Origin of the sequence: Aeribacillus sp. FSL K6-2848, assembly GCF_038004325.1 — a bacterium.
Lineage (GTDB): Bacteria > Bacillota > Bacilli > Bacillales > Aeribacillaceae > Aeribacillus > Aeribacillus composti.
Genome location: NZ_JBBOQQ010000001.1, coordinates 2,614,625 through 2,672,295 on the forward strand (window position 1 = coordinate 2,614,625; position 57,671 = coordinate 2,672,295).

Sequence of the window (57,671 nt, forward strand, 5' to 3'; positions counted from 1 at the left end):
CAGTCCTTTTACGAGCACTTCAACAACTTCCGGACGGCTGAAAGTGTTTGGCAGCGGCTCGCCGTTTCGCAGTTTTTCCCTTACTTTTGTGCCTGATAAAATGACACGGTCGTCATCGGAATGCGGACATGTTTTATGGGAGGCCATGCCGTCGCATTTTTTGCAATAAAAGCTGTGTTCAAAAAACAGCGGCGTAATGTCTAATTCCTCTTTTGTAAAGTTGAAAAAGATTTTCTGCGCATCATATGTTCCATAATAATTTCCAACCCCTGCATGGTCTCTTCCAACGATGAAATGCGTACACCCATAATTTTTTCGAACGATAGCATGGAATATCGCTTCCCTTGGTCCGGCATAGCGCATGGCGGCTGGAAAAATTCCTAACAGAACACGATCTTTCGGATAGTAATTTTCCAACAGAACTCGATAGCTTTCCATGCGAATATCCGCAGGAATATCATCCTTTTTTGTTTCGCCGACAAGCGGCTGCAGAAATAATCCGTCTACGGTTTCAAGAGCTGTTTTTTGAATGTATTCATGCGCCCGGTGAACAGGATTTCTCGTTTGAAACCCTACGACTGTATTCCAGCCGAAACGTTCAAAAGCGGCTCGAGATTCCGCTGGTTCAAATGTTTCGTTTGGAAACGGCTTTTCCGTTTTCTTTACTAACACGACATCCCCGCCAAGATAGACAGGTGGACGCTCATACAATTTAGCAACTCCTGGGTGCTCTTCATCTTTTGTCCGATAAACATATTCCGCTTCTTTTTGTTTATCCGGCTTATATTTATCTTCCACTTTGATCACACCGTATACTTCTCCGTTAAATGTCAGCTTAACTTCATCTCCAATGTCGATGCGATCAGCTTGTTCTTCTTCAACAGGAAGTGTAATTGGAATGCTCCAAACTATACCATTGGCAAGACGCATGTTTTCGACAACACTATCATAATCTTTTTTAGTTAAAAAACCCGTTAATGGACTAAATGCTCCAATACCGATTAACTCTAAGTCAGAGAGCCCGATATTATCCAATTCAATTGCTTCTTGAATATGAGAATAATTGTATTCTGGATTATAGCGATTGATTAATGTTCCTCCGTGCGGTGCAATCCCCATTTGATCTCCTCCTTGCTACGCCATATATTCCTATATTCATATTTATTTACTAGGCTTTTGTTGAAAAAATTTTTAGCCTTAGCCGCTAAATAAATCTAAATCGTTGCGATACGCCATCATCAAAAACGAGTAAAAAGAATCATTTCATGAAACGAGTCTTCAAAACTTTATTTTTTATGACGAGTTTTTATAAAGCATTATATGCGGAAAAAGGCCTGCTGTAGATCAAACTATCACTTCACTTGTAAATGATATTCATATTTTGATTGAACAAACACCAAAGATAAAATGATTGAATCAACTATCGATGAAGCCGAAGCAGACGGTTTAGGCACCTTCACCTCCACCGACCATTGAACAGAGAACATTTCCAGCAGTCCGAATGGAGGAAAAAGCGATATGTTTTTACCGCTCCTGTACGACAGGCAGCACCCGCTGCCGCCGCACCGCTTCCTCTAATGGTTATAGGCTTCCATTATTTTGTCACACTCTCATGTAATCCGCATTCAAGCTTTTGATGGCCGACCCATCTTCCAGAACGCAGATCATCCATGTTAATGGCTGGCTGAGTGCAAGGCTGGCAGCCAATGGAAGGATAACCTTGATCATGTAAGACGATATAAGGCAAATCATGTTTATAAACATATCGCCAAACTTCCTTCCATGTCCAGTGGATGAGAGGGCAAATTTTTACCTTTTGGAATTTCTCATCTTTATTAATATAGTTTATATGTTTTCTTGTCGGCGATTGTTCTCTTCTCAATCCTGAAATCCATGCTTTTACAGGTTCAAGTGTCTCCCTTAAAGGAATCACTTTCCGGATGTGGCAGCAAAGATTCGGATCTCTCTCCCAAAGCTTATCCCCATATTGCTCTTTTTGCTCTTCTAATGTGATCTCTGGTTTTTTCAATTCTATATTTAAATCTGGGTATCGATTTTTTACTTTTTCTATGCAATCATAGGTTTCTTTAAAATGCAGCCCTGTATCCAAAAAGACAATCCGTGCGGTCGGATTGACCTTCGATATTAAATCAATGAGTACAATCCCTTCAATCCCAAAGCTGCACGAATACACAATATCATCTTTATATGTTGAATATGCCCATTCCAACACCTCTAGGGCACCTTTTGTGTCCGATGTCTCATCAAACACGAGATCAGGTTCCGCCCAGGTTTCGTACGTAAGCATTCGCCTTTCCCCCTTATTAGAAAAGGAATAGAGCTCGTTCAATAAAAGGATTGAAAACCGCCTCTAGTCGTCTAGTCAGCGGTTTATTTAGACAGCTTTTTATTTCTTTCATTTGTACAAATGATATTTTGTACTTAAAAACTAGGTTAGCAGATTCACAGTGTTCCTTTCAAGAACGTGCTATATGCTTTCAAATTTTATCATAATTTTCCTAAAAGTCAACCCGAGTTTTTTGATTGGAATTAAATATTTTATGAAAGGGAGGTTAAACTTTTTCGAGCCAACTGTCGTTTTCAGGATTTTTTCGCCATAATGACAAGCGGTCGAGATCTTCTTTCGAAATCATTTGTTCTTCCAAAGCCACTTGGATTAAAGTGTCATAATCGCTTAATGCGATCGCCGGAATGCCAGCATTGGCAAAATTTTGCTTTCCTTGAGGAAGACCGTAGGTGAAAATGGCGGCGACACCTAGTACTTGACAGCCAGCATTTCTTAGTGCTTCAACAGCTTTTAAGGAGCTTGCCCCTGTTGAAATCAAGTCTTCGATTACAACCGCTTTTTGTCCTTCCCTCACTTTTCCTTCTATTTGGTTTCCCTTCCCATGCTTTTTCGGTGTGCTGCGCACATAACACATCGGCAATCCCAACTCTTCAGCAACTAATGCCGCATGGGGAATACCGGCTGTCGCAGTTCCAGCAATTAATTCAGCATCGGAAAAATGCTCACTGATTAGTTGAACTAGTCCTTTGTAAATGATTTTGCGGAGCTTCGGATACGATAGAGTCAAACGATTGTCGCAATAAATGGGCGATTTTATTCCGCTTGCCCACGTAAACGGTTCATTTGGTCTGAGAGTAACTGCTTCAATTTCTAGCAAATGTTTGGCGATTTCCTTTTTCATTCCACCTTACCCTCCCATTCTTTTTTTACTTCATTGTAGGCTGCAACAGGATCCTCTGCCTTTGTAATTGTCCTGCCGACAACAATGGCTGATGCGCCTTGTTCCTTTGCAAATTTTGGCGTCGCAATGCGGACTTGATCCTGTGCTCTATCTTTTGCTAAACGAATTCCAGGCGTAACAGTCAGAAAAGATGGACCGCACGTTTTTCTTATTTCGCTTACTTCATGGACAGAACAAACAACACCGCTCATCCCGCTTTTTTTTGCATTTTCCGCATAATGTAAAACCGTCTCAAGCAACGGCTTTTCAATGAGAAGTTCATGTTTTAGCATCTCGCTGGAAGTGCTTGTCAGCTGGGTGACAGCGACAACATCTGGACGCTTATTTCCGCTCTGAGCTCCCGCCTCCAGCCCTTCTATCGCTGCTTCCATCATGTCTCTACCTCCCGCAGCGTGAATAGTGATCAAATCGACTCCGAGCTTGGCAAGTCCTTTCATCGTTTGTTTCACGGTATTTGGTATATCATGCAGCTTCAAATCAAGAAATATTTGATGACCGCTTCGCTGTAATTCTTCGATGATAGAAGGGCCTTCTTGATAAAAAAGTTCCATCCCCACTTTAACAAATAAAGGCTGCTCAAATATTTGCACAAACTGCAATGCTTTTTCTCTCGTATCAAAATCAAGGGCAAGAATTAGAGGACGATTTTTCATCTTTCCAGCTCCTTCCGACACATTCATTCACATGATCAAAGCCTAATTCTTTCAGCCGATTCGGCAACGCATCAATAAGTTCAACACAGACGTAAGGATTGACAAAATTCGCTGTACCAATTGCGACTGCCTTTGCACCTGCCTGCAAAAATTCTATGCAATCATCGACATTCATAATTCCTCCCATGCCGATGACCGGGATTTCTACACTTTGGGAAACCTGATAGATCATACGAACGGCAATCGGCTTGACAGCAGGTCCAGAAAGCCCGCCTGTTCCATTAGCAATAATCGACCGGCCTGTTTTCACATCGATCCGCATGCCGAGGAGCGTGTTGATCATCGTAATTCCGTCTGCTCCCGCTTTTTCCACCGCTTTTGCCATGGCGACAATGTCAGTTACATTTGGAGAAAGCTTGACATAAACCGGTACTGAAGAAACGTTTTTCACAGCTTCTGTTAAATGTCCGGCTACTTCAGGAACTGTTCCGAACATGATCCCCCCTTGTTTAACATTCGGACAAGAAATGTTCAGTTCAAGTGCTTTTACGTTAGGCGCTTTACTGATTTCTTTTGCCACTTCCACATATTCTTCAACAGTCGAGCCGGCAATGTTCGCAATGATCGGAACATCAAATTGAGAAAGCCAAGGAAGCTCTTCCTCCATCACTTTTTTTAATCCGGGATTTTGCAACCCGATGGCATTGAGCATTCCCGACGGCGTTTCCGCCACCCTTGGTGTTGGATTTCCGAATCTAGGCTCAAGCGTTGTTGCTTTGATCATGATCGCTCCAAGCTTGGATAAATCGTACAGCTTGGCAAATTCGCGGCCAAAGCCGAAGCATCCTGATGCGGGCATGATCGGATTTTTTAACTCAAGACCAGGAAGCTTAACAGTTAACATTCCAACATCACCTCCCCGATTCGAAAAACAGGCCCGTCGGTACAGATTTTCTTATAGCCCGAATCATTTGCATCGGTTTTCGTACGGCGGACACAGGCAAAGCAAGCGCCGATTCCGCAGCCCATTCTTTCTTCCAGGGACAAAAACACTTTTTTATGCGGAAATGCTTCTTCTATCGCTTTTAACATTGGAGTTGGTCCGCATGTATAGAGCGTTTCAAATGTGAAGCGTTGTTCATTGATGATATCCATAACGGTTCCTTTTGCGCCGAATGTGCCGTCAACTGTCGCCACAAACGTTTCGCCCAGCTCTTTAAACTCATGTTCGTAAAACACCGCCGCTTTTGTTGAAAATCCTAATACATGGACAACTTCCACTCCATTTTGAACAAGCTGCTTCGACAATTCATAAAGAGGGGGAACGCCAATGCCGCCACCGACAAGCAATGCTTTTTCCTTCGTTTCTTCAACCGGAAAACCGTTTCCGAGCGGTCCGAAAACATCGACAAGCTCACTTGCTTTTTTTCTGGACAATCTTTTCGTTCCGGCGCCTTCTGCCCGATAAATTAATGTCATCGTGTTTTTTTCGGCATTGTATTCGGCAATGCTGATCGGTCTTCTTAATAACAGATCAAAACTGTCATCCACTTTTATTTGAACAAATTGTCCCGGACGAGTAATGCGTTGAACGAGCTCTCCTTTTAATTCCATTTTATAAATGTTTTTCGCAATTGGCCTGTTGCTGATGATTTCCATCCAAGCTTTGATCATTGGATCACCTTCTTTACCTATTATGTTCGGAGAGATTTTCAACCGTAAAAGCCATCGATTCAAGCACGCGTAAAATTGCCCTTGCAGTGTCTAAAGAAGTGAGGCACGGCACACCGTTTTCAACCGATTCCCTTCTGATTCTGAAGCCGTCGCGCTCAGGCTGCTTTCCTTTCGTCAGCGTGTTGATGACAAATTGCGCTTTTCCATTGCGTATCACATCCAAAATGTTGTCGCCGCGTGATCCGATTTTGCTGACAACCTTTGCTTTTATGCCGTTCTCTTCTAGAAACTTTGCGGTTCCTTCCGTCGCCAGCAGTTGATAGCCGATATTGCGAAATCTGCCCGCAATTTCTAAAGCCTCGTTTTTGTCCTTATCAGCAATCGTAAGCAGCACTGATCCGTGCTCGTAAATATTCGTACCGGCTGCAACAAAGCCTTTATAAAGAGCCTTTTCAAAGGTGGCATCCTTTCCGATTACTTCCCCAGTTGATTTCATTTCTGGTCCAAGCGTAATGTCTACACGGCGCAACTTCGCAAATGAAAATACCGGCACCTTCACAAATACACCTTTCGGCTCTTTTGCAAGCCCTGTTTTCACACCGAGTTCCGGCAAGCTAGCACCGAGTATCACCTTTGTCGCAAGCTTAGCCATCGGAATTCCGGTAATTTTACTTAGAAACGGAACTGTTCTGCTTGATCTTGGGTTCACTTCCAATACGTATACCCGCCCGTCAGCAATTACAAATTGAATGTTTAGCAGTCCGACAATATTCAGCCCTTTTGCCAAACGAATCGTATAATCAACAAGTTCTGTTTTCAACTGATCAGATAACGTTTGCGGCGGGTAAACCGCTATCGAGTCCCCTGAGTGCACGCCTGCCCGCTCAATATGCTCCATAATGCCCGGAATGAGCACATGTTTACCGTCTGAAATCGCATCAACTTCCACTTCTATTCCGGTTAAATATTGATCAATTAAAACGGGATGTTCCGGATTAATTTTTACTGCATGTTCCATATAATGGAGCAATTCTTCTTTATGGTAGACAATTTCCATCGCCCGGCCGCCAAGCACATAGGAAGGACGGACAAGCACCGGATAGCCGATTTCTTCCGCAATTTCCACCGCTTCAGCGACGGATAGAGCCGTTTTCCCTACAGGCTGTGGTATTTCCAAAGCTTCAAGCACTTGTTCGAACTTGTCGCGGTCTTCCGCCCGATCTAAATTTTCCAGGCTTGTTCCTAATATTTTGACACCTCGTTTTGCCAGCTTGCCTGCCAAATTGATTGCCGTTTGCCCGCCGAATTGGACGACAACGCCAATCGGTTTCTCCAAGTCGATAATATGCATGACATCTTCGATCGTCAGCGGTTCAAAATACAGCTTGTCGGAAATGCTGAAATCCGTTGACACCGTTTCTGGATTGTTATTGATAATGATTGCTTCATATCCTGCTTCGCGAATCGCCCAAACAGAGTGAACTGTTGCATAATCGAACTCAATACCCTGCCCGATTCGAATCGGCCCTGAACCTAACACGACAACACTTTTTCGTTCAGTCACAATCGATTCATTTTCTTCTTCATATGTGCCGTAAAAGTAAGGCGTCTCGGATTCAAACTCGCTTGCGCACGTATCAACCATTTTGTAAACTGGAACAATTCCTTGTTTTTTCCGAAACTCATAAACTTCCGATTCATCTGTATTCCATAACGAAGCGATAAAGTGATCAGAAAATCCGAGTTGCTTTGCTTTTCTCAACACATTTACATCAAATGGAGATTTTTTCAGTTCTCGTTCATATTCGATAATGTTGTTTATCTTATTCAAGAAAAAGCGGTCGATTTTGCTCCATTGATGAATTTGCTCAACGGAAAAACCCCTTCTCAGCGCTTCCGCGATGTAAAAGATTCGTTCATCCCCTGCTTTCTTGATTCGCTTTTCAATCATTTCATCTGAGACATCGTTTTCTTTCAATGTTAAATGGTAGACGCTTGCTTCGAGAGAACGAACAGCTTTTAACAACGATTCTTCAAACGTGCGGCCGATCGCCATGACTTCACCGGTTGCTTTCATTTGAGTGCCAAGCACACGGTTGGCTGATTCAAATTTATCAAACGGCCATCGCGGTATTTTCGTGACAACATAATCAAGCGCCGGTTCAAAGCAAGCAAATGTTTTCCCTGTCACTGGATTGATGATTTCATCTAACGTCAAACCGACGGCAATTTTCGCTGCGAGTTTCGCAATCGGATATCCTGTCGCTTTTGATGCAAGGGCGGATGAGCGGCTAACCCGCGGGTTCACTTCGATAACGTAATATTGAAAACTATCCGGATCAAGAGCAAGCTGAACATTGCATCCGCCTTCAATGCCAAGAGCTCCGATAATTTTTAATGACACGTTTCTGAGCAGCTGGTATTCTCTGTCTGAAATCGTTTGGCTGGGCGCCACAACGATCGAATCGCCTGTATGAATGCCGACGGGGTCAATATTTTCCATGTTGCAGACAACGATTTTATTGTCTTTTGAGTCCCGCATCACTTCATATTCGATTTCTTTGTAGCCGGCAATGCTTTTTTCGAGCAGACATTGATGAACAGGGCTGAGCTTTAAACCGTTTGTGACAATTTCAATCAGTTCTTCCTCATCGTGACAAATGCCGCCTCCGGTCCCGCCAAGTGTATATGCAGGCCGGACGATCACCGGATAGCCGACTTGCTCCACAAAATGAAACGCTTCTTCAAGCTCATGAATTATGGCGCTTTCCGGCACCGGTTCATTCAGCTCCTTCATAAGCTCGCGGAACAGTTCACGGTCTTCAGCTTTTTGAATGGCTGAAAGCTTAGTTCCTAAAATTTCAACGCCGCACTCTTCTAAAACACCCATTTTATGAAGCTCGACCGCCAAGTTTAGTCCAGTCTGTCCGCCGAGAGTCGGCAGGATCGCATCCGGCCTTTCCTTGCGGATGATTTTGGCAACAAAGCTCGGAGTGAGCGGCTCCATATACACTTTGTCGGCAATTTCCGTATCCGTCATAATTGTCGCTGGGTTCGAGTTGACAAGAACAACCTCATATCCTTCCTCTTTCAATGCTAAGCACGCCTGTGTTCCCGAATAGTCAAACTCCGCCGCTTGTCCGATAATAATCGGTCCTGATCCGATAACTAAAATTTTCTGAATATCTTTCCGCTTAGGCATTGAGATTCCCCCTTTGAGCAGTCTTTTCCATCAGCTCGATAAATTGATTAAACAATGGATTGGCATCCTCAGGTCCCGGCGATGCTTCCGGATGGTATTGAACAGCGAAAGCAGGATGCACGCGATGTCTCAATCCTTCAACTGTTCCGTCGTTCAGTGCAACATGTGTTACTTCAAGCTCTGTATTCCTAATGGATTCGATGCTTACAGCATAGCCGTGATTTTGGGAAGTCATATACACTTTCCCAGTTTTTAAATCCTTCACTGGATGGTTTGAGCCGCGGTGGCCGAATTTTAATTTTTCTGTTTTCGCACCGCATGCTAAAGCGAGCAGCTGATGCCCTAAACATATTCCAAAGATAGGGGTTTTCCCGATAAGATCGCGCAGCATTTCAATTGCTTCTGGAACGTTTTGCGGATCTCCAGGTCCGTTTGTAAGCAAAACGCCGTCAGGCTTCAATCGCAATATTTCCTCCGCAGATGTATCATATGGAACGACGATCGAGTCGCAATTTCGGCTGTTTAATTCTCTTAAGATTCCATGCTTCATGCCAAAATCTACAACAACCACTCTTTTTCCTCTTCCTGGACTTTGATATGGTCTTTTCGTCGATACAATTTCCACCTGATTGCGCGGCAGCTCCGTTTCTCTTAATTTCTCAGCCACTTGCTTTGGATCCGCCTCAGCTGAACAGATTGCACCTTTTAACGTTCCGTAGTTGCGGATAATTCTAGTCAGCCTTCTTGTATCGATTCCACTGATGCCAGGAATATCGTTTTCTATGAGAAAATCATTGATTGAATATAAACTTCTCCAGTTGGAGGGTGCTTCACAGGCTTCCTTCACAATCATCCCGTTCACGAACGGGCGGATCGTCTCAAAATCGTCGCGGTTGATGCCGTAATTGCCGATCAATGGATAAGTAAACGTTACGATTTGTCCGCAATATGAAGGATCTGAAAGTGTTTCTTGATAGCCTGTCATTCCGGTTGTGAACACAACCTCTCCGATGATGTCACGATCGCTTCCAAAGCCATCGCCGATGAAAACATCGCCGTTTTCAAGCACTAATTGCCGTTTCATATTACTCTCCCCTTTTCCAAACGATTTTGCCGTCCACCATTGTTAAAACAGGCCAGCCTTTTGCAAGCCAGCCGTTAAACGGCGTATTTTTTCCTTTTGATGCAAATGTTGAGGCATCTATTCTTTTTTCTTCCTGTAAATCAATGAGCGTCAAATCTGCAGAAATGCCTTCTTTTAATTCCCCCATATCCAAGTTAAAAGCTCTAGCAGGCTTTACCGTCAGCCAATCAACAAGTTGTTTCAATGTAAAAATGCCCCGTTCGACAAAATATGTGTACAAAAGAGGAAAGGCAGTTTCCAACCCGACGATCCCAAACGGCGCCTTATCGACCTCTAAAGATTTCTCCTCCATCGTATGAGGCGCATGATCCGTAGCAATAAAATCGATTGTTCCATCCAACAGCCCTTCGATTAATGCTTTCTTGTCTTCTCTGCCTCTAAGCGGCGGATTCATTTTAAAGTTCGGATTAAGCTCCGGAATATCTTCATCACATAAAAGAAGATGATGCGGGGTCACTTCGCATGTCACGCGGATGCCTGCTTTTTTGGCGTCTCTGACGGCTCTGACAGATTCTTTTGAACTAATATGGCACACGTGGTAATGGCAGCCGCTAGCTTCTGCCAGCAGAACATCTCTTGCAATTTGAACGGACTCACATACAGATGGAATGCCGGATATACCGTGATTTTTTGCAAAAACTCCATCATGGAAGGATCCGCCGTTGATAAGGGTATTGTCTTCACAATGCGCGACAATTGAATATCCTTTCTCCGCCGCTTTTTTCATTGCCTGAAACATCATGCCGGCCGACTGGACACCTACGCCATCGTCCGTAAAGGCAAAAGCACCTTCCTCTTTTAATGCATCAAAATCCGTTAATTCGCTTCCGCTTTGCCCAAGTGTGATCGCTGCATAAGGAAGAACGCGAACCTTTGCTGTTTCTTTAATTCGCTTTTGTAAATTGATCATTTTTTCTTTCGTATCAATAGGCGGCTTCGTATTAGGCATGGAGGCAACGGTTGTAAAGCCGCCCTTCGCTGCAGCCAGCGTGCCGGTGGCAATCGTCTCTTTCGCTTCTCCACCCGGTTCACGCAGATGAACGTGAAGATCGATGAATCCATGGGAAAGAAGCTTTCCGTTGCAATCGATCACGTCTCCCGCTCCATCAGCTATCTCTTCCGATATTTGTTTGACTATTCCGTTTTCCACAAGAACATCCCGTTTTGTCAATTCGCCTTCCTCTGTTAACAATTGCGCATTTTTAAATAGAATGGACATGTTTCTTCTCTCCCCCTTGTGCTTTACTTTCAATCGCCTGTTTTATAACTGCCATGCGGACAAATACACCGTTTTCCATCTGTTTAAAAATTCGCGATCGGCTGCACTCTACTAAATCTCCGTCGATTTCAACTCCTCTGTTGACCGGTGCAGGGTGCATAATAATCGCATGGTCCTTCATCATTTTTTCCCGTTCCTTTGTCAATCCGTACTGCTCCAAATATTGATCAGCTGTCCATTTTTCGCTGTGGCGTTCATGCTGGATTCTTAAGAGCATCACAACATCTGACATTTCGATTGCTTCATTGATCGATACGTATGTACCGTATGGATTGGTGTCGTCCCGAAATTTTTCAGGTCCAGAGAACAATACGGTTGCCCCGAGCCTTGTCAGCACTTCTGCATCAGATCTTGCTACACGGCTGTGGCGAATGTCACCGATGATGGAAACCGTCAATCCGTTAAAACTCCCAAACTCTTCACGAATTGTCATCAAATCGAGCAAACATTGCGTTGGATGGTGTCCGCACCCATCGCCAGCATTTAATATGGATACTTGGACACGGCCGATCAGCTCGTCAAAATACCGATCCTGCGGATGACGGATCACGACTGCCTCGACACCGATTGATTCTAAAGTTTTTACAGTATCGTACAACGATTCTCCTTTTTGAATGCTTGAAGAAGCTCCATCCACATTTAAAATGTCAAGTCCAAGTTTTTTTTCAGCAGCTTCAAAACTAAACCTCGTCCTCGTACTCGGCTCAAAAAACAAGTTGGCGATAAATGTTTGTTCTCCGACTTTCCATCGTTTTCCCATTTTAAAGTGTTCCGCTTCATCCAAAATGGCAATAATCTCTTCAGTTGACAGCGTGCTCATGGTCACTAAATGTTTCATCGCTTTCTTCCCCTTTCCTTTAAATAAAAGCGATTGACGTTTGAATTTTAAAAAAAATACCCTGCCAAGGCATGACAGGGTGTAAGCAAATGGCGAAGCTTGATTTGTCTCACACACCCTTGAAAGCCTCTCTGGACTTTTTTAAAAGGTGATTGCTACGCTACAGAATCTTCTTCATTTGTGTCAAAAATATGTTCTTCTTTTTTTCCTGGGAGCACAAAGTTTAAAATGACGCCAATGATTGCAGCTAATGCCATTCCGTGTAATTCGAAGCTTTCACCGAACTTAATCATTGCTTCGCCAATTCCTATTACTAAGATGACGGAAGTGATAATTAAGTTTCTTTTTTCGTTCAGATCAACTTTATGCTCAATCATCATTCTTAATCCTGAAGATGCGATGATCCCGAAGAGAAGTATTGAAACGCCTCCCATTACTGGAGTTGGAATCGAACTGATCAAGGCTGATATTTTTCCAATAAAGCCAAACAAGATTGCGAATAGAGCTGCACCGGCAATGACATAAACGCTGTAAATTCTTGTAATCGCCAATACGCCGATATTTTCGCCATATGTCGTGTTCGGCGGTCCACCGATAAGAGATGCAATCATGGTTGCCGCTCCGTCGCCGAGAATGGAACGGGCAAGTCCAGGGTCTTTGATTAAATCTTTTCCGATTACTTGGCTTAGCAGCATTTGGTGACCGATATGCTCGGATAATGTCACCACTGCGACTGGAACCATCAGCAGAATGATTTCAGATGTAATGTGAGGTGTATAATCAACAAATGGAATGATAAAGTTCGGGAGCTGAAACCATTTGGCTTCCGCCACTTTTTGAAAGTCGACAATGCCGATTATAAGCGAGTATACATATCCGCCGAAAATTCCGATTAATACAGGGATTAGGTTAAAAAATCCTTTAAAAAATGCCATTGTTATAATGGTGATCAGAAGCGTAACAAGACCTGCTGAAAAGTGAAGCAAGCTGTAATGTCCTTTAGGATCGTTCATGGCCATACTCACAGCTGTTGATGCAAGGCCAAGTCCGATTACCATAATTACTGGACCGACGACAACAGTTGGAAGTAATTTCATAATCCATTTATATCCTGTCTGTTTGATGATAAGTGCGACAACTCCGTAAACTAAACCTGCCAAAAAGCTGCCGATCATCGCCGCTCCTACACCGCCGGCAGCTTTAGCCGCAATTAACGGTGTGATGAAGGCAAAGGAGGAGCCGACATATGCCGGCACTTTTCCTTTTGTGATCAAAATAAATGCGAGTGTGCCGAGACCGCTGGAAATCAAGGCAACAGAAGGATCAATTTTGACTAAAAACGGTACGAGAATCGTTGCTCCAAACATGGCAAATAAATGTTGGAAGCTTAGGGCGAGCCATGTGATAAAATCAGGTTTATCATGAACATCTAGTATAATATTTTGTTTCATGTTTTTTTCCTCCTTATGGAATTTGCATAAAAAAACCTCTTTGGCCGATGAGGCACAAAGAGGTTTTTGCCAAAGTGCATACAAATAGCGTATACACCTTTCGGACCCCTTTGCAGCCTCACGGGACTGCTATTAAAAGGGACATCTATTCATTTTCATAAATGGATACTTTTTCTTTTTCATCTACTTCCAAAAGCTGTACAACAATTTTTTCTGATTTTGAAGTAGGTATGTTTTTTCCGACATAATCCGCTCGGATCGGTAGTTCGCGATGGCCGCGGTCAACAAGTACAGCGAGCTGGATTTGCGCTGGCCTGCCGTAGTCAACAATGGCATCCATCGCTGCCCGTACTGTTCTTCCCGTGTAAAGGACATCGTCCACTAAAATGACTTTTCGATTGTTAATATCGATCGGGATATCTGAACCTTTAACGAGCGGTTCGCCGCTTTCTGTTTTTTGTGTTAAATCATCCCGGTAAAAGGTAATGTCAAGGTTGCCGACAGGTATCTCTTTTCCTTCAATGTCCTCTATTCTTTTTGCAAGACGTTTGGCAAGATAAATTCCCCTTGTCTTGATTCCGACCAAAACACAATTGTCTATCCCTTTATTGTGTTCGATAATTTCGTGGGCTATTCTAGTTAGCGCCCTTCTGATCGCCTGCTCATCTAACACAACCGCTTTTTCCGGCATGCTCATCACCTCAAATTTCGGTTAAAAAAACCTCTCATCCTGAGGATGAGAGGTTTTGTGCATAGCTCACCTATTGCCATACGATTCCTTCTCAGCCTCACGGGACTGCAGTTAAAGGATGCTGTTTTGTCTAAACGTATTATGACAGAGCAGCTCGTAATTGTCAACGATCATTTCGTAACATTTGCAAAATCTTTTCGAATTCTTCCGGAAGCGGTGCTTCAAACTTCAAAAACTCTTTTGTTCTTGGATGCTCAAAACCGAGTACGCCTGCATGAAGTGCCTGTCCACGAATTGGAAGTGTTTTTTTCGGTCCATATTTTGGATCGCCAGCTAGCGGAAAACCGATATATTTCATATGCACGCGGATTTGATGCGTTCTCCCGGTTTCCAGCCTGCATTCTATATATGTAAAATCCGAAAATCGTTCCAGCACATGAAAATGGGTGACAGCTTCTTTACTGTTTGTTTTTGTCACCGTCATTTTTTGCCGATCCTTTGGATCCCTTCCGATCGGAGCATCAATTGTGGCATGGTCGTGCGGAATTACCCCGTGTACAATCGCCTTATATCTCCTTTCAACTCTCTTTTCCATTAATTGATTTGCTAATGATTCATGAGCGTAGTCATTTTTGGCGACCATTAATAAACCTGAAGTGTCTTTATCAATCCGGTGAACAATTCCCGGGCGAAGGACTCCGTTAATGCCGGACAAATCTTTGCAATGATATAAAAGACCGTTCACAAGCGTTCCTGAAGTGTGTCCCGGCGCTGGATGAACGACCATCCCGCGCGGTTTATTGACAACGATGACATCTTCATCCTCATAGTATATATCAAGCTCCATCGGCTCAGGCTTGACATCCAGCTCTTCCGGTTCTGGAACAGATACAGTGATAACATCACCCGTTTGGCACTTGTAATTGGCCTTCACCGATTTTTCATTTACTGAAACAATCCCGTCCTTGATCCAATTTTGGACCGACGTTCTTGACCAATTCTCATTTTTATTGGACAAAAATTTATCTATTCGTTCATGTTCCTCTTTTTCCGTCACAACAAAAGTAAATTGCTCCATTTTCTACTCCTTTTGCTTCTTTTCTTCAAAAAACAAAAAATATATGAAAAGTAAAATAACACCAATTGTTAAAGACGAATCGGCAATATTAAAAATTGGAAAATTATAGCCGAAAATATATGTATGAATAAAGTCCACCACCTCTTTACGGTAAAGGCGGTCAATAAAATTCCCAATCGCTCCGCCGAGCATTAAGCTGAGAGCAACCCCCAGCATTGCATTTTGTTTCGCATATTTTTGCATATAATAAATAATCGCTACGACAACAATAATGGTAATAATATAAAAGAACACCATCTGGTTCTGTAATATTCCCCAAGCCGCTCCTTTATTGCGGTGAGACGTTATGTATAAAAATCCGTTGATAATTTCAATGCTTTCGCCAATTTCCATATTTTTTACGATCAGCCATTTTGTCCATTGGTCGAGAGCGATGACAAATAATGCAATCAAATATTTAAGCACACTGTGTTCCCCCACTCACTGGCAAGTTTCCATCAAATTTTAGCACATTTTTTGACAAACAGTAAAGAAGGGGAACAAGCAAAAAAGTGAAGCTTGTTCACTTCACTTCTTAATGATATTCTAGTGTTTTTTTTAAATATGATTTCATATTGAGAAAATCATGAATCGTTCTGGCTGTCGGAATTTGTGCCAATTGTTCGAGCGGCAATTTTTGCAATGTTTCTTCACATATGCCATAAAGTCCATATTCCATTTTTTCCAATGCAAGCTCAACATCGTTGAGCTCATTTTTTACATCCCGGATAAAAATCGGGTCATCCAATTGACTTTTGGCGAGCCGCGCATTGAGTTCGTCCTTCATTAACGTTAATTCGTCTTTGATTTGATCGAGCGGATTCATTATTAAAACCCCCTCGTCTGTTTTGTATTTATATTGTAACCGCCGTACTGCCTCCTATCACATTCAAGTTTTTCCACACACGTAAATAGCGGCTTGGAAATGATTCACACTTTAAAAGCTAAAAGCTGAATTCTTCTTTCAATTTTGAGCAAAGTATTCATTTTTGAAAAAGCATCCGAGAAAACTTTTCCAATTGACTATGACGGATTTCAATGAAAGATCGTTCTTTTTATGACACTTCTTTATGAGGAAGCATTGCTAAATGAAAAAACTCCCTGTTTGCACAGGGAGCTGATAAAACTATGCTAGATGGCTGTAGTGATCTTTCACAATGCTTGCACATCTTTTGCACAATGTCGGATGGTCTTGATCAGTGCCTATATCTGTTGAAACAACCCAACATCTTTCACAAGTCTCACCATCCGCTTGCTTCACAATTATTTTGATGCTATCAAATGTTTGCGCTTCTTCCGGAGCATCTTTGTAATCACCGGCAATTTCTAACTGGGAAACAATAAACAGCTGTTTTAAGTCCTCTTGTATTGAATTGAACAATTCTTTTATTTCTTCGTTCGGATAAAGGATGAGAGCAGCATTTAACGATTTGCCGATCACTTTTTCATTTCGGGCAATTTCCAGGGCCTTTAATACATCATCGCGAACTGACATAAACTGATCCCATTTCGCTTCAATCTCTTTGCTGCCTTCAATCTCTACAGCTTCCGGCATATCGACAAGCTGTACGCTCTTTTCTTCAACTGATTCAATATGTCCCCATACTTCTTCTGTTGTATGCGGCAAAATCGGTGTCATCAGCTTTACAAGAGCAAGAAGCGCTTCATATAAAACCGTTTGGATAGAACGTCGATTATGGCTGTCAGCAGCCTCAATATACAGAATGTCTTTTGCAAAATCAAGATAAAATGAGCTTAGCTCAATCGTACAGAAATTGTGAACGTCATGATAGATGGATGCAAAATCATATTCTTCATATGCTTTTCGCACTTTGGCAATTAGTTTATTCAGTTTAATGAGAATATAGCGATCCACTTCTCTTAATTTTTCTACAGAAACACGATGCTGATTTGGATCAAAATCAAACAAATTTCCTAACAAGAAACGGTACGTGTTGCGAATTTTCCGATATACTTCAGATACTTGTTTTAAGATTGCATCAGAGACGCGAACGTCCGATTGATAATCAACTGATGCTACCCATAGACGAAGAATATCTGCTCCAAACTGTTCCGTCACTTTGGCAGGAACAACAACATTTCCTAGCGATTTGCTCATTTTCCGTCCTTCGCCGTCCAGCGCAAATCCATGGCTTAAAACGCCTTTATATGGAGCTTTTCCGGTGACAGCAACTGCTGTAGACAGCGATGAATTAAACCAGCCGCGATATTGGTCAGAGCCTTCTAAATAAAGATCAGCAGGACGCTGCAAATCTTCCCGTTCAACTAAAACTGCTTGATGAGAAGAGCCTGAATCGAACCAAACGTCCATAATGTCTGTTTCTTTTGTAAAAATGCCGTTCGGGCTTGAAGGGTGTGTAAATCCTTCTGGAAGCAGGTCTTTTGCTTCGCGTTCAAACCAAACATTCGAGCCGTGCTCGCGGAACAGTTTTGCCACATGTTCAATCGTTTCATCTGTTATGATCGGCTCCCCATTTTCACCATAAAACACTGGAATTGGCACGCCCCATGCCCGCTGACGGGAAATACACCAATCGCTTCGATCGCGGATCATGTTATGAATGCGAATTTCTCCCCAATTAGGGATCCATTTCGTTTCTTTAATTGCTTGCAGCAATTCGTCTCGAAAATCTTTAATGGACGCAAACCATTGCGCTGTTGCTCTGAAAATCGTTGGTTTCTTTGTCCGCCAGTCATGTGGATAGGAGTGTGTAATAAATGAAAGCTTTAGCAATGCCCCTACTTCTTCTAATTTTTCCGTTATTTTTTTATTTGCGTCATCATAAAACAATCCTTCGAACCCTGGAGCTTCTTCTGTCATGTACCCTCTTTCGTCGACAGGACATAATACGCCTAGGTTATATTTTTGTCCGACGACAAAATCGTCTTCCCCATGGCCTGGCGCTGTATGGACGCATCCTGTACCAGCGTCGGTCGTTACATGTTCGCCAAGGATCACTAATGAATCGCGGTCATAGAACGGGTGTTTCGCAACCACATATTCCAGCTCTTTGCCTTTAAACGATTTCACTACTTCATATTCTGTCCAGTCCAGCTCTTTTGCCACTTCTTCGAGCAGGGCAGATGCGATCACAAACTTGTCAGCTCCAACCTTCACTACAGAATATTCCAAATCAGGATGAACAGCAATTCCTAAGTTTGCAGGGATAGTCCACGGAGTAGTCGTCCAAATGACGATTTTTTCTCCATCTGTTAATATATTTTTTCCGTCCTTTATTTCAAATGCAACATAAATAGAAGGCGAGCGTTTGTCATAATATTCAATTTCCGCCTCTGCCAAGGCAGATTCGCTCGATGGAGACCAATAAACCGGCTTCAAGCCTTTATAAATATATCCCTTTTTTGCCATTTCTCCAAAGACGCGAATTTGCTGGGCTTCATATTCTGGTTTCAAGGTGACATATGGATTTTTCCAGTCGCCTCGAATTCCAAGGCGTTTAAATTGCACGCGCTGGCGCTCAATTTGCTCCCATGCATATTGCTCGCAATGTTTTCGAAATTGCGCGACATCCATCTCTTTTCGATTGATTTTTTGTTTCTTCAAAAGTGCTGTTTCAATTGGCAGACCGTGCGTATCCCATCCTGGAACATACGGTGCGCAATATCCGCTCATGGATTTATAACGGACAATAATGTCTTTTAAAATTTTGTTTAAGGCATGCCCCATATGAATATCCCCGTTTGCGAACGGAGGACCATCATGTAATATGAAAAGAGGCCGTCCTTTCGTGCGCTCCTGCACTTTTTCATAAATATCCATCTCTTCCCATTTTTTCTGGATCTCAGGTTCTTTTTTCGGAAGGTTTCCTCTCATTGGAAAGTCTGTTTTCGGCATTCGTAGCGTCTCTTTATAATCCATTCCCATTCCTCCACATAATATTTGTTCACTAAAATAAAAAAACTCCTCATCCCTAAGGGACGAGGAGGAATCTCGCGGTACCACCCTTTTAGATGCGCACAAATCATGCACATCCACTCATAAACATAACGGACTTGGCCGCCACAGCCTACTAGCATGTTTCAGCTATGGACTCAAGGGTGATGTTCATCCTTTCGCCTTTACCCGGGCTTCCACCGTCCCCGGTTCGCTGTCATAAAGGGCTTGAAAGGACTACTGTCCCTCTCATTGTTTTGTCATATTCCGTTTTATTTTCGTATTATATGAAATCACGAACAAAAAAGTCAAGTTATACTTTCGGTTCTTCCGCTTCTTCTCCTAAGATTGGCTCGACATTGTATTCCATTAAGTGATCCCAATCATCATTTTTTAGCAGATCAAGCTGTGCTTCGATGAGCATTTGAAAACGGGTGCGGAATACTTTTGACTGCTTTTTCATCTCTTCGATTTCCATTGCAATTTTATGCGATTTAGCAAGTGCTTCATTGATGATTCTGTCAGCATTTTTTTCCGCTTCTTTAATGATCAGCTTCGCTTCCTTTTGAGCGTTTCTTTTCACATCTTCCGCAGCTTCCTGCGCAACTAAAATCGATTTATTTAACGTTTCTTCTATATTTGTAAAGTGATTCAGCTTCTCGGTTAATTCCTTCACCTTTAATTCCAATTCTTTCTTTTCGCGGATGACCATTTCATAATCTTTAATCACTTGATCTAAAAACTCATTTACTTCATCTTCATCATAGCCGCGAAAGCCTTTTGTAAATTCCTTGTTATGAATATCCAGCGGGGTTAAAGGCACAAATTCCACCTCCATATGTATGTTTTTCGCAAAACACTAATCCAATTATAAACGATTTTTCGACAGAATGGGCAAAAATCTTTCCATTTGTAATATTATTTTTGTATTCCGATCTTAATGCGCCACTTATCTTTTCTTGTTTTCCCTTCAATTGCCAAAACTTTGCTTCTTCCGAATCCTCGGACAGATAACACATCATCTTCCGCAATTTCAAAATGAGCATCCTCAACAATTTTCCAATTGACTTTGACAAGACTATTTTCAATAAGCGATTTTATTTTTTGCCGAGATTGGTGATAAACATTTGCTAGAACAGCATCGAGCCGAAGCGAAGAAACGGTGATCAAAGAAATATCCATTTCTTCTTCATGAGAAAACACATCTTCGAATGGAATCTGTTTCAAACGAACGGAAATCTTTCCAATTTTATTCCAGTTCAGCTGCAGAAAATTGGCAATTTCTTGCGCAACCATGACTTGCACCGTTTCATCATGAATGATAATGTCGCCGAACTTGCTCCGTTTTAAGCCGAGCGACATAAGCGATCCAAGCACTTCGCGATGTGATAATGTTACGAATTTTTTCGGGAACATGATTTCAAATGCGAACATTGAAAAATCATCTAATGTCGGTTGAATATAGTCAGGGTAAAAAAAAGCCCGCTTTCTTTCAGCATTTTTATAGCCTCCGAAAAATTGCACGTGAACATCCGGATTTTCACCGATCAATGTCTTAATGATTTTCTGTTCCCGCGGATCTAAAAAATCGGTCAATTTTGGCCGATATTGCTCAGTCACAATTTGTTTCCATCCAAAGACTTTGTCAATGAACTCCCTTTCTTCTTTGCGAAAATGCTGATAAACACTCTCCATAAGAGACAACTCCAATTATGATATGAAAAGAGCCGATTGGCATACAAAACAATTCGAATGTCAATCGGCGAATGAATTTTATGAAATCATACTAAAAAGAGCATACAGCCCATAATCTGCAAAATGCAGGGCAATCAATGCAACAATAGGAGATACATCAATCATCCCTAATGGAGGAATGATTCTTCTAAACGGTTCTAAATAAGGCTCACATATAGCCGCTAAAAATTGTCCAATGGACGTTTCCCTTGCATTCGGAAACCAAGACATCAAAATATAAATGATAATCGCATAGGAATAAATATCGAGCAAAAAACTTAATATGTTATATATTGTCCCCATCAATCATTTCTACCACCTTTTATTTTCATCATCTGCCATGAAATCGGAAATGGAGCCGGCGACATCTACGTTATCTGGGGTACATAAAAATATGTTTGTTCCAACACGCTGGATGTCTCCGCCAATCGCATAAACAGTGCCGCTTAAAAAATCAACAATTCTTTTTGCCTGATCATGCCCGATCCGCTGCAAATTGACAATGCATGAACGGCGGTTTTTCAGATGATCAGCAATTTCTTGCGCCTCTGAATACGTTCTTGGCTCACATAATATTACTTTAGTGGATTTTTGGGCGCTTTGCAAACTTACAACATTTTGTTTTCCGAAAGCGGCATTTTTTTCAACGCTGCTGTTGTGATTGAACATAATCGGTTCATGTTGGTGTTTCTCTTCCGGAGCTTCCATATCTTCAATCTCATAATCTTCATCATCGATAGCAAAAAAGCTTTTAAATTTATTCTTTAAGCTCATCTGATTTACCTCCAGTTTCGTTTTATGTACCTACTAGCGAGGAGCCGATGCGAAGATAAGTAGCCCCTTCTTCAACCGCGATTTTGTAGTCGTTGGACATCCCCATTGATAGCTCTGTACATGGTGCATTCGCTATATTTAGTGCTTTCACTTGTTCCTGCAGTTGCTTTAAACTTCGGAAGCATCTTCTGATTTCATCTTCATCTTCTGTAAATGGAGCCATTGTCATTAATCCGACAACTTCGATATGGCGATACTCCTTCAACTGTTGAATAAAATCAATGCATTGTTCAGGAGCCACGCCATGCTTTGACTGTTCGCCAGATGTATTTACTTGCACAAAGCATTTGATCGTTCGATCTGCTCTTTTTTCAATTTCGTTTGCTAGCGATATTCTATCCAACGAATGAATATAATCGACCTTGTCTATAATATTTTTCACTTTTCGAGTTTGAAGTGTGCCGATGAAATGCCAGACAGCTTTTGACCCAATGCTGTTATATTTCGATAAAAAACCGTCATCCCTGTTTTCGCCTAAGTGTAAAATGCCTGAATTTATCGCCTCTATAGCCCGTTCTACCGTTACATATTTCGTCACTGCAATAATTTGGATATCATCTATTTTTCGATTTGATTTTTTGCATGCTTGTTCGATTTCCTGTTGGATTCGTGCTAAATTTTCTTTCACTGACAAGGCTTAGTATCCCTCCTTCAAACCGATAAATCCCATCATTCGTCCTGTTTTCCCTTGATCTCTTCGATGGGAAAAAAACAAATCTTGATCGCAGCTTGTACAATATGAGGTCAATAGGATTTGATGTTCCGGCACTCCTTTTTTCATTAACAATCTTTTGTTGATTTCTGCAAGATGAATAGAATAAAGGCCGTTCTCAAGCTGTTTATAAAATGTCGTCTCATTGTCAAAAAGAGGTTTGATCGCATCGATCACATCGTCATTGACGACATAACAGCATTCGCCGATTGAAGGACCTATGGCTGCAAATATATTTTGAGCTTGCACACCTTCGTGCAAAACCCAACTGTCGATCATTTCACCTGCTATATTTTTCGCAGTCCCTCTCCAGCCCGCATGTGCGATGCCAATCAGTGAGTCTTTTGGAGAAAAAAAGAAAATCGGAACACAATCAGCAAAAAAAAGGGAAAGTAATATATTTTTTTCCGATGTGTATAGGCCGTCCGTTTGAGTGATGCATTGACGATATGTAAAAACCCCTGATCCTTTATGTTTATTTACTACCTTGACAATTTGTTTGTCATGGACTTGATCGGCACATACCCAGTTCGGTAGATCAAAACGAATTTTGTCCCCAATGATTTTTCGATTTTTGATCACCGTTTCCTTTTCATCATTCACATGAAGACCTAAATTTAATGAAGCAAAACCATTCTTGGAAAATCCTCCTTTTCTCGTCGTAAAACCTGCTGTAATCTGAGAATGAAGCTTCGCCCAAGCAGGTATGGAGAAAAAAGATTCATCTGTTAATTGAAACGGTTCATGTTTCATTGTACCATTCCTCTTCGACAATTCTCTTATTTTTATTTTAACATATCTTTAAGCCAACATTTAACCAAAATTCGTGCGATTCTTATTCTGTTTCAACATTTTTCGAAACTCTTACTAAAATAACATCTTTTCCGATTTTTACGATGTTCCTCCAAGGAATGACAATTTCTTCCCCTTTTCCAAAAAAACCTAAAACCTTCCCTTGACTAGTGATCATGATCGCTTGAATTTTACCAGTTTTTAAGTCGATGTCAACGTCTTCAATGCTTCCTAATTTTTTTCCGTCATGGACATTCACAACATCTTTTATTTGCAAATCGGAAATATGGATCATGCCGGCTTCTCCCCTCAAGTATTTTTACAATCAGTATATGAGTTTTTTTTTGAATGATGATAAAGGGCCACATTCAAAAGAATGTGGCCCAATGATTATTGAATATTTTTGGTCATTTGTTTAATGGCAGCTTTTTCAAGCCGAGAAACTTGAGCTTGGGAAATGCCGATTTCTTCTGCTACCTCCATTTGTGTTTTGCCTTGAAAAAACCTTTTTTTCAATATCAGCTTCTCCCGATCATTCAATCGTCTGATCCCCTCTTTTAGAACAATTTCTTCAATCCACTTGGAATCGCGGTTTCGCTCGTCGCTTAACTGATCCATGACAAAGATCGGATCACCGCCGTCGTTATAAATCGGTTCAAATAATGAAACTGGATCTTGAATGGCGTCTAAAGCAAAAACGATTTCTTCATGCGGCACATTCAGCTCTTTAGCAATTTCTTCTGCCTTCGGCTCACGTGACGTTTCGCTCATGAGTTTTTCACGCACCTGCAAAGCTTTATAGGCAATATCACGCAATGATCTTGAAACACGTATCGGATTGTTGTCTCGCAAATATCGACGAATTTCACCGATGATCATCGGTACAGCATAAGTAGAAAATTTTACGTTTTGGCTCAGATCAAAATTATCTATAGATTTCATCAACCCAATACATCCTACTTGAAAAAGATCATCGACAAACTCGCCTCTGTTATTAAATCTTTGGATGACGCTTAAAACGAGTCGCAAATTTCCGTTGACAAGCTTTTCTCTGGCTGATAAATCACCGCTTTGCATTTGTTTAAATAATTCTCGCATTTCTTCATTTTTTAAAACAGGAAGCTTCGAAGTATCAACACCGCAAATTTCAACTTTATTTCTTGTCATTTCGTTTCCCCCTTACAGGAGTTCTTGCTGTCTTAAGTTAAGTATCTCCCTGAAGGGGAAAAATATGCACAAGCTTTTCAGAGTGGACACGCTGTTGATTTTTCGCTATACATGCGACTAGCAAGCAAAAATTACACCATTTTATTAAATTCTTTTCGAAGACGCTTAAGAATTCTTTTTTCCAATCTTGATATGTAAGATTGAGAAATCCCGAGCATGTCAGCCACATCTTTTTGCGTTTTTTCTTCTCCGCCATGCAATCCAAACCTAAGCTCCATTATTTGTTTTTCTCGTTCATTTAATTGCTGCAGCGCCCGCATTAATAGCTTTCGGTCAACATTAGCCTCCAAATCCTTTGTAATAATATCGTCTTCTGTTCCGAGAACATCCGAAAGAAGCAGTTCGTTTCCATCCCAATCAATGTTCAACGGTTCATCAAAAGAAACTTCAGATCTTGTTTTATTATTTCTGCGCAAATACATTAATATTTCATTTTCTATACATCTAGATGCATATGTCGCAAGCTTGATCTTTTTTTCGGGATTAAAGGTGTTGACTGCTTTAATTAGCCCGATCGTCCCAATGCTGATCAAATCTTCAATATTGATGCCGGTGTTTTCAAATTTTCGGGCAATATACACGACAAGGCGCAAATTTCGTTCAATCAAAATCGAACGGGCAGCCTTATCGCCGCTCGGAAGTTTTTTTAATAGCATTTCTTCCTCTTCCTTCGAAAGCGGAGGCGGCAGCGCTTCGCTTCCGCCGATATAATAAATTTCATCTGTTTTGATCCCTAATTTTGTTAAAAACTTGTACCATATATACGTGAGATAAAGCTTAATTTTTTTCATGTTGTTCCCCCTTCTAAACAAATTGGTTTATGAGTATGCTATGAATAAAGGCTAAGAAGCATCTTTTTGTTTACCCGTCTGGATCATTTTTGGATGAATAATGCATTGATAATCGTCTTCGCTTGAAAGCCGCGAATGATTTAGTCCAATAAGCGGGCGGGACAGCATTAATGATTCTTCTTTTGTATGAATCACCACTTCGTCTGCTATTACAGCTAATAATAACTGAAGATCCTGGCCAACTGACCGGTACGGAATAATTTTCAGCCTGCCGATCCATTCTTTCTGTTCTATCGCTGTCACAGCCTCCATAGGATTTCGATTAGAAATGACTTGGTGCATACTTTCAGGAAACACGGTCATTAATTTTTCCGCTTCGGCAATCATGACTGGCTTCTTAGTGATGGGATCATACAATTGGTTGCCGCTGTCAATCAATCCTTTTACTATTACTTTTTTCTCCATCATCGTGATCGAAACATCGACAATTTGATCATAGTGGATTTTTTTTGCTTCAACCTGTTCAAGCCGCAAGCGGGAAAAATACCAAATAATCGGAAAGCCGACCACGATAAATAACCAGCTGACAGGATTTCCGAAGCCATTTCCATTTGTTAAAATCATGTTATTTTGAAATGAAAAGCCTACTTGAAAAAAATAATAAGTGCCAAGCATACCTCCCCCAACTGCAAAAGTGACAAAATAGAAAGTCAATAAATTTTCTATAAAGTAGCGAAACTTCTTAAAGCCAAAAGCATAAAGAACCATCACACATGAGAGGATTAGTTTTGATTCCGGACGGCTCGCCAGCTGTGCGAAAGGCGAAAAAAGCAATATCACAATAGCGGAGCCGATGAGTGAAGCAATCATTATTTTTTTCCATACAATGTTTCTCTTTAAGATGATTGCTGTAAGAAAAAGGAGCATGATATCAAAGCAAAAATTCATCAGCCAAATAGCATCCAAATAAATGGTCAACCGCCTCTTCCTCTCCCACCATTCAATTTTCTAGGCTTCTGACTTGCTATTAATAGGTAGTATAAACGCTATTCATTCCAAATTGTGTCAAATAGTGGCGAGTACAGCATACAATTTTTGACGGATTCCTAATGTTTTCGTCGAATGGAAAAATGGTTAAAGAAAAAAAAACGGTACAAGCCTTTTAGAGGAAGAAAGCTAAATTGCTGAAGTTGTAAACACTTTCGTTAAGAGACGATGGGGAAATTACAGGAGATCTTTTCTTAAAAAAGCTGTGTAAATGTTTATACTTTTTCAGAACGAGGAAAAAGCCTGGCTAAAAAGCCAGGTCCTTTCGCGTATATATCTGCAATTTATATTCCACAAAAAATATTAGAACTTACCATATACATGGCATTAAATTTTCAGCAAGGATCCGCATTTTTTTCAAATGGCATGTCGTATTTTTTCATAAAGTTTTGATTCATTCGTTTTGCTATTTTCGGGAACGCGTTCAAATCTGTTTATCTATTTTTACATAATTTTTTGATTCTTTCCGCCGTAATACGATTTTTGAACAAATCATGCCTAATAGGAATCTCTGAATCTTGCAAATATTTATGTTCCAGTCCAATATTTAAACTGTTTTACGCATGCAAATATTAAAAATCTTCCATTTTCCCGCTTGATGAGCTTTAAATCGAGTAGGAGGGGGTGACTAACCCCCGACCTCTCACACCACCGTACGTACCGTTCGGTATACGGCGGTTCAATTAAGTATGACGTAGTGCTTGATATCTTTCGAATAGACTTCTTAACCCTCGACGCTTCCAATAGGAGTTGTCGAGGGTTTTGTGTAGAATGGGACTGCAGGCAATCCGCCAATATTTCTTGCGTGTATTGCCCCATTCGAATGCTTTATGGCTTGGAACTTCTAATCCTCTGAGTTTCCGAATTCTTGTTTTCGGGGTTTTCCATTCTTTCCACAAACACATCCGAAGCCTTCGTCTAATCCATTCATCAAATTCTTTGAACTTACTTGGTGTTTCTGCCAAGGCAAAATATCCGCACCATCCCATTAAATACTTATTCAGTTTCTCAATCCTTTTCTCCATTGGATACGGTTTCGACCTTGATGTAATTTCACGGATCTTGTTCTTCAAACGTTTCACACTTTCGTTCGCAATCCGTACCTTTGGAGTCTTATTGAGTGTGAAGCTGAAACCGAGAAACTTCCGTTTCCAAGGACGGTCTACCGCCGATTTCTCTTTATTTACCTTGAGCTTTAACTCCTTCTCTATAAAGTTCGTAATGGAGTTCATGACACGAATTCCTGCTTTCTTTGTTTTCACATAGATGTTACAGTCATCCGCATACCGAACAAACTTATGTCCACGTTTCTCAAGCTCTTTATCCAATTCATGAAGCATGATGTTTGATAAAAGTGGACTAAGCGGGCCGCCTTGAGGCGTTCCCATGTCCGTTTCCATTACCACTCCATTGATCATCACGCCTGATTGAAGATACCGGCGAATTACCTTCAGTAGAATTCGATCTTTGATCGTTTTCGCCAAGATCCCCATCAGTTTGTCGTGATTCACCTTGTCAAAGAATTTCTCTAGGTCTATATCGACTACCCAACGATATCCTTCTTTGATATAACCCTTTGCTTCCCTAACCGCATCATGTCCCCTTCTACCTGGTCGGAAACCATAGCTATGGTTCGAGAAGGTCGGATCAAAGATTTTCGTCAACACTTGGGCAATCGCTTGTTGGATGAAACGATCCGTCACGGTAGGGATCCCTAGAAGTCTTACTCCACCGTTCGGTTTCGGGATTTCGACTCGACGGACGGGTAAGGGCTTGTAGGTTCCTTCTCTCAACGACTGTCGAATGGAGTCCCAATTTTCGTAGAGGTGTCTTCGTAGGTCTTTTACGGACATGCCATCTACTCCGTGACCTCCTTTATTCTGTTCGACTCGTTTCAGTGCCGCCAGGAGATTTTCCCGTGACAAAATCATTTCCATCAACATTGATATCCTCTCCACGTGAACGAATTCTTCTATTTGTGCCATCTTCTGCTCCACCCTCTTGAAGTCCCCCGTGGGGTTCACCACTTCCTCCTTCAAGTAAGTCCTATCGGATTGTCTGCTTCCACACAGAAGGTGAACGCCTAGCGATTCGTTCTCCTTAATTGTTCAGTCCTTCCTCTTTCGTCTCGAGCTCGAAAAGAGTACTATGACTTCTGCTGACTTCTGACTGTTCAGTTATCTATCACTAGATAGGTTACCAAGGTTACTTGGCGTGCCAGCCAGATCTCCCCGGGTAAGTACATGCACTTTCACACCATCTATCCGCCTCATTTACTCGATATGACCTTCGACAGAAAGAGCTTTGTTTTGTTTCGCAAACTCACTCAATCATACCTAGCCTTATATGAGGTTCGTGTTCCTCGGACCGGTGTTTTGCCTCCAGCTTCCTTCAGATTCCGCGTCACCACGGACACCCTTGCTCTTGGCTAACCTCTACTTCTGTCTTCGGGGTTCGGGACTTACACCCTATAGTTCATGTACATGCCGGGCGCACGAAAAAAGCATGGATGACGTCTATTGTCACCCATGCTTTTTTTAGCGGCGCTTTCTGTTTCTTAAAAATGTCGGGATGTCAAGCGTATCTTCTGCCTGCTGCAATGCACGGCTCGTAATGTCGTGAGTCGGCTCTTCCTTTTTCACTTCACGCTTAGTTGCAACATTTGGCTTCTTATTAGGAGCAAATGGTCTCGCTTCTTGCTTGCTAGGATTTATTTCAGTTTCTCTAAATCCAGTTGCAATCACTGTTACAACAATTTCATCCTTCAAATCTTCATTAATAACAGATCCAAAGATCATGTTGACATCTTGGTCCGAGGCTGATGCAACAATATCGGCTGCTTCTTGAACCTCATATAGGCTTAAATTTGTTCCGCCGGTAATGTTCATCAATACTCCTTGCGCCCCATCGATTGAAGTTTCAAGAAGCGGACTTGAGATTGCTTTTTTGGCAGCTTCAGCCGCTCTGTTCTCTCCCGTTGCTACTCCGATTCCCATCAATGCAGAACCTTTGTTCGACATGATTGTTTTCACGTCCGCAAAGTCTAGATTGATGAGTCCCGGCACAGCAATTAAATCAGAAATACCTTGCACTCCTTGACGAAGAACGTTATCCGCTTCACGGAAAGCTTCAAGCATCGGCGTATTTTTATCAACAATTTCAAGAAGTCTGTCATTCGGAATCACAATAAGAGTGTCAACGGCTTCTTTCATGGCTGCAATTCCACCAGCCGCCTGCATAGCGCGTTTTCTTCCTTCAAACGTGAACGGCCTCGTGACAACGCCGACCGTCAGTGCTCCTAAATCTTTGGCAATTTGCGCAATGACAGGTGCTGCACCAGTTCCGGTGCCTCCTCCCATTCCAGCCGTTACAAACACCATGTCTGCACCTTTTACAGCTTCTTCAATTTGTTCCTTGTTTTCTTCAGCAGCTTTTTTTCCGACCTCTGGATTTGCTCCTGCACCAAGGCCCCTTGTCAATTTTGCGCCAATTTGCATTTTTGTTTCTGCTTTTGAAAGGTTTAATGCTTGTGCATCAGTGTTGACAGCAATGAACTCTACACCTTGCACACCATGTTCAATCATCCGGTTGACGGCATTATTTCCGCCGCCTCCTACTCCAATAACTTTAATTGTTGCAAAGCCGTCAATATTCGTATCGAACTCCAACATGCAAAATCCTCCCTAATCCATCAATGCTCTATTGACGAAATTTATTCGAAAAAGTACCCAAAAAATTTCTTCACTCTGCTCATTTTTTCTTCATTTTGACGCTTCGTTTTTTGCTTTAAAGTCACTTCATTCGCTTCACTCGGAACAGTTTGCTTAATCTGTTCCACCTCCACCTTCGATCCAATCCGTCTCCCTTGAATTTTTGCATTTTTGTAGGCAAACTGGATGAGACCGACACCTGTCATGTATTGAGGATTTCTAACACCTATGTAGTCGGGGCTAGCAATCCGAACATTGTGGGCGAGTACAGTTTGAGCAAGTTCAAGCACACCAGGAATGTTTGCACTTCCGCCAGTTAACACGAAACCTCCGGGCAATTCCCTGAAGCCCAGTTTTGCAATTTCTTGAGCTACAAGAAGAAAAATTTCCTCCATTCTAGCCTCAATAATATCAGCTATTTGAAGCTGATTGAATTTTTGCATTTTATCGCTGCCTATAATCGGAACATCAAACACCTCGTCTTCAGATGCATGATCATAAAAGGCATGTCCATGTTTAATTTTAATTTTTTCAGCATTTTCTGTGGAAGTTCTAAGACCAATTGATAAATCGTTGGTAATGTGTTCTCCCCCAACCGGTAGAACGGAAATTGTTTTTAACTCTCCGTTTTCAAAAACTGCAATGGTAGTGGATCCCCCGCCAATATCGATAAGAGCTACGCCTAAATTTTTTTCGTCTTTGGATAAAGCAACTGAACCACATGCGAGAGGCTGAAGTGCAATATCCGTAATTTCAAGACCTGCACGTTCAACGCAGCGCAGTAAATTATGTAGAATAGTTTTTGATCCGGTGATGAGCAGTCCTTCCATTTCCAGCCTTACTCCCAACATTCCCCTTGGATCATGTATCCCGTCAAGACCGTCTACAATAAACTGCTTCGGAATGCAATCTATAATTTCCCGATCTGGGGGAATGGATAAAACTTGTGCAGCTTCAATGACACGCCTTACATCTTCATTTTGAATTTCTCGGTTTTCACTTGAAACTGCCACTACTCCTTGACAATCTTGAAGTTTTACATGAGAGCCGCTCACACCGACAACAACTTTATGGAGGGGCATGCCGATCATTCTTTCCGCTTGTTCCACAGCCTTTTTAATAGAATGAACGGTTTCATCTATATCAACAATTGATCCTTTTTTTAAGCCTTTTGATTTCACATTACCAACACCAATAACGTTTAACGATTCATCCATCATTTCGCCAATGATTACTTTTACATTGGATGTACCGATGTCAAGACTGACAAATATTTCATTGCTGTTCAATGCTTTTGGCACCTCCTTATCCAATACTACTATTCTATTACGTCCAATAGAACAATACAATGAAACGAACGTTACATATTTGTTTCAATTTGTATATGTGTAAATTCAACACTTGATCTATTTTCCCTTTTAAAAGTTGGATTTTTTTTTGTTCGTATTTCTGCCGCTGTTCCATTTTGCGATTAAAATTCTGCGAATAACCGCTATATTTTGGAAAAGCCGAACTCCAAAAGCAAACATTGCTACTAAATACAAGTCTACACCAAGATGAACGCCGAGAAAAGCTAAACTTGCAGCTAAAAGTATATTAAAAAAGAATCCGGAAACAAACACAAGCTCATCATAAGAATTTTGCAAGTATGCCCGGAATCCCCCGAACAGAGTATCAAGCGCAGCAAGTATGGCTATTGATAAATAGTTGGAATATTCATCTGGAATTTGAATGTTGCTGTACAGACCTAAGACGATACCTAAAAGAATTCCGATAACCGGGAGCCACATAACTAATTCCCTTCCTTTTCATCTTTAAGAGGTGCCATATTTTGAATGCGGATCGATTTTTCATAAGGCGGTATAATTAGCTGTTTCTGCGGTGCAGATACGGTCAATTTCAAATTATCAATCGCAAAATCGTCTTTCAATGCAGATCCATTTATTTTACTGTAAAGTTTTTCAGCGTCGTTTGATAAAATTTTGATTTCAATCGGGTAAGTGTTCAGACTGTTTCCGTCAATTTTCGTTATTCCGTTAATATCGCGGATAACGGTTGTGTTGACAACTCTGTATCCGTTTATTGAAATTTCTTTTGCTTCATAAGAGTTCACTTCATTGATCAGACGCTTTAAAAGCTCTGGCGAAATCGGCTGAATAGGTTTTCCGAGCAGGTTGCTGTCAAACAAAGGCTCAACTGTGAGAACGACACCCTCACCTTTTACTTCGGTTAAACCCGCTTTCGCCTTCAGCTCTTCTAAAGTATCTTTCAACGCTTTTTCAGGACTTTCGTTTTTTTCCATTTCCCTTTGCATTTGGTCATATTTGCGGATTTCTTCTAACAATTCCACTTGAAGCTTCTGTTCTCTTTTTAAATCTTCACGGAGCTCCCACATATCCCTCGTATCACGCTCGTCCGGTTCTTCTATGGATCGATATTGCACGCCAAGCATAAACCCAAAAATTGTTGTAATGATGGAAAATGTAAAGGCAAATTTCCATTTTGGTTTAATCAATCGTCCATCACCTTTCTTTTTTCTAGAGCTAGGTTAGCTAGGGTTTCCGCTAATCATCCAGTTCATTTGACAAATAGGGCCCCATTTTAATTTCTTTTTTCTTTTCCACCTTTACAACAATATTTTCATAGGCAAGCTGATCCAAAACGCCTCCTGCAATGTTTAGCGCCTGCGTCAATACCTCAGCATCTCCGATGGCAGAAATAACAAATGGAGCGGGAAATTGGTTTCCATCTACCGTTACGACGGGGCCGTTACAGATGATATAAGAATGATGGAATATTCTTTGTCCGTTGATCGCTACAGCGGTCGCACCTGAAATGAGCAATTCATTCACAACTTTAAAGATGTGGCTTTCATGAACAATATAATTGTTCACATTTTCCCCTTCTGGAACATAAGAAGAGTCTTCGAGCGTCACTTCAATCCCTTCGCCGACAACCCCTACCTCTCCTACAAACATCCTCAATTTTTCAACATCTTCAACTAAGTTATAATAAAGCTCTTTCTCTTTTTTCAATTGCTCTTCAATTTCTGTAACTTTTTTTTGTTTTTGAAAAAGCTCCTCCTGGAGCTTCCGGTTTGTTTCTTCTTGATTGATCAGCAGCTTTCTTGTTTCATATTCTTTTTCCCACTGTTCTGGTGATACATTCAAATCTTTTCTTTCTTTTGTCCATTGAAAAGAATATGAAATTAAGAAACCGACGACGAGCATAATAAAAAATAACATGACATGGCTGGCATTAGCTTTCCTCATCGGCTTTGTCCCCTTTATTCTTCTGTGATCCTTTCTTGCTGTAAGGCTCAAAATAAGAACCGACTTCTAAGTGGATAATCCCTTTTACTTTCGGGTTGAGTTCTTTTACAATCATTGGATATGAACGCATTTTTTCAGCAAAAGTTTTCATAGAAGCTCTCACTTCATAGCCGTTGTTCATAAATAATGTAATTATGTACGGATCCATTTTTTCCGGCGTATAGTGAACCTCAGAAATGGAATTGGAAATGGAATGCGGAAGGTTTGTCAATTGTTCAGTCATGAGATGAGCAAATTCAGCATCGTCAAAACCGAATAAGATCGGAGCATCAGGCACTTTTACGCTTTTTTGTCCATCTAAAGTTTCCCCGTTTTCCAAAACCGGGTAAAAGGATGATCCATTGGACACGTAGGCTACTCGTTTCATTTCTTCAATTTCAATCCGAATGGTGTGAGGGAAAATTTTGACTATGTTCGCACCTTTCACTTCTTTATGTTTTTTCAAGGCTTTGATCGTTTTTTCTTTATTAACACTCCAAAAATTCGTCTGTTGATCGATACCGGAAAGCGAAATGATTTCATCGCTGGGAACATTGACATTTCCGCTCACTTCTACGTTTTTCACTTTGCTTAACGGCGTTTCTAAATAAATAATTAATAAAATAAGCAAGGAGAAGGTGAGAATAAATAGTATAAATCTCCTATTTGCCTTTTGTTTGCGCTGCTGCTTGAGCTTCGGTATCCGATCCTCGATTGAAACGATTTTTTCTTTTTCCAAGTCTATGTTCACCCCATCCTAGATTCATTGAATCCAGGTTTAATATATAAGCTTGTCCAAAAGGAGCAAAAAATGTTTAAAGGTGAAAAAACGGCAATAGCATGCCGTTTTAAAAAAATCTTGTTGAAATATTATAACATAATGTACAAGCTGAAAGGGAGAAAGATTTTTCCTATTTATTCCTTCCAACAATTTCAACTTCCGTTTCCATTTTGATTTGGAATTGCTCGTAAATCGTCTTTTTTACAAAATCGATGAGGGCCAGAACATCTGAAGCTGTTGCATTGTCTTCATTGACAATAAAATTCCCGTGCATCTCCGATATTTTTGCGCCTCCGATTTTGTAGCCTTTTAAGCCGGCTTTTTCAATGAGCTGACCAGCATAATGAGGAAGGGGGTTTCGGAAAATGCTTCCTGCGCAAGGATGGTTCCAAGGTTGTGTTTCACGGCGATATTCTTTATTTTTTTGCATAGTGGATACGATGCTGTCTCTATCTCCTTTTTTTAATTGAAATACCGCTTCTAAACATATTCCCGGGCGCTTTTTTTGCAAGATAGAGCTGCGATATGAAAATTCCATTTCTTCATTGGAAAGCCATTCTAATGTCCCATCTGCAAACAAAATATGCGCCTTTTTGAGAACATTTGAAATATCCGAGCCGTGCGCACCCCCATTCATATAGACCGCACCGCCTACAGATCCGGGAATGCCGCTGGCAAATTCTAAACCAGACAATCCTTTTCTGCTGATCAATGTTGACAGGCTGACTAATGAATAGCCTCCCCCCACTGTGATCTCCTCATCTTGAATGGTTAAATGGCTGATGCCGTTTCCTAATTTAATTACGACCCCGGCAATTCCTTCATCTAAAACAAGTAAATTGGATCCTCTCCCTATTACGCGCCAATCTGCATGATGCTTTTTGATGATTTCCATTGTTTTCATTAAGCCTTCAATGCTTTTTGGCTCGACAAACACATCTGCCGGTCCGCCGACTTTCATCGTTGTATGTTTTTTTAACGGCTCATTCTCAAGCACTTTTCCTACATCAGCTCGAATTAACTCTTCCAACAGCTGCTTCACATGTATCCCCCCATTTTCAAATCTTGTTATTAGCAGCGGCAAGTTCGTTCATGACTTGATAAAGCCTTTTGGCTGCATCACGAACTCCCAGTTCAAAAGAAGCTTCGCTCATGCTCTTCAACGTTTCCGGATTCAGTAAAATTTGATCGATCAACGTTAACAAACGATGCCCTGTTAAATTTTGTTCAAGCAATAAAACGGCAGCGTTTCTTTCACTGAGTGTGCGGGCATTTGCTTCTTGATGATTGGCTGTAACATACGGGCTTGGAATTAATATGCTTGGAAGACCAAGCGCTGTTATTTCCGCTAAAGTCGTAGCACCTGCTCTTGATACGATTAAATCAACTGCTGCCAGCACATCCGGCATTTGGTGGATAAACGGTTTGATAATAATATTTTTCAGCCGGCCGCAATCACCTATTTGTTCCATTATTTGCTTGTAATGAACCTCACCGGTGACATAAACAATTTGATACGGCTTTTTCGATAATTCGTCAAGGATGCTGAGGACAGATTCATTAATCGGTCTTGCCCCGCGGCTTCCTCCAAAGATGAGCACGGATTTTACATTCTCTGTTAAATTTAAAGATGATTTACCTTTTGCCCGATCGCCGCCAATCACTTCCTGCGCGCGAGGATTTCCTGTTAGAACAACTTTTTCTTCCGGAAAAAATTTTTTGGAGCTTTCAAAAGAAATGGCGACTTTATCAACATATTTTGCTAAAAATTTATTAGTCAAACCAGGCACGCTGTTTTGTTCGTGGATGATTGTCGGTATTCCGAGTCTGCTGGCTGCATAAACGACTGGTCCCGAAACATATCCTCCAGTCCCAATTACAACATCCGCCTGAAACTCTTTTAGCAGCTTTTTGCAGATGGCGAAGCTGTTGAAAAATCGATAAACTGTTTTAACATTATCAAACGACAGCTTTCGTTTAAAACCGCTAATTTTAATCGCTTTAAACGGGATCCCTTCCCGTGCCACAATCTCTTTTTCCAGTCCATTTTCCGTCCCTATATATAAAAAATTGGCATGAGGGTCATATTTTTTCACTTCTTTTATGAAAGCAAGCGCAGGATAAATATGACCGCCGGTTCCTCCTCCACTTACGACAATGTTCATTCAAAAAGCCCCCCTGAAATGTTAGAAACTTTTTATAAAACAGTTAAAAGAGGCTGAGCAAACAAGCCGAAAAGCCCCCTTTTTTCCATATTTATCCAGATTGGAAAGCTTAATATTTTGCATATCGGCTAATATTTAAAAGCACCCCGATTGCCATCAGCATTAACGTCAGTGACGATCCTCCATAGCTTAAAAACGGAAGGGTGATGCCCGTTACAGGCATTAATCCTGTGACAACCCCGATATTGATCATCACTTGAATCGCAACCATTGCAACAATGCCGACAGCTAGCAAGCTGCCGAATAAATCAGGCGCGTTCAACGCGATTAAAATTCCCCGCCAAAGCAAAAGAGAGAATAATAAAAGCACAAGAGAACCGCCTATAAACCCCAATTCTTCCGCAACGATCGCAAAAATAAAATCTGTTTGTGGCTCGGGCAAATAAAAAAACTTTTGTCTGCTTTGACCCAATCCTAATCCGAAAAGGCCTCCAGGGCCAATTGCATAAAGCGATTGAATAATTTGAAACCCGCTCCCAAGCGGATCCTCCCATGGATTGAGGAACGAAGTGATCCTTTTCATACGATAAGGAGCTGATAACACAAGAGCGGTAAAACCGAGTGCACCTATCAATCCCAGTCCGATAAAATGGCTAATTTTCGCTCCTGCTGCAAAGATCATGACGACACATGCTCCCATCATCACCGTTGCTGTTCCTAAATCCGGCTGAAGCATAATGATCCCAAATGCTAAAAAGACTAATCCTAAGGACGGGAAAAGCCCTTTTTTAATGGTTGTTACAAATTTTTGATTTTCGGACAAAAATTTAGCCAGAAAGGCGATCATCGCTAGCTTCATAAACTCAGAAGGCTGAATGGAAAATGCCCCGACACCGATCCAGCTTCTGGAGCCATTTCGTACAACGCCAATTCCAGGAATCAACACGGCAATCAGCAAAACGAAGCATACGATTAAAAGCACCTTTGCCCACGTTCTCCATGTCCAATAGTCTATATTCATAAAAAAGAACATGGCAACAATGCCCAAGGCAGCGAACAGCAGCTGCCGCTTTGCAAAAAAGAATGCATCGTCAAATTTATACGTTGCCCATATGGCGCTTGCGCTATATACCATGATTAAACCGATCGAAAGCAGCAAAAATGTGATCAAAATTAAAATGAAATCTGGAGATTTGCTTTTTGTCGACACGCCGAACACCCCATCTTTTTTAAGCTTAAGGGTACGAGCCCTTATTTTAGCTTATGCACGGCGTTTATGAAAATGTCTCCTCTCTCTTCGAATGTTTTATATTGATCCCAGCTTGCACAGGCCGGAGAGAGCAAAATGACATCACCTATATCCGATATGCGAAACGCCGCAAAGACTGCTTGTTCCACATTATCGACATGTTCTATCAGTTCTATTCCAGCCTTCTTTGCAGCCTTCTTTATTTTTGGGGCAGTTTGTCCAAAGGTGATGACTGCTTTCACATGTTTGAGATACGGGATTAATTCATCAAATTCATTCCCCCGGTCAAGCCCTCCGGCCAGCAATACAACAGGGGATGAAAAAGCTTCGAGAGCCTTTGTTGTTGCCAAAATATTCGTGGCCTTCGAATCGTTATAAAATTTTCTTCCTGAAACTTCGCCAACATATTGCAGGCGATGCTTTACACCTGAAAACGATGCCAGCACCTTTTGAATCGCTTTGTTTCCAACATTTTTCGCCTTTACTGCACAAATAGCGGCCAAAATATTTTCTAAGTTATGCTTGCCGACAAGAGCGATATCTTTTATATCAATAATTTTTTCACCATCATACCAAATGGATTCATTTTGGATATAAGCACCATTTGATACTTCCTTATTGGTTGAAAAATAAATTTTCTTTCCGTTTGACAGTTCAGACAGACGCACAACATCTTGATCATCCGAATTGATAACCGCAACCGATTGGTCATCTTGGTTCGAAAAAATTTTCCCTTTCGCTTGCATATAATTTTCGCGAGTTCCATGATAATCTAGATGGGCATTAAAAATATTTAACAAGACCGCGACTGAAGGTTTAAAATGAATGGTTCCTAAAAGCTGAAACGAGGATACCTCCATAACTACAATTTGTTCCTTTGTCGCTTCCTGTACAACTTCACAAGCCACATTTCCGATATTTCCTGCCAGCAGCGGCTGTTTTCCATCTGCCTTTAGCATTTCGTATATTAAAGTTGTCGTCGTCGTTTTTCCATTCGATCCAGTTATCGCAATAATTTCCGCTTCAGAAATTTGATACGCAAGCTCGACTTCGGTTATAACGGGAATATTTTGGCTCGCTGCTTTTTGTACGATCGGGTTTGTGTATGGAATGCCTGGATTTTTTACAACAATATCAATATTATGCTCCTCGAGCAATTGTTCCGGATGTTCTCCTAAAATAAGTTTGATCCCTAAACTTTCAAGTTCTTTTACATCATCATTTGCTTCGTATGGTTTCATGTCGTTTACGGTAACACGAGCACCTAGTTTATGCAATAATTTAGCGGCTCTCAAGCCGCTTTTCGCCAAACCTAATACGAGAACGTTTTGATCGACATACATTTGTACATTTTTCAATTATAACCACACCTCGATGATAATTCCTAGTATTGCAAAAAGCAAACCCATCGCCCAGAATGTCACGACGACTTTCCATTCCGACCATCCGTTTAATTCATAGTGATGGTGGAGCGGGCTCATTTTAAACACTCTTTTTCCAGTCATTTTAAAGGAAATTACTTGAATAATGACTGATAATGTTTCAATAACAAACACGCCGCCAATCACTATAAGCAAAATTTCTAATTTTGTCAAAATGGCTACAGCGACAATCGCTCCGCCTAAAGCCAATGAGCCAGTATCTCCCATGAACACTTTTGCAGGGTGAGCGTTGAACACTAAAAAGCCTAATACGGAACCGACCACTGCAACACTAAAGATGGCGATATCATATTGACTATTGTTCCATGCCAATACAGCAAATGCTCCGAAAGCAATTGCAGCGCAGCCGGATAATAATCCATCGAGACCGTCGGTCAAATTGACGGCATTTGAGCCGCCTACAAGCATAAACAAAATAAGAACCGGGTAGAGCCAGCCAAGATCAAAAGAAAGTTCCGTCCCCGGCAATCGAATTTCTGTAGAGAACTCAAATTGATTTAAAACAAAATAAAAAATAACCGCAACAATGATTTGACCGATTAATTTTTGTTTTGAAGTCAGACCGAGATTTCTTTTTAACACCACTTTAATCATATCGTCTAAAAATCCGAGGAGTCCGTAACCGATCGTTACAAACAACAGCAAAAACGTTTCGATCCCCGGTTTCGAAAATTTATTGGTCATGACAATAGTGGTGATAATGATGGATAACATAATCATGACTCCGCCCATCGTCGGAGTTCCGGATTTTTTTTGGTGGGATTTTGGTCCTTCATCCCGAATACTTTGGCCAAATTTCAGCCTTCTTAAAAATGGAATAAAAATGGGAGAAAGTAATACACTGATTAAAAAGCCCATTAAGATGGTAAAAAGCACGACTTGTTCTAGCATTGATACTTCCTCCTCCCACCAAAACCAACATTTGCCTTTATATCCATATGATTATTGATGTTAAACCATTCCAATTCCATAACAAATCCTCTTCCTGCTTGATTATTTATTCTCTTTCAATTGAATAGCGCGAATAGCCACTTTTCGATCATCGAAGTCAAATTTTTTGTCCCCGATTTGTTGATATGTTTCATGGCCTTTTCCTGCAATGACGACGACATCTCCTTCTTCTGCATTGCTGATTGCAAATTGGATGGCTTCCTCTCGATCGACAATTGAATGAAAAGGTTCTCCGTCGACACCAGCTGTCATATCTTTTAATATTTGATGCGGATCTTCATTTCTAGGGTTGTCGGAAGTAAAAATTGGAATGTCCGCCCACTGAACAGCAATTTTCGCCATAAGCGGACGCTTCGTTCGATCGCGGTCTCCTCCGCAGCCAACGACTAAAATGACTCTCTTTTTGGCAAGCTCCTTCACCGTTTTCAATAAATTATCCAAGCTGTCTGGTGTGTGTGCATAGTCAATAATGACGGAAAAATTTTGTCCGCAATCTACTAACTCAAATCGGCCGCGCACACCTTCCATCGATTCGACCGCTTCGATGATCTTCTCGATCTCAACTCCTGAAACTAAAGAAGCCGCAATAGCAGCAAGAACATTATAAACGCTGAATTTCCCGACTAATTTCATTTGTACAGGAAATGTACCTTCAGGAGTAACGAGGAGAAAAGAAGTCCCGCTTGCATTCATTTTCAAATCTTTCGCCATAATCTCACATTCGTTTTCAATTCCATATGTAACGATATGGGAAGAAGTCATATGTCTGTAATAGTCAGAGGCTGGATCATCACCATTCAATATAGAAAATTTTGGATGATTATGATCATATTTATTTCCGAGCTGAGCAAACAATAATCCTTTCGCATTTCGATATTCTTCCATTGTTTGGTGATAGTCTAAATGGTCTTGGGTGAGATTCGTAAATACTGCAACATCAAAATCACAGCCGTGGACTCGTCCCATATGCAGCGCATGAGAGGAAACCTCCATACTGGCGTGGGTCACGTTCTCCTCAATCATCTTTTTAAATGTTTTTTGCAGGGTTAAGCTGTCAGGCGTTGTATTTTTTACTTCGTATTGTTGATCATTTATTTTTGTATACATTGTTCCGATTAAACCGGTTTTATAGCCGGCATTGCGAAAAATATGATCAATCAGATGAGTCGTAGTCGTTTTTCCGTTCGTGCCCGTGACACCGATGAGGTGAAGCTTATGTGTTGGCTGATCATAAAAATAATCAGCAAGCACAGCCATTGCCCGTTTTGTATCATTTACGACAATTACCGGGATATCATCCGGCAGATGGTTCAGCGGTTTTTCTGATAACAGAGCGGCTGCGCCTTTTTTTACAGCTTCTAAAGCAAACTCATGACCGTCTACCGTAAAGCCTTTGATGCAAATAAATAAGCTTCCTTCCTTCACAGCACGCGAATCCATTTCCAATGAAGTAATCTCAGGATTCCCATTACCATAACGTTTATAATGATGTAGAGCAGTGAGAATTGCATCTAATTTCATAACGATAATCCTTTCTCAAAAAAACATTCTCCATTATTTTATCTTAGCTTAAAATGAGCGACAAGGGCTTTTCAAAAGCAGTTGTTTCAAAAAGCCCTTTTTTAGAAAATTATTCGTCTGCTGCCGCCTCGTCTCCTAATAAAATTCTTACAGTAGATCCTTCTTTTACCTTTACGCCTGCTTTTGGCGATTGTTGAACGACTACCTTGCCGTCGCCGTTTACATCAAGTTTTAAATTCACAAGCTGTTCAGCGAGCTCCTGTTTTGTGAGTCCTAAAACGTCCGGTACTGTGACGAACTTTTCATCCAGCCAAGTTTCCTTTTTTTCAATTTGCTTCGTTCTAGGCTTCACACCGAGCTGTCGGAGACTGTCTTTTATGATTGTTCCTACAATTGGCGCGGCAACAACACCGCCAAATTGCACCGTTCCCTTTGGATTATCAACGGCGACATAAACAACTATTTGAGGGTTGTCTGCAGGTGCAAAACCAATAAACGATACAATATGATTATTTGTCAAATATCCTCCGCCGGGAGCAGCTTTTTGCGCAGTCCCCGTTTTTCCTCCGACCCGATACCCTTCAACAAACGCTCCTCTTCCTGTACCTTTTGCAACAACACTTTCAAGAGCAGCGCGAATTTGTTTGGATGTTTCCTCGGAAATAACGCGTCTTTTCGCCTCAGGAGTCTTTCTTGATACAACATCTCCCGTATCCGGATCAATCCATTCTTTTGCGATATTCGGTGTATATAAAACACCGCCGTTGATCGCGGCTGAAACAGCGGCCACTTGCTGGATCGGCGTTACAGAGACCCCTTGGCCGAACGCTGTGGTCGCAAGCTCGACAGGTCCAACCTGACTTTCTTGAAATAGAATGCCGCTTCCTTCACCTGCTAAATCAATCCCCGTTTTTTCACCAAAGCCAAATTTTTTAATATATTCAAACAAAGTCGATGTTCCCAGCCTTTGTCCAAGTTCAACAAATCCCGGGTTGCATGAATTTTGAACAACTTCAAGAAACGTCTGATCCCCATGTCCGCCTTTTTTCCAACATCTTAATGTCGCACCGGCAACTTTTACATAACCCGGGTCGTAAAAATGCTCTCTATAAAGATCAACCTTCTTTTCTTCAAGAGCGGCTGCTAACGTGATAATTTTAAATGTTGATCCAGGTTCATACGTGCTCCAGATCGGCAAATTTCGGTTATAAACTTTCGGATCGACATGCTGATATTTTGTCGGATCAAATGTCGGTCTTGATGCCATGCCTAAAATTTCTCCGTTGTTCGGATTCATAGCAATGGCAATTATTCCGTCCGGATTGTATTTCGATTCGGCAATGTCCAATTCCCTTTCGATGATCGATTGAATTTTTGCATCAATCGTCAGCTTTAAATTCAAGCCGTCCACAGGAGGCATATATTCCTCCACTTCATTTGGCATTCTTTTTCCTTTAGCATCAGAATAAAATTTAACATATCCTTTTTGGCCTTTCAATTGCCGATCATAATATAATTCAAGTCCGCTTAGCCCTTGGTTGTCGATCCCTGTAAAGCCTAAAACGTGCGCTAAAAGGCTGTTAAACGGATAATATCTTTTAGAATCTTCGGCAATGTAAACGCCTTTTAAATTTAAACTGCGTATTTCTTGCGCTTTTTCGTCAGATATTTTCCGCCCTTCAGGATGAACACGGACAATCATTTCTTTTTTCGTTACGTATTGATAAGCTTTTTCCGTCGGCATATTTAAGACAGAAGCAAGCTTTTGAGCCGTTTCAGCTGGATTTTCGACCTGACGGGGAATGATAAATACGCTCGGGGCACTGACATTTGTCGCAAGCTTCTCCCCATTTCTGTCCACGATTTCTCCCCGCTTTGGTTCAAAAGGAATATTTCTGCTCCATAAATCCTTGGCAAGAGAAGTTAATTGCCCGCCTAACACAAATTGGACATATCCTAGTCTTACTTCGATCACGGCGAAAATCAAAAAACCTGCCAATAGAACGAAAACGAGCCGTTTTCTTACTGTTACATTTGAAACGCGCATATATACGATAACTCCCCTCATGTAGGTTCGCTATCAAAATATATGCCTCGTCCATTTAATATAGAACAAGCTTCAAGCGGAAGCAGGCGCCCGCTTGCCGAACCGTTCCCAGATACATTTTTTTAAAAGCGGGCTCCTATTGTGGTACTACTTAGGCTTTTTTAATTTAATAGTTAATTGATCTCCTTTTCTAATTTCAGTGCCTGGTTTAATATTTTGTGCGTTAACATATCCGCTTCCTTCATATTTCAGCTCAAGCTCCATGATGGAACACAGCTTCATCACATCCCGCAACGACCATCCGGAAATGTTCGGCATTTTTACAGCTCCGTCCGTTAGAAGAAACACTTTTTCTCTTTGGATCACCCGTGAAGTCGCGCTTGGATATTGGGAGGTGACGGTGGCTCCGCCGCCTAGAACAATTGGTTGAATTTGCTGTTTTTCGAGCTGTTGAACGGCTTGTTGAACCTGCTGGCCTTTATATTCAAGCAGTGAAACTCCGACTTCTTTTTCATTTTTAACATTTTTTTCCTCCTTCGCAGCAGCAGTCGTCGGTTCAATTTTTAAATATTCAAGACTATTTTTCATCACTGATTTAAAAATCATGGAAACAGGAGCTGAACCGGTTTCTGTCGGCTTCAACTTCGGCTGCTGAACAGCAATGTAAACAATGAGCTCTGGATTTTCTTTTGGAGCCATCCCTAAAAAGGAAAATACATAATTTTCCCGGCCCGTTAAATAACGTCCTCCTTCTCCTGCTATTTGAGCTGTCCCAGTCTTCCCGGCGATGTGATACCCCGGTATTTGAAAAGGTTTCCCTGTTCCATGTTCAGATGTCACAACAGTTTCTAAAATATCAAGCGTTTTCGCAGCAGTTTCTTTTGTGATTGGTTCGCCTTCTACCGATGGTTCCGTCTTCTTTAGCACTCGATTTGTGTCAGGGTCTACAATTTTATCGATGACATAAGGCTTCATCATCTTCCCATCGTTGGCAATAGCTGTTGCAGCTTGTACGAGCTGGATTGGTGTGAAAGCTGACGCTTGTCCAAATGCAGTCGAAATTTTATCCCTCTCCCATTTGTAATTTAATTTGCTGTTCTCTTCGTTCGGCAAATCAATACCCGTTTTCTCTAAAAATCCAAAACGATTTAAATATTGATAAAACCGCTCAAGCCCAATCTTTTTATGCGCTAATATGGCAAAACCGACATTGGATGACCGCTGAACAGCTTCATCAAACGTAATGGTGCCCCATCCGACATTGTTATGATCGTATATAGGACTTGCGCCTTTTACTTTATACATCCCGGACTTATATTTTTCGTTGCCGTTATAAACCCCTTCATTGACCGCAGCAGCTAATGTAAAAATTTTCATTGTCGAACCAGGCTCAAAACGGTAAGAAACAGCGTCATTGTAAAAATTTTGAATATCACGCTCGTTTGGATCAAAGCTTGGCCGCTGAGACATCGCTAAAATTTTCCCCGTTTTTGGGTCTGCGACAATTCCGATCATTTTCGTCGGCTGATATTGTTTTTCCGCTTCATTTAACGCATCTTCCAAAAACGTTTGAATTTTTTGGTCAATTGTTAAATAAACGTCGGCTCCGTTATTCGGCGTAACAATTTTGTCTTTGCTGTGCGGCAGCTTGTAGCCGCTTCGGTCGCTTTCATATATCACATATCCGTCTGTTTCCTGCAAATATTTATCTAAGCTTTTTTCTATCCCCAGCTGCCCGGTTGTTTTTCCCGTCTTTTCATCTCGCTTGGCGTAGCCAATCACATATGATGCAAATTTTCCGTTTGGATAAAAACGTTTTGTATCGCGAATAAAACCGATGCCGGGCAATTTAAGCTTTTCAATTTGCTGTTTTTTCGCAAAGCTGATGTTTCTTCCTTTTTCTCCGAATTCGACCTGAAATTTGTCTTTTTTCAAAATAGCTTCGATTTCTTTCTGTTTCATTCCAAGAACGGGAGCTAATTTTTCTGCCGTTTCTTCAGGATCGACAACATGATTCGGATGGTCGGGATCCGTTGTCATTTTTTCATCCAATACAGCTACTAATGTATAGGTAACAGTATCTTCAGCGAGCACGTTTCCTTTTTGATCCAATATTTGGCCGCGGCGGGCTTCAAGCATGCGCTTTTTTTCATATTTTTCTTTTGCCTTTACAGCTAGCACTTGACCATCGACAGTTCCTGTCGCTTGAATGTAGAAAAACCTCCCAAATAAGATAAAAAAGAGCAGAACAAATATTACGGATAATATTGCTGCTCCCCGATTCATATTTTTGCTTTTCTTCATCCCAATCAGTCCTGTATGCCTTTTACTTTGCTTGGATCTAATGTGAAGCCTAAGTCTTTAGCAATTTTATAAATTCTTTCAGGTCTTTTCAATTCATCGACCTGAAGGTTTAAATCACTGTTGATTTTTTCCTGATTTTCAATTTTAGCTTCGATTTTCTGCATTTCTATATTTGCTTGATACAATTTCACACTATTTGAGATAATCCAAATGGAGCATACCAGCATCAAAAATAAAAAAACAACAAATAACAGTTTCTCGCCTAATGTAATGGAGGATCTTTTTCGTTTAACAACGAGGGGTTGTTTTGCATGCTTCTTTTCTTCTTGTCGCCTTTCTTGAATTTTGACAGCTAAATTGCTCATAGAAAACCTCCTATTTTTTAATCTTTTCTGCTATACGAAGTTTAGCGGATCTCGCCCTTCGATTTTCTTCAATTTCTTTTTCCGACGGCACGATCGGTTTTTTTGTTATAATTTTGATTTCTGGCAGCATTTCGTTGGGAATTATCGGTATGTTGCGCGGAATTTCTGCTTGGCTGGCAGCTTTTCTAAACGCCAGTTTGCAAATTCGATCTTCTAAAGAATGGAACGTAATGACACATATCCGCCCTTCTGGAGCTAACAGTTCAATTGCCTGACTAACCGCGCTTTCAAAAGCGGAAAGCTCGTCATTGACGGCAATTCTAATTGCTTGAAAGATGCGTTTGGCAGGATGCCCGCCTTTTCTTCTAGCGGCGGAAGGAATGGCCTCTTTTATAATTTCCGTCAGCTCGCCAGTTGTTTGAATGGTCTTTTTTTTGCGGGCAAGTTCAATTTTTCGAGCAATTTGCTTTGAAAATTTTTCTTCTCCATATTGAAAAAAAATTTTTACAAGCTTTTCATAAGGCCAGGTGTTGACAATGGTAAAAGCGGAAAGCTCTTGGTTTTGATCCATTCTCATATCAAGAGGAGCGTCATATTGATAGCTGAAGCCTCGTTCCGGTGTGTCCAGCTGAGGCGAAGATACTCCCAAATCAAACAAAATCCCGTCTACTTTATGAATACCCCTAGAGAAAAGCTCTTCTTTTAAATGTTTAAAATTGCTTTTGATGATGGTTACTTTATCTTGGAAGGGCTCGAGTTTTTCCTTCGCAAAAGCAATTGCAGCTTCATCTTGGTCAAAGGCGTATAAATGTCCAGTTGTCAGCCTTTTAGCAATTTGTTCGCTATGGCCTGCCCCTCCTAATGTGCAATCAACATAAATTCCGTCCTCTTTTATTCGTAAACCTTCAATCGCTTCATCCAGCAAAACTGTCTTATGTACAAACAATATCCAGCACCTCGTTTCCAACGGAAGAAGTTTTGATCATGGATAGGATGAACATCAAATATCAAAATCAATCATGTTTTCTGCAATTTCTTCAAATGATTCTTCTTGTTCAGCCACGTATTGCTCCCAATTTTGTTTGCTCCAAATTTCTATCCGACTGGAAACGCCGATGACGACGCATTCTTTTTCCAATTTCGCGTAAGCAAGAAGTGGAGCCGCAATGTTAATCCGTCCTTGCTTGTCCATTTCACATTCAATAGCGCCGGAAAAGAAAAATCGTGTAAAAGCTCGGGCATCTTTTTTTGTTAATGGGAGAGCTTTCAGTTTCTCTTCAATCACTTTCCATTCGCTGAGGGGATATCCAAACAAGCATTGATCAAGACCTCTCGTGAGAACAAACTTCTCGCCAAGGCCTTCCCTGAATTTTGCGGGTACGATCAATCTTCCTTTTGAATCGATCGTATGTTGGTATTCTCCCATAAACATCACGTTGGCCCCACTTTCATTTCTTTTCCACCACTTCCCCCCACTTTTCACCACAAATTTATTGTACTATTAATGGACATAAAAAAAAACCCTGTATGACACAGGATTTTTCAAAAAATAGTTTTATAATTTGACAATTTTATGTTTTCCATTGAAAGTATATGTCAACTGCTGCAAATCTTTTACAAAATTCGGCCCATATTTGTTTAAATAGTAATAAATATTCCATACTCTTTCTTGCCATTGATTATTCGGTTTCAGTGAATACTCAATACGCCTGAACTTTTGCAGCTCTGCTTCATATTTTGCATGTATCTTTTTTTGAACGATCCTTTCCACAAAATCTATCTGCTGTTCGATAAATTGTGCGTTTTTTCGCAATACGGGCGCTAAGCTTTGGTCGAAATCCTCTATTTTTTCTCGCAATGACCGATGAATGTCCTCAATCTCTTCTTTTGCTTTCGACACATATGCGCTGACATCAAAAGGCTCCTTTTGTTTAAACCACCTATGTTTTAACGGTTCAACCCCCTGCTTAAGAACCTCTTCCAACGGCAGGTCTAATTCTAGCAAGTCCGACTCTATGTTTCTTTCTAAAATCGTCAAATGAATTCTCGGAATAACTGGCGGCACATTCATCGAGAATAAATGAAATACCCCTTTTAATTCTGCCCAATACGCAATTTCTCCTGGTCCGGCGATAAAAGCCAAAGTCGGAAGCAAATATTCCTGCATGACCGGTCTTGTCACTACATTATTGCTGAACTTCCATGGATTCATTCTGACTTCTTCTAAAAGATCAGACAACGAAGACGTCCAATTGATTTCAGGGATCGAAAATAGATTCTTCTCTTTTTCTATGAGCAAATAGCGCTCATCTTCTATTTGATAAAACAGATTGGCGCAGTTTTCTCTCATTGTAATTGCTTGATATGGATATCCTTCTTCTTTTAAAATTTGCTGCTGCTTGACGACTTGATGATAAATGCTGTCAGTTGCCATGAGCATTTGTTCGAAATAAGATTTTTCCAATTCCCGCAATTCTTTTGATCCAGAGTTGATGAGTACAATTCCTTCATCTCCGAACATGGAGATGAGTAATCGTTCAAAAAATTCAACATAAGTGGCAGATTGGTCAAGCTCATGATACAAAGAAGCAAGCAAATGTTTCGTATATTTCGTTTCGCCAAATGCCGCAAAAACTTCTTCCAGCCAAATGCGACAAGCGTTTTTATCAATTGATAACTCCGATATCATTGTTTTTTTTCGCTGTGTTTGCATGATCGTTTTCTTTTTCAAACGCCCTCTGTCTGTCACATAGAGATGATTAATTTCGTCAAAGTCATGATCCTCCCCCGCGATCCAAAAAACGGGAACAACAGGTATGTTCAGCTTTTTCTCTTGCTCTTTCGCCAATGCCAATATGGAAATGATTTTATGTATTGTATATAAAGGTCCTGTTAAGAGTCCAGCTTGCTGACCGCCCACAACGACGACACTATTCGGATTTTTTAATTTTAAAATATTCTCCATTATCTTTTCTGTTGCGTTCAGCCGCTTATGATATTGGATTAAAACATCCGCCAGCTCATCCCTCTTATAAGTCCTTGATAAAATATCGTCATATCTTTTTTGAAATACATCTTCTTGAAATGGATCATAATCAAAATATTTTTCAACCTCTAATCGCCGATTTATATAATTGTTCACAAAAGGATTGGATTGAGGAAGGAAGAGTTCAAACGCCTCCATATCTATTAACTTCCTTTCTTCTAACTTCCTTTCTTCGTTCATTATCATTACCCCGACAAGAGTATAGCATGTAATATTTTCAAACAAAAAAAATTTGCTTTTATTTATTCACATTTGATTCATTATGTACATAAACACCCCGATGATCGCCATGCTCTCAGACAGCAGAAAAAATATTAAAAAAGAGCTTCTCCACATCATTTTCAATGCTTTCATCCATTTGATCTCGTCAGTGAATACGAATTGAAGTCCAGCTGTCGCCAAAAAAAGCAGCAAATATAAACAAAGCAGCCATAAAAACGATTGATGATGCCAAATAACAGAAAGCTTGATCCAAAATGAAACGGCAAAAAATACAGCAGCCACATCAACGCTCAAAAGGAAAGATTTTTTCTTACTCTTTAATAAAACACGAAAAAGAACCAAAAACAGCAGCCACGCGGCCAATGGAAACGTCACAAAAAAGGCGATGATTCCTATAACAATTCCCATCAACGTTCCTCCCGGTTTTCCAACCCTTTAATCGCATTGTACAAAAATTCCATTGTACAAGTATGAGCACCCTTTTCTTTCCCTTTTTGAATGAGATCCCCTAATATTGAATCAATTTCTGTTTTTTTATGATGTTCAATATCCGACAGCATTGATGAACGATTGTTTTTTGTCTTTATTGCAATACTTTCAATATATTCCCATAAATCATCCTTATCATTTATTTCAAGAACATCACATACTTCGTGAAATAGCTTTTTGGCAAGCTTTGCAACATAAGGATTGCTGACGATGTGGCCATTCGGCATTCGAAATAAGGCAGTTAATGGATTAATAACTGCATTTGCGGCCAATTTTTTCAATACAACCGGCTCCCAATCCTCTTCATATTGTATCAAAAATAAAGGATCAGACGTATTTAACTGATCAATAAATTCCCGCGCCCCACCGCCGTCATACGGGCTGATGCGAATGTTCCCAATACCAGTATGGTGAACGGTATTGGGGGATTTTTTTAAGGCGCCGTGCTCTACAACACCTATATACAATTCATGTTGGGCAAGCTCTTTCATTCTGCCGATATGAGTTATGCCGTTTTGAACAAATACAATCTTTTTCGGCGGCAATTGCTTTAGATTTCCAAATAATGACGGCAGACTATATTGCTTGACAGCAATAATTAATATTTCTTCTTTATATAATACATCTGCACGTGATTTTACATATGCAGTCCAAGGGTTCGGGCCTATGACATGTATCCCTTCTGTCCTTACCGAAATTGCCTGCTCTTCCGTCTTTGTATAAAGGGTAATGTCATGTTTTCGGCTAAGGTATGCCGATATTAACAAGCCTACAGCTCCTCCGCCAATTACACCGATCTTCAAGTTCTCCACCTCTCTCATATGTATCATAACAAACAAAAACTAAAAATTCTTCTTTTTCCTGAATATAATTAAAAATTTGATTATATTTGCTTTTTTATTATTTTTTCAATGTTATTTTCTCTTTATGTTTAGTATAATGTGAGTGAAAAGGCGTCTATCATTATAGCGGCAATTGGGGGAGATTCGCCATGGTAAAAGTGGAAAAATTATTAGTCAATTATAAAACTTTAGAGGAATTTAAAAAATTTAAAGAATACGGTTTACAAGAATTATCCATGCTGGAGGATTTAGAAGCAAATATTATCGAAAATAACAGCGATTCGCCCTTTTACGGGATTTACTACGGAGACAAATTAATTGCCCGGATGAGTTTATATCGGGTGGATAAAAAATATGATCAATATTTTGAGCCAAAACAGGACTATCTTGAGTTATGGAAATTGGAAGTGCTTCCTGAATACCAAAGAAAAGGGTATGGAAAAGCGCTGGTTGATTTTGCCAAATCGTTCGGCTTGCCTATAAAAACAAATCCGCGTATGAAATCGGCTGGCTTTTGGGAAAAGATGGGCTTTGTCCCTGTAAAGTATGATATGAAACGAGATCGTGGAGAAAATCCTCTCGTTTGGTATCCTAACGGTGTCACTGTCAAAGAAAAGGGCGCTCATTAAAAAAAGACGCTGGCAGCGTCTTTTTCAAAGTCAGAAGTCGATAGTTGATGAAACCGGCACGCTTTGTCGGTTTCATCTATTTTTAGAATCTCCCTTTTTTCATTCCTGACCGAACTGAAACGGTCTTTTTTTATGTTTCATTTTTTCTTCCTCCGCCTCTTCTTTCAATCCTGCTCGTTCCCTCACTTTTTCCATCATTTTAATAAAAGCGTAAAATTCATTTTCAATCTTTTTCAATTGTTCATGTAATTGTTCATTTTCGTTTTTAAATTCTTCTACTTTTTGTTCTAGAAAAGAGATTTTTTCACGCAAGCTTTTATTTTCTTCTTCCAACCGATTGTTCACCGGTTGGTGCTGTGTAGACTTTAAAAAAGCAATCACATCATCGATAGTGATTTCCGATCTTCCACCTGCTTCCTCATAATGAAGCAGCTTTTTTTCGGAATTTTTCTTTTCTTTTTGCTGTCTAAATTTTTTACGTTCCTGTTTCGCAAGTTCAATGTCTGTTTCATATTTTTTTCGCAAATATGAATTCCAGCGAAAACCGCATGCAGCAGCCGTTCTTGAAAGTTTCTCCGCAACGATCTCAAAAGCCTTTAGTTGTGTTCCGCCTTCGCGAATATGCTGCAAAACAATTTCTTTCAAGAGCAGATCTTCATCCTCTGTCCATGCATCTTGCCGTGTCACCGCCATTTGTTCATCCCTCCGTTTTGATTTGACTTTTTCTTAAAAATGATTTTTTAAAAATAGAATGAGATGTAACAAATCAATTGTTGCTTCCATTCTCTTTTCTAAATTTTGTGATGCGAGCTTTTTGCCTCATCTCAACTATTTCATGCAATTTTTAATAATATATATGCCTGTAATAGAAACGATAGAAGCACAGTTTTAGTTGAAAGGAAAAAGAATGTGCTTCTTTCATTGACATTTCTTCTGCTTCCTAAAAAGTTTTTTTTTGAAAATCGAGGGAGAATTGAGAGATGCATTAGTAAATTTGGAAGAAGCGGTTGTTCTAATTCGGCATTCGACATTTTCTTCACATCTTTTCCCATTCCGCCAGCAGGCTGGCTGTCAAAAAAGAGGATATTTTTTAGAGTCTAGCTTGGAGGAGATTTATGCTAAAAGGACAAATCTTCTACTCATATTCGTGAAGTCGTTCGCTTAACATTAGAGGAAGGATCGTTTTCTCGGCAGCTTCATGGAGCCTTAGGAATAAAGAGGATGCACAGATTGCAGAATGGATTAAGAAATTTTCAAAGATTCAAGGAAGCCTTTGTGCCAGGAGAAAAAATATGTATGTATTGAAAAGCTTTTTCTCGCGCTTTAATACAGAAAGTCCAAAACGATCAAGCCGTTCAAGCAGATCTTAAGCCGCATTTGCTTTCACAAAATGTAACGGCCTTTCCCCGACTGAATATCGAGAAAAGGCCGCAGCTAAATTGTCTACTTGACATGGGTATGGTCACTTTTCATTATTTGTTTACTACTTCTCTGCCTTTGTATGTTCCGCAAGATTTGCATACGCGGTGCGCCAGCTTCATTTCTCCGCAGTTTGGACATTCTACCATACCTGGAACTTGTAATTTAAAATGTGTACGGCGCAATCTTTTTTTCGTTTTGGATGTTCTTCTAAAAGGTACTGCCATTTTTCCCACCTCCTTACAGAGCAATGCTTTAAGAATCATTTTCTTTCTTATCCAATAACTTAGCTAAGCTAGCTAATCTTGGGTCAATTTTGTTTTGTTGTTCTTCCTCATTTATTAACTTCCAAAACTTTCCTTCTTGAGGTGCTGCTTCCTGCTTGTTTTCCTCTTCATCACTAAACACTTGAAGCGGAATTTCTAAAAGGACAAGCTCATGAATGATTGGCATTAAATCAATGACTTCTCCTTGAACAACATGTGTTTGCTCACTCGTTTCATACTCGTCGGAGCTAAACAAAAACGTTTCCGATGTGCGGATTTCAAATGGATATTTAACATCAACAAGTGTTCTTGCGCAAGGAAGCGTCATTTCGCCAGTAATTGTTAAATGAAAGATGACTTTCATAGAGCTTATATCTGCATGTCCTTGAACATGAACAGGAGTTATCTCCCGCAAATCAGGATGATTTTGGACAAGATCATATAGATCGACATCTTCATTGATTTGTAAGCCTTTTTTCTGCAGTTTATATAATTGATGAACAGACCATTTCAACATATATCACCTCAAGACAACAAAGGTTATTATAGCTTTCAAATAAGTATTTGTCAATATTTTTCCTTTACACTATAATATAGGCATTATTGCACAAATATATTGATGAATTGAAAAAGAAGGTGATGGAGTTGAAGGCGGTCGGAATTGTTGTAGAATATAACCCATTTCATAACGGTCATTTACACCATCTAGCCGAATCAAAGAAGAAAGCAAATGCTGATATTGTCATTGCAGTGATGAGCGGTCATTTCTTGCAAAGGGGAGAGCCGGCACTCGTCTCAAAATGGGCGAGAACAGAAATGGCTCTAGCAGGCGGCGCAGATTTAGTTTTTGAACTTCCGTTTGCCTTTTCAACGCAAAGCGCAGAAATTTTCGCCAGCGGCGCCGTGTCGATTTTAGATGCGCTTGGCTGTGATTCACTATGTTTCGGAAGCGAGGTCGGAAAAATTGACGCTTTTCTTGAAACATATGAACTGCTGGAGAAAAGAAGCGATGATTTCGTTCATCTTTTGAAAACAGCGCTTTCGAAAGGCAACAGTTATCCAAAGGCCGTTTCCATTGCTTTTCAAAAAATTGCTTCCGGGGAAAAAACGCTATTAGATTTAAGCAAACCGAACAATATATTAGGATTTCAATATGTCAAAGCCATTGTTCAACAAAAAAGCTCGATGAAGCCTCTTACAATCGAGAGAATTGGCGCCGGCTACCATGATGAATCATACCATCACCCGAGCATTGCCAGCGCAACAAGCATCCGAAAAAACATTGTTCATGAACAAAACTTGTCTTCCATGAAACATTATGTTCCGGAAAGTTCGTTTCGCATTTTACTGAATTATAAACAAACTTATTCAGCCTTTCACGATTGGGAGCTTTACTTTCCATTTTTAAAATATTCTATATTGTCCAAAACTTTAACAGAATTAAAAGAAATATATGAAATGGACGAAGGCTTGGAACACCGCGTTGTTCACCATATTAAAAGGGCTGCATCATTCCACCAGTTTCTATCTCTCTTGAAAACGAAAAGATACACATGGACAAGATTGCAAAGATTATGCACCTATCTTTTGACCAATACGAAAAAAGAAGAAATGGCGAGCATATTAAAAACGAAAAAAGCCCCGTATATTCGTTTGCTCGGAATGTCAGGGCGGGGGCAAAGCTATTTGCAAGCTGTTAAAAAACAGTTGGAGCTGCCGCTTATTTCTAAAGTTTCGTCCTATTCTTCAGATGTATTGGAAATGGATCTCAGAGCGACAAATGTTTATGCGCTCATCCTCAACGAACCTGCCGCAACCGAGTTTATGAAGCTCGAGTATACAATGCCTCCTATACGTTACGGGCTTCCTTAACCGGAAGTCCTCATTGTTTCTAAATAATGGACGGCATCATCAAATGTATCCACCGGTATGATTTTCATATCAGAATGAATGGAGTCTCGTGTCTTCAGCGCTTCTTCATAATCGGAGCCTCTCTTGCCGTTTTCGTTAGGGGCAAAAAATATATCAATCCCAGCACGGTCTGCTGCTATCACTTTTTGTGAAATGCCGCCGATCGGACCTATCTCCCCTTTTTCATTAATCGTTCCTGTTCCAGCAATATCTAATCCTTTTGTTAAATCCGTTTTCGTCAGCTGATCGTAAATTTCAAGAGCCATCATCAGACCTGCTGAAGGACCGCCGATGTCTTTTGTATTGATAGTAATACCTGGTGAAGTCGTCAATTTTTTATCCGTCACGACGCCAACACCGAGACCCGTTTTATTAGGATAACCAGGAATTTGGACAAGTTCTACTGATGTTTCAATTATTTTTCCATCTCTGTTTATTTTTAATGATATATGATCGCCTTTTTTCTTCCCTTTTAAATAATCAGTGAATTGCTCTGAAGTTTTTATTTTCATTCCATCGGCTTCGACGATTCGGTCGCCAACTTTTAATTTTCCCCTTGCCGGTACTTCTTTCATAACCTCCAATACTGTAACGCTATTATTTTGAATAGTAATTTTTTTGCCGGCTTCTTTATAGGCGATGGTAATCGCAGCTTTTTGTGAAGCTTCCATTATATGTATTTGACGTTTTATATATTCCTCATCAGATTCATCTTCTTGGCGGACATGTTGAATCGGCATAATCTCATAATCATTCTGCATTTTCGCCCATAAATACGTAAATAATGTTGCTCTCCCGAAACGGACTGTTGTTAACGAAAAGCTGCCCTCTTCCTTATATCCGTTTTCAACATGAATCATATTGGATAAATCATTGACCAATCCCGGTTTTGTAATATAATAAGGGAGCTTGATGAAGGAACCGGAGAGTGCGACAATGATGCTGATGATAAGAGAAATAATAATGCGTTTACTTTTCATGATTGGTCTCCTTCCATTGGTTGATCTTATTCTTGATCTCATCAATATGTTTCGTTGCTTCCTCTTCACCGAGTTTAATAATTTCATCAATTTTCGTAAACGCTCCGCTGTGAAAATGTTCAACACGCGGGCAGATCACTACATCTGATGTTATTCGATGCTGCGCTAACTCATTTTGCATAATGTCTAAACTCCGCATAATGACATCAAAAATGGACTGAATGCGAGCTTCTTTTTTGACATGTGATACATCGACCGCTATTACGATATCAGCCCCCATTTCTTTCACCGCTGAAACGGGAACCCGTTCAATCACTCCTCCGTCAACTAATAACGAGCCGTTATAAGAAAAAGGAACAAAAATTCCCGGAATCGAAATGCTTGCCCGAACGGCATCCGCAACAGGACCTTTTCGAAAAACAACTTTTTTCCCTTCATTTAAATCGGTTGCAACGACCGCTAAAGGAATCGGCAAATCTTCTATATTTTGATTTCGGGTAAAAATTCGAATTAACTGTTTAATGCGGTCTCCTTGAATAAACCCCATTTTTGGAACGGTCACATCGATAAAATATTTTCGTTTAAATGCTGCCGCCAATTTATACATTTGATCAACAGTTAAGCCTGAGGCATAAAAGCTTCCTACAAGGGCCCCCATGCTCGAACCGGAAATCATATCAATCGGTATTTCATGCTGCTTCAACACTTTCAAAACTCCCAGATGAGCAAACCCTCTAGCTCCCCCGGAACCTAACGCCACACCAATTGTTGGATGTTTCGGCATAAACGGAGCCCCCTTTCATGAATTTGTTATTCATCATATGGTCTAAAATGCCACCCTATTCACGTATATTGAATTATAGGTTGTACGAAAACCTCTTATTCATTCTATCATGTCAGCTTATACGTGTGCAGTTTTCAATAGGGGGCATAACAATTGAAAGAGGCAAAAATTAAAACTGCTTTATACGCAACCGTTATTTTCTTTATCACCTGCGCGATTATTTTTTTTCCTGACGCCTCACTTGAGGCATCAAAGCGGGGATTACATATGTGGTGGAACATTGTTTTTCCTTCCTTGCTGCCTTTTTTTATTGTCTCGGAAATTCTTATATCAATCGGTGTGGTCCGTTTTATCGGCGTGTTTTTAGAACCGCTTATGCGGCCCGTTTTTAAAGTTCCAGGAGCAGGGGGATTCGTTTGGGCAATGGGGATGGCTTCCGGATTCCCCGCCGGGGCAAAATTAACTGCAAGATTAAGACAAGAAAACCAGATCTCAAGACATGAAGCGGAAAGGCTTGTGTCTTTTTCCAACTCTTCAAATCCGCTATTTATTTTCGGAGCTGTGTCAATAGGTTTTTTTCAAGATAAAAATCTCGGATTGCTGCTGGCCGTTTCGCATTATTTAGGAAATGTTTTCGTCGGGCTAACGATGAGATTTTGGGGAAAAGATGAAAAAAAGCCGCAAAAGGAAACAGTACATTCGAAGCCATCATTTAAAAAAGCGTTTCAGCTTATGCACGAAATGAGAATGCAAAATGAAAAACCTCTTGGAAAAATGCTCGGGGATGCCGTTCTCAATTCTGTCCAAACGCTGCTCGTCATCGGGGGCTTTATCATTTTGTTTTCGGTATTAAATCAAATTTTAAG

Annotated in this window: 55 protein-coding genes and 1 other annotated feature (2 of these 56 running past the window's edge); of the genes, 3 read left to right on the plus strand and 52 right to left on the minus strand. The window is 40.6% G+C overall.

Going from position 1 to position 57,671, the window contains the following annotated elements:
• The 47 genes from sat to NSS70_RS12760 form a co-directional block, all read right to left on the minus strand.
• Positions 1-1,119, minus strand: partial view of a sulfate adenylyltransferase gene (gene sat, locus NSS70_RS12530; RefSeq protein WP_339196615.1) — the 5' portion only. Its footprint begins 24 nt before the window's first position; only the first 1,119 of its 1,143 coding nucleotides appear in the window; it begins with the start codon at positions 1,117-1,119; its stop codon lies off the left edge, out of view.
• A gap of 475 nt (positions 1,120-1,594) precedes the next feature.
• Entirely contained in the window at positions 1,595-2,308 is a 714-nt protein-coding gene (locus NSS70_RS12535; RefSeq protein ID WP_339196618.1) for a phosphoadenylyl-sulfate reductase, read from the minus strand.
• Positions 2,309-2,573: 265 nt separating this feature from the next.
• On the minus strand, positions 2,574-3,209 hold the full coding sequence (gene pyrE / locus NSS70_RS12540) for an orotate phosphoribosyltransferase (RefSeq protein ID WP_339196621.1): 636 nt from the start codon (positions 3,207-3,209) through the stop codon (positions 2,574-2,576).
• Complete coding sequence (gene pyrF / locus NSS70_RS12545; RefSeq protein ID WP_339192963.1) at positions 3,206-3,922, minus strand: orotidine-5'-phosphate decarboxylase; 717 nt, start codon at positions 3,920-3,922, stop codon at positions 3,206-3,208. The genes pyrE and pyrF overlap by 4 nt, the downstream gene beginning before the upstream one ends.
• Positions 3,891-4,826 (minus strand): dihydroorotate dehydrogenase, encoded by a 936-nt coding sequence (locus tag NSS70_RS12550; protein WP_063388468.1) that lies wholly within the window; start codon positions 4,824-4,826, stop codon positions 3,891-3,893. The genes pyrF and NSS70_RS12550 overlap by 32 nt, the downstream gene beginning before the upstream one ends.
• The gene (locus tag NSS70_RS12555) at positions 4,820-5,596 is read right to left on the minus strand and encodes a dihydroorotate dehydrogenase electron transfer subunit (RefSeq protein ID WP_339192964.1); all 777 of its coding nucleotides are present in this window, start codon (positions 5,594-5,596) and stop codon (positions 4,820-4,822) included. Before NSS70_RS12555 ends, NSS70_RS12550 begins: the two co-directional genes overlap by 7 nt.
• A gap of 13 nt (positions 5,597-5,609) precedes the next feature.
• Positions 5,610-8,798 carry a carbamoyl-phosphate synthase large subunit gene (gene carB, locus NSS70_RS12560; protein ID WP_339196623.1) on the minus strand — a complete coding sequence of 1,063 codons (3,189 nt, stop codon included), beginning with the start codon at positions 8,796-8,798 and terminating at the stop codon, positions 5,610-5,612.
• Positions 8,791-9,882, minus strand: coding sequence for a carbamoyl phosphate synthase small subunit (locus NSS70_RS12565; RefSeq protein WP_063388471.1), 1,092 nt, complete (start codon positions 9,880-9,882; stop codon positions 8,791-8,793). The genes carB and NSS70_RS12565 overlap by 8 nt, the downstream gene beginning before the upstream one ends.
• Before the next feature lies 1 nt (position 9,883).
• The gene (locus NSS70_RS12570) at positions 9,884-11,161 is read right to left on the minus strand and encodes a dihydroorotase (RefSeq protein WP_063388472.1); all 1,278 of its coding nucleotides are present in this window, start codon (positions 11,159-11,161) and stop codon (positions 9,884-9,886) included.
• Complete coding sequence (locus NSS70_RS12575) at positions 11,145-12,059, minus strand: aspartate carbamoyltransferase catalytic subunit (RefSeq protein ID WP_339196626.1); 915 nt, start codon at positions 12,057-12,059, stop codon at positions 11,145-11,147. The genes NSS70_RS12570 and NSS70_RS12575 overlap by 17 nt, the downstream gene beginning before the upstream one ends.
• Positions 12,060-12,214: 155 nt before the next feature.
• Complete coding sequence (locus NSS70_RS12580) at positions 12,215-13,510, minus strand: solute carrier family 23 protein (RefSeq protein ID WP_339196629.1); 1,296 nt, start codon at positions 13,508-13,510, stop codon at positions 12,215-12,217.
• A 145-nt stretch (positions 13,511-13,655) separates the two neighbouring features.
• A complete protein-coding gene (pyrR, locus tag NSS70_RS12585; RefSeq protein ID WP_063388474.1) occupies positions 13,656-14,201 on the minus strand; it encodes a bifunctional pyr operon transcriptional regulator/uracil phosphoribosyltransferase PyrR in 546 nt (181 codons plus the stop codon).
• A gap of 163 nt (positions 14,202-14,364) precedes the next feature.
• Complete coding sequence (locus tag NSS70_RS12590; protein ID WP_339196632.1) at positions 14,365-15,279, minus strand: RluA family pseudouridine synthase; 915 nt, start codon at positions 15,277-15,279, stop codon at positions 14,365-14,367.
• Between the two features lie 3 nt (positions 15,280-15,282).
• Entirely contained in the window at positions 15,283-15,744 is a 462-nt protein-coding gene (lspA, locus tag NSS70_RS12595; RefSeq protein ID WP_445206675.1) for a signal peptidase II, read from the minus strand.
• Positions 15,745-15,853: 109 nt separating this feature from the next.
• Positions 15,854-16,144, minus strand: coding sequence for a hypothetical protein (locus NSS70_RS12600; protein ID WP_063388477.1), 291 nt, complete (start codon positions 16,142-16,144; stop codon positions 15,854-15,856).
• Between the two features lie 300 nt (positions 16,145-16,444).
• A complete protein-coding gene (gene ileS / locus NSS70_RS12605) occupies positions 16,445-19,219 on the minus strand; it encodes an isoleucine--tRNA ligase (RefSeq protein ID WP_144597715.1) in 2,775 nt (924 codons plus the stop codon).
• Positions 19,220-19,271: 52 nt separating this feature from the next.
• Positions 19,272-19,496: a binding site (T-box leader), on the minus strand.
• A gap of 51 nt (positions 19,497-19,547) precedes the next feature.
• Positions 19,548-20,057 (minus strand): DivIVA domain-containing protein, encoded by a 510-nt coding sequence (locus tag NSS70_RS12610; protein ID WP_063388479.1) that lies wholly within the window; start codon positions 20,055-20,057, stop codon positions 19,548-19,550.
• Positions 20,058-20,152: 95 nt separating this feature from the next.
• On the minus strand, positions 20,153-20,929 hold the full coding sequence (locus NSS70_RS12615) for a YlmH family RNA-binding protein (protein ID WP_063388480.1): 777 nt from the start codon (positions 20,927-20,929) through the stop codon (positions 20,153-20,155).
• 78 nt (positions 20,930-21,007) lie between these two features.
• The gene (locus NSS70_RS12620; RefSeq protein ID WP_063388481.1) at positions 21,008-21,271 is read right to left on the minus strand and encodes a YggT family protein; all 264 of its coding nucleotides are present in this window, start codon (positions 21,269-21,271) and stop codon (positions 21,008-21,010) included.
• A gap of 9 nt (positions 21,272-21,280) precedes the next feature.
• Positions 21,281-21,742 (minus strand): cell division protein SepF, encoded by a 462-nt coding sequence (locus NSS70_RS12625; RefSeq protein WP_340881725.1) that lies wholly within the window; start codon positions 21,740-21,742, stop codon positions 21,281-21,283.
• A gap of 22 nt (positions 21,743-21,764) precedes the next feature.
• Complete coding sequence (locus tag NSS70_RS12630) at positions 21,765-22,436, minus strand: YggS family pyridoxal phosphate-dependent enzyme (RefSeq protein WP_066246582.1); 672 nt, start codon at positions 22,434-22,436, stop codon at positions 21,765-21,767.
• Between the two features lie 3 nt (positions 22,437-22,439).
• Positions 22,440-23,267 (minus strand): peptidoglycan editing factor PgeF, encoded by an 828-nt coding sequence (gene pgeF / locus NSS70_RS12635; protein ID WP_063388484.1) that lies wholly within the window; start codon positions 23,265-23,267, stop codon positions 22,440-22,442.
• 82 nt (positions 23,268-23,349) lie between these two features.
• Entirely contained in the window at positions 23,350-23,601 is a 252-nt protein-coding gene (locus NSS70_RS12640) for a YlmC/YmxH family sporulation protein (RefSeq protein ID WP_063388485.1), read from the minus strand.
• A 95-nt stretch (positions 23,602-23,696) separates the two neighbouring features.
• Entirely contained in the window at positions 23,697-24,473 is a 777-nt protein-coding gene (gene sigG / locus NSS70_RS12645) for an RNA polymerase sporulation sigma factor SigG (protein WP_063388486.1), read from the minus strand.
• Between the two features lie 131 nt (positions 24,474-24,604).
• On the minus strand, positions 24,605-25,324 hold the full coding sequence (sigE, locus tag NSS70_RS12650; RefSeq protein WP_340733940.1) for an RNA polymerase sporulation sigma factor SigE: 720 nt from the start codon (positions 25,322-25,324) through the stop codon (positions 24,605-24,607).
• Positions 25,325-25,375: 51 nt separating this feature from the next.
• Positions 25,376-26,302, minus strand: coding sequence for a sigma-E processing peptidase SpoIIGA (gene spoIIGA / locus NSS70_RS12655; RefSeq protein WP_327856266.1), 927 nt, complete (start codon positions 26,300-26,302; stop codon positions 25,376-25,378).
• 752 nt (positions 26,303-27,054) lie between these two features.
• Positions 27,055-28,314, minus strand: coding sequence for a group II intron reverse transcriptase/maturase (ltrA, locus tag NSS70_RS12660; RefSeq protein WP_094245397.1), 1,260 nt, complete (start codon positions 28,312-28,314; stop codon positions 27,055-27,057).
• A gap of 594 nt (positions 28,315-28,908) precedes the next feature.
• Positions 28,909-30,042 (minus strand): cell division protein FtsZ, encoded by a 1,134-nt coding sequence (ftsZ, locus tag NSS70_RS12665; protein ID WP_063388489.1) that lies wholly within the window; start codon positions 30,040-30,042, stop codon positions 28,909-28,911.
• 41 nt (positions 30,043-30,083) lie between these two features.
• Positions 30,084-31,370, minus strand: a complete 1,287-nt coding sequence (ftsA, locus tag NSS70_RS12670; RefSeq protein WP_340881726.1) for a cell division protein FtsA — start codon at positions 31,368-31,370, stop codon at positions 30,084-30,086.
• A 129-nt stretch (positions 31,371-31,499) separates the two neighbouring features.
• Positions 31,500-31,871, minus strand: coding sequence for a small basic family protein (locus NSS70_RS12675; protein WP_311066249.1), 372 nt, complete (start codon positions 31,869-31,871; stop codon positions 31,500-31,502).
• Positions 31,872-31,873: 2 nt separating this feature from the next.
• Positions 31,874-32,596: a DUF881 domain-containing protein gene (locus NSS70_RS12680; RefSeq protein WP_232515562.1), complete on the minus strand. Its 723-nt coding sequence runs from the start codon at positions 32,594-32,596 to the stop codon at positions 31,874-31,876.
• A 49-nt stretch (positions 32,597-32,645) separates the two neighbouring features.
• Positions 32,646-33,353 (minus strand): DUF881 domain-containing protein, encoded by a 708-nt coding sequence (locus NSS70_RS12685; protein ID WP_063388492.1) that lies wholly within the window; start codon positions 33,351-33,353, stop codon positions 32,646-32,648.
• The gene (locus NSS70_RS12690) at positions 33,340-34,131 is read right to left on the minus strand and encodes a cell division protein FtsQ/DivIB (RefSeq protein ID WP_063388493.1); all 792 of its coding nucleotides are present in this window, start codon (positions 34,129-34,131) and stop codon (positions 33,340-33,342) included. Before NSS70_RS12690 ends, NSS70_RS12685 begins: the two co-directional genes overlap by 14 nt.
• 172 nt (positions 34,132-34,303) lie before the next feature.
• On the minus strand, positions 34,304-35,215 hold the full coding sequence (gene murB, locus NSS70_RS12695) for a UDP-N-acetylmuramate dehydrogenase (protein WP_340881730.1): 912 nt from the start codon (positions 35,213-35,215) through the stop codon (positions 34,304-34,306).
• Between the two features lie 16 nt (positions 35,216-35,231).
• The gene (gene murG / locus NSS70_RS12700; RefSeq protein WP_063388495.1) at positions 35,232-36,338 is read right to left on the minus strand and encodes an undecaprenyldiphospho-muramoylpentapeptide beta-N-acetylglucosaminyltransferase; all 1,107 of its coding nucleotides are present in this window, start codon (positions 36,336-36,338) and stop codon (positions 35,232-35,234) included.
• Positions 36,339-36,447: 109 nt separating this feature from the next.
• Positions 36,448-37,548 carry a stage V sporulation protein E gene (gene spoVE, locus NSS70_RS12705; RefSeq protein ID WP_063388496.1) on the minus strand — a complete coding sequence of 367 codons (1,101 nt, stop codon included), beginning with the start codon at positions 37,546-37,548 and terminating at the stop codon, positions 36,448-36,450.
• A 41-nt stretch (positions 37,549-37,589) separates the two neighbouring features.
• Complete coding sequence (murD, locus tag NSS70_RS12710) at positions 37,590-38,945, minus strand: UDP-N-acetylmuramoyl-L-alanine--D-glutamate ligase (RefSeq protein ID WP_429652951.1); 1,356 nt, start codon at positions 38,943-38,945, stop codon at positions 37,590-37,592.
• A complete protein-coding gene (mraY, locus tag NSS70_RS12715; RefSeq protein WP_066251816.1) occupies positions 38,946-39,920 on the minus strand; it encodes a phospho-N-acetylmuramoyl-pentapeptide-transferase in 975 nt (324 codons plus the stop codon).
• Positions 39,921-40,022: 102 nt separating this feature from the next.
• Complete coding sequence (locus NSS70_RS12720; protein ID WP_340881734.1) at positions 40,023-41,501, minus strand: UDP-N-acetylmuramoyl-L-alanyl-D-glutamate--2,6-diaminopimelate ligase; 1,479 nt, start codon at positions 41,499-41,501, stop codon at positions 40,023-40,025.
• A gap of 109 nt (positions 41,502-41,610) precedes the next feature.
• The gene (locus NSS70_RS12725; RefSeq protein WP_340881736.1) at positions 41,611-43,548 is read right to left on the minus strand and encodes a stage V sporulation protein D; all 1,938 of its coding nucleotides are present in this window, start codon (positions 43,546-43,548) and stop codon (positions 41,611-41,613) included.
• A 147-nt stretch (positions 43,549-43,695) separates the two neighbouring features.
• Positions 43,696-45,852, minus strand: a complete 2,157-nt coding sequence (locus NSS70_RS12730) for a penicillin-binding transpeptidase domain-containing protein (protein ID WP_340881738.1) — start codon at positions 45,850-45,852, stop codon at positions 43,696-43,698.
• A 5-nt stretch (positions 45,853-45,857) separates the two neighbouring features.
• Positions 45,858-46,217: a cell division protein FtsL gene (gene ftsL / locus NSS70_RS12735; RefSeq protein ID WP_130156250.1), complete on the minus strand. Its 360-nt coding sequence runs from the start codon at positions 46,215-46,217 to the stop codon at positions 45,858-45,860.
• Between the two features lie 10 nt (positions 46,218-46,227).
• Positions 46,228-47,163 (minus strand): 16S rRNA (cytosine(1402)-N(4))-methyltransferase RsmH, encoded by a 936-nt coding sequence (rsmH, locus tag NSS70_RS12740; protein ID WP_130156249.1) that lies wholly within the window; start codon positions 47,161-47,163, stop codon positions 46,228-46,230.
• A 54-nt stretch (positions 47,164-47,217) separates the two neighbouring features.
• Positions 47,218-47,649 (minus strand): division/cell wall cluster transcriptional repressor MraZ, encoded by a 432-nt coding sequence (gene mraZ / locus NSS70_RS12745; RefSeq protein WP_063388503.1) that lies wholly within the window; start codon positions 47,647-47,649, stop codon positions 47,218-47,220.
• A 123-nt stretch (positions 47,650-47,772) separates the two neighbouring features.
• On the minus strand, positions 47,773-49,443 hold the full coding sequence (gene bshC, locus NSS70_RS12750) for a bacillithiol biosynthesis cysteine-adding enzyme BshC (protein ID WP_340881740.1): 1,671 nt from the start codon (positions 49,441-49,443) through the stop codon (positions 47,773-47,775).
• A 66-nt stretch (positions 49,444-49,509) separates the two neighbouring features.
• Positions 49,510-49,893, minus strand: coding sequence for a DUF3397 family protein (locus NSS70_RS12755; protein ID WP_063388505.1), 384 nt, complete (start codon positions 49,891-49,893; stop codon positions 49,510-49,512).
• Positions 49,893-50,777, minus strand: coding sequence for a 2-dehydropantoate 2-reductase (locus NSS70_RS12760; RefSeq protein WP_327847745.1), 885 nt, complete (start codon positions 50,775-50,777; stop codon positions 49,893-49,895). Before NSS70_RS12760 ends, NSS70_RS12755 begins: the two co-directional genes overlap by 1 nt.
• Before the next feature lie 188 nt (positions 50,778-50,965).
• Between NSS70_RS12760 and NSS70_RS12765 the strand changes: the two genes are divergently transcribed.
• A complete protein-coding gene (locus NSS70_RS12765) occupies positions 50,966-51,445 on the plus strand; it encodes an N-acetyltransferase (protein ID WP_063388507.1) in 480 nt (159 codons plus the stop codon).
• A 99-nt stretch (positions 51,446-51,544) separates the two neighbouring features.
• On the opposite strand, the gene NSS70_RS12770 is transcribed toward NSS70_RS12765, so the two are convergent.
• From NSS70_RS12770 to NSS70_RS12780, 3 genes are all read right to left on the minus strand, one after another.
• Complete coding sequence (locus tag NSS70_RS12770) at positions 51,545-52,138, minus strand: RsfA family transcriptional regulator (RefSeq protein ID WP_066251829.1); 594 nt, start codon at positions 52,136-52,138, stop codon at positions 51,545-51,547.
• 779 nt (positions 52,139-52,917) lie between these two features.
• On the minus strand, positions 52,918-53,091 hold the full coding sequence (gene rpmF / locus NSS70_RS12775; protein WP_063388509.1) for a 50S ribosomal protein L32: 174 nt from the start codon (positions 53,089-53,091) through the stop codon (positions 52,918-52,920).
• 28 nt (positions 53,092-53,119) lie between these two features.
• Complete coding sequence (locus NSS70_RS12780) at positions 53,120-53,644, minus strand: YceD family protein (RefSeq protein WP_311067354.1); 525 nt, start codon at positions 53,642-53,644, stop codon at positions 53,120-53,122.
• 131 nt (positions 53,645-53,775) lie between these two features.
• Here NSS70_RS12780 and NSS70_RS12785 point away from each other — a divergent pair, with 131 nt between their 5' ends.
• Positions 53,776-55,002 (plus strand): nucleotidyltransferase, encoded by a 1,227-nt coding sequence (locus tag NSS70_RS12785; protein ID WP_066251837.1) that lies wholly within the window; start codon positions 53,776-53,778, stop codon positions 55,000-55,002.
• Here NSS70_RS12785 and NSS70_RS12790 read toward each other — a convergent pair.
• Together NSS70_RS12790 and NSS70_RS12795 are read right to left on the minus strand one after the other, a co-directional pair.
• Positions 54,999-56,021 (minus strand): SepM family pheromone-processing serine protease, encoded by a 1,023-nt coding sequence (locus NSS70_RS12790; protein WP_340881742.1) that lies wholly within the window; start codon positions 56,019-56,021, stop codon positions 54,999-55,001. The two genes, NSS70_RS12785 and NSS70_RS12790, sit on opposite strands and share 4 nt — an antisense overlap.
• Complete coding sequence (locus tag NSS70_RS12795; protein WP_340881744.1) at positions 56,011-56,805, minus strand: patatin-like phospholipase family protein; 795 nt, start codon at positions 56,803-56,805, stop codon at positions 56,011-56,013. Before NSS70_RS12795 ends, NSS70_RS12790 begins: the two co-directional genes overlap by 11 nt.
• A 153-nt stretch (positions 56,806-56,958) precedes the next feature.
• Here NSS70_RS12795 and ylbJ point away from each other — a divergent pair, with 153 nt between their 5' ends.
• Positions 56,959-57,671, plus strand: partial view of a sporulation integral membrane protein YlbJ gene (gene ylbJ, locus NSS70_RS12800; protein WP_133309190.1) — the 5' portion only. It continues 508 nt past the right edge of the window; 713 of the gene's 1,221 nt are visible here — the first part of the coding sequence; it begins with the start codon at positions 56,959-56,961; the stop codon falls past the right edge of the window.

Coding starts and splice junctions, on each gene's coding strand:
- NSS70_RS12640 (WP_063388485.1), bottom strand. CDS start 23,601: ATGATCCATATTTCCGATTTGCAAATAAAAGATGTTGTGAATGTCCAT.
- murG (WP_063388495.1), bottom strand. CDS start 36,338: ATGAACATTGTCGTAAGTGGAGGAGGAACCGGCGGTCATATTTATCCT.
- pyrF (WP_339192963.1), bottom strand. CDS start 3,922: ATGAAAAATCGTCCTCTAATTCTTGCCCTTGATTTTGATACGAGAGAA.
- bshC (WP_340881740.1), bottom strand. CDS start 49,443: ATGAACGAAGAAAGGAAGTTAGAAGAAAGGAAGTTAATAGATATGGAG.
- pyrE (WP_339196621.1), bottom strand. CDS start 3,209: ATGAAAAAGGAAATCGCCAAACATTTGCTAGAAATTGAAGCAGTTACT.
- NSS70_RS12755 (WP_063388505.1), bottom strand. CDS start 49,893: ATGGGAATTGTTATAGGAATCATCGCCTTTTTTGTGACGTTTCCATTG.
- mraZ (WP_063388503.1), bottom strand. CDS start 47,649: ATGTTTATGGGAGAATACCAACATACGATCGATTCAAAAGGAAGATTG.
- NSS70_RS12790 (WP_340881742.1), bottom strand. CDS start 56,021: ATGAAAAGTAAACGCATTATTATTTCTCTTATCATCAGCATCATTGTC.
- NSS70_RS12620 (WP_063388481.1), bottom strand. CDS start 21,271: ATGGGGACAATATATAACATATTAAGTTTTTTGCTCGATATTTATTCC.
- NSS70_RS12685 (WP_063388492.1), bottom strand. CDS start 33,353: ATGAGGAAAGCTAATGCCAGCCATGTCATGTTATTTTTTATTATGCTC.
- NSS70_RS12725 (WP_340881736.1), bottom strand. CDS start 43,548: ATGCGCGTTTCAAATGTAACAGTAAGAAAACGGCTCGTTTTCGTTCTA.
- NSS70_RS12615 (WP_063388480.1), bottom strand. CDS start 20,929: ATGGAGAGTGTTTATCAGCATTTTCGCAAAGAAGAAAGGGAGTTCATT.
- NSS70_RS12795 (WP_340881744.1), bottom strand. CDS start 56,805: ATGCCGAAACATCCAACAATTGGTGTGGCGTTAGGTTCCGGGGGAGCT.
- NSS70_RS12730 (WP_340881738.1), bottom strand. CDS start 45,852: ATGAAGAAAAGCAAAAATATGAATCGGGGAGCAGCAATATTATCCGTA.
- NSS70_RS12720 (WP_340881734.1), bottom strand. CDS start 41,501: ATGAAATTAGATGCAATTCTCACTGCTCTACATCATTATAAACGTTAT.
- pgeF (WP_063388484.1), bottom strand. CDS start 23,267: ATGAAACATGAACCGTTTCAATTAACAGATGAATCTTTTTTCTCCATA.
- NSS70_RS12555 (WP_339192964.1), bottom strand. CDS start 5,596: ATGATCAAAGCTTGGATGGAAATCATCAGCAACAGGCCAATTGCGAAA.
- NSS70_RS12765 (WP_063388507.1), top strand. CDS start 50,966: ATGGTAAAAGTGGAAAAATTATTAGTCAATTATAAAACTTTAGAGGAA.
- NSS70_RS12770 (WP_066251829.1), bottom strand. CDS start 52,138: ATGGCGGTGACACGGCAAGATGCATGGACAGAGGATGAAGATCTGCTC.
- NSS70_RS12535 (WP_339196618.1), bottom strand. CDS start 2,308: ATGCTTACGTACGAAACCTGGGCGGAACCTGATCTCGTGTTTGATGAG.
- NSS70_RS12590 (WP_339196632.1), bottom strand. CDS start 15,279: ATGGAGCAATTTACTTTTGTTGTGACGGAAAAAGAGGAACATGAACGA.
- NSS70_RS12625 (WP_340881725.1), bottom strand. CDS start 21,742: ATGAGCTTAAAGAATAAATTTAAAAGCTTTTTTGCTATCGATGATGAA.
- NSS70_RS12570 (WP_063388472.1), bottom strand. CDS start 11,161: ATGTCCATTCTATTTAAAAATGCGCAATTGTTAACAGAGGAAGGCGAA.
- NSS70_RS12580 (WP_339196629.1), bottom strand. CDS start 13,510: ATGAAACAAAATATTATACTAGATGTTCATGATAAACCTGATTTTATC.
- pyrR (WP_063388474.1), bottom strand. CDS start 14,201: ATGCCGGAAAAAGCGGTTGTGTTAGATGAGCAGGCGATCAGAAGGGCG.
- NSS70_RS12600 (WP_063388477.1), bottom strand. CDS start 16,144: ATGAATCCGCTCGATCAAATCAAAGACGAATTAACGTTAATGAAGGAC.
- ftsL (WP_130156250.1), bottom strand. CDS start 46,217: ATGAGCAATTTAGCTGTCAAAATTCAAGAAAGGCGACAAGAAGAAAAG.
- ltrA (WP_094245397.1), bottom strand. CDS start 28,314: ATGTTGATGGAAATGATTTTGTCACGGGAAAATCTCCTGGCGGCACTG.
- sigE (WP_340733940.1), bottom strand. CDS start 25,324: ATGAAAAAAATTAAGCTTTATCTCACGTATATATGGTACAAGTTTTTA.
- NSS70_RS12575 (WP_339196626.1), bottom strand. CDS start 12,059: ATGAAACATTTAGTGACCATGAGCACGCTGTCAACTGAAGAGATTATT.
- carB (WP_339196623.1), bottom strand. CDS start 8,798: ATGCCTAAGCGGAAAGATATTCAGAAAATTTTAGTTATCGGATCAGGA.
- NSS70_RS12565 (WP_063388471.1), bottom strand. CDS start 9,882: ATGAAACGGCAATTAGTGCTTGAAAACGGCGATGTTTTCATCGGCGAT.
- NSS70_RS12550 (WP_063388468.1), bottom strand. CDS start 4,826: ATGTTAACTGTTAAGCTTCCTGGTCTTGAGTTAAAAAATCCGATCATG.
- ftsZ (WP_063388489.1), bottom strand. CDS start 30,042: ATGTTGGAGTTCGATACGAATATTGACGGCTTTGCAACAATTAAAGTT.
- NSS70_RS12675 (WP_311066249.1), bottom strand. CDS start 31,871: ATGTGGCTCCCGGTTATCGGAATTCTTTTAGGTATCGTCTTAGGTCTG.
- sigG (WP_063388486.1), bottom strand. CDS start 24,473: ATGACAAGAAATAAAGTTGAAATTTGCGGTGTTGATACTTCGAAGCTT.
- rpmF (WP_063388509.1), bottom strand. CDS start 53,091: ATGGCAGTACCTTTTAGAAGAACATCCAAAACGAAAAAAAGATTGCGC.
- mraY (WP_066251816.1), bottom strand. CDS start 39,920: ATGCTAGAACAAGTCGTGCTTTTTACCATCTTAATGGGCTTTTTAATC.
- ileS (WP_144597715.1), bottom strand. CDS start 19,219: ATGGATTATAAAGAGACGCTACGAATGCCGAAAACAGACTTTCCAATG.